The 57671-nt window shown below is 43.6% G+C and carries 34 protein-coding genes (2 of these 34 only partly in view); 33 read left to right on the top strand and 1 reads right to left on the bottom strand.

Features of this window, described 5'->3' with window-relative positions; all coding sequences use genetic code 11:
• The 20 genes from B4A24_RS01170 to B4A24_RS01075 all read left to right on the top strand — a co-directional run.
• A protein-coding gene (locus B4A24_RS01170) for a glycoside hydrolase family 43 protein (RefSeq protein WP_293941586.1) crosses the window boundary here: on the top strand, positions 1-352 show its 3' portion. It extends 578 nt beyond the left edge of the window; 352 of the gene's 930 nt are visible here — the last part of the coding sequence; its start codon lies beyond the left edge, outside the window; it ends in the stop codon at positions 350-352.
• A 1-nt stretch (position 353) separates the two neighbouring features.
• The gene (locus B4A24_RS01165) at positions 354-2186 is read left to right on the top strand and encodes an exo-alpha-sialidase (protein ID WP_293941583.1); all 1833 of its coding nucleotides are present in this window, start codon (positions 354-356) and stop codon (positions 2184-2186) included.
• Positions 2187-3620: a sialate O-acetylesterase gene (locus B4A24_RS01160; protein ID WP_293941580.1), complete on the top strand. Its 1434-nt coding sequence runs from the start codon at positions 2187-2189 to the stop codon at positions 3618-3620.
• 12 nt (positions 3621-3632) lie between these two features.
• A complete protein-coding gene (locus B4A24_RS01155) occupies positions 3633-6410 on the top strand; it encodes a glycoside hydrolase family 2 protein (RefSeq protein ID WP_293941577.1) in 2778 nt (925 codons plus the stop codon).
• Entirely contained in the window at positions 6410-9151 is a 2742-nt protein-coding gene (locus B4A24_RS01150) for an alpha-L-rhamnosidase (protein ID WP_293941574.1), read from the top strand. The genes B4A24_RS01155 and B4A24_RS01150 overlap by 1 nt, the downstream gene beginning before the upstream one ends.
• Positions 9152-9156: 5 nt before the next feature.
• Positions 9157-9795: a DUF3826 domain-containing protein gene (locus B4A24_RS01145; RefSeq protein WP_293941572.1), complete on the top strand. Its 639-nt coding sequence runs from the start codon at positions 9157-9159 to the stop codon at positions 9793-9795.
• Between the two features lie 97 nt (positions 9796-9892).
• Positions 9893-11041 (top strand): sialidase family protein, encoded by a 1149-nt coding sequence (locus B4A24_RS01140; protein WP_293941569.1) that lies wholly within the window; start codon positions 9893-9895, stop codon positions 11039-11041.
• Positions 11022-12434, top strand: a complete 1413-nt coding sequence (locus tag B4A24_RS01135; protein WP_293941567.1) for an acetylxylan esterase — start codon at positions 11022-11024, stop codon at positions 12432-12434. Before B4A24_RS01140 ends, B4A24_RS01135 begins: the two co-directional genes overlap by 20 nt.
• Positions 12431-13312, top strand: a complete 882-nt coding sequence (locus B4A24_RS01130; RefSeq protein WP_293941564.1) for a sugar phosphate isomerase/epimerase family protein — start codon at positions 12431-12433, stop codon at positions 13310-13312. Before B4A24_RS01135 ends, B4A24_RS01130 begins: the two co-directional genes overlap by 4 nt.
• Positions 13309-14772 (top strand): glycoside hydrolase family 28 protein, encoded by a 1464-nt coding sequence (locus tag B4A24_RS01125; RefSeq protein WP_293941561.1) that lies wholly within the window; start codon positions 13309-13311, stop codon positions 14770-14772. The genes B4A24_RS01130 and B4A24_RS01125 overlap by 4 nt, the downstream gene beginning before the upstream one ends.
• Positions 14773-14811: 39 nt before the next feature.
• Positions 14812-17574: a family 78 glycoside hydrolase catalytic domain gene (locus tag B4A24_RS01120; RefSeq protein ID WP_293941558.1), complete on the top strand. Its 2763-nt coding sequence runs from the start codon at positions 14812-14814 to the stop codon at positions 17572-17574.
• Between the two features lie 71 nt (positions 17575-17645).
• Complete coding sequence (locus B4A24_RS01115) at positions 17646-18746, top strand: glycosylase (RefSeq protein ID WP_293941555.1); 1101 nt, start codon at positions 17646-17648, stop codon at positions 18744-18746.
• 179 nt (positions 18747-18925) lie between these two features.
• The gene (locus B4A24_RS01110; RefSeq protein WP_293941552.1) at positions 18926-21325 is read left to right on the top strand and encodes a glycoside hydrolase family 2 TIM barrel-domain containing protein; all 2400 of its coding nucleotides are present in this window, start codon (positions 18926-18928) and stop codon (positions 21323-21325) included.
• Positions 21326-21411: 86 nt separating this feature from the next.
• A complete protein-coding gene (locus B4A24_RS01105) occupies positions 21412-24528 on the top strand; it encodes a SusC/RagA family TonB-linked outer membrane protein (RefSeq protein ID WP_293941549.1) in 3117 nt (1038 codons plus the stop codon).
• 12 nt (positions 24529-24540) lie between these two features.
• Positions 24541-26319 carry a RagB/SusD family nutrient uptake outer membrane protein gene (locus B4A24_RS01100; RefSeq protein ID WP_293941547.1) on the top strand — a complete coding sequence of 593 codons (1779 nt, stop codon included), beginning with the start codon at positions 24541-24543 and terminating at the stop codon, positions 26317-26319.
• A gap of 38 nt (positions 26320-26357) precedes the next feature.
• Positions 26358-29489 (top strand): SusC/RagA family TonB-linked outer membrane protein, encoded by a 3132-nt coding sequence (locus B4A24_RS01095; protein ID WP_293941544.1) that lies wholly within the window; start codon positions 26358-26360, stop codon positions 29487-29489.
• 4 nt (positions 29490-29493) lie between these two features.
• Complete coding sequence (locus B4A24_RS01090) at positions 29494-31239, top strand: RagB/SusD family nutrient uptake outer membrane protein (RefSeq protein WP_293941541.1); 1746 nt, start codon at positions 29494-29496, stop codon at positions 31237-31239.
• On the top strand, positions 31229-33745 hold the full coding sequence (locus B4A24_RS01085) for an L-rhamnose mutarotase (RefSeq protein WP_293941538.1): 2517 nt from the start codon (positions 31229-31231) through the stop codon (positions 33743-33745). The genes B4A24_RS01090 and B4A24_RS01085 overlap by 11 nt, the downstream gene beginning before the upstream one ends.
• 1 nt (position 33746) lies before the next feature.
• Positions 33747-34841: a Gfo/Idh/MocA family protein gene (locus B4A24_RS01080; RefSeq protein WP_293941535.1), complete on the top strand. Its 1095-nt coding sequence runs from the start codon at positions 33747-33749 to the stop codon at positions 34839-34841.
• Positions 34838-36418: a sodium:solute symporter family transporter gene (locus tag B4A24_RS01075; protein WP_293941533.1), complete on the top strand. Its 1581-nt coding sequence runs from the start codon at positions 34838-34840 to the stop codon at positions 36416-36418. The genes B4A24_RS01080 and B4A24_RS01075 overlap by 4 nt, the downstream gene beginning before the upstream one ends.
• Positions 36419-36424: 6 nt before the next feature.
• Here B4A24_RS01075 and B4A24_RS01070 read toward each other — a convergent pair whose 3' ends face one another.
• The gene (locus tag B4A24_RS01070) at positions 36425-37201 is read right to left on the bottom strand and encodes an IclR family transcriptional regulator (protein WP_293941530.1); all 777 of its coding nucleotides are present in this window, start codon (positions 37199-37201) and stop codon (positions 36425-36427) included.
• Positions 37202-37585: 384 nt separating this feature from the next.
• Between B4A24_RS01070 and B4A24_RS01065 the strand changes: the two genes are divergently transcribed.
• The 13 genes in view from B4A24_RS01065 to B4A24_RS01005 are tightly spaced (at most 60 nt apart) and all read left to right on the top strand, a layout consistent with a single transcriptional unit that may run on beyond the window.
• Positions 37586-38749 (top strand): ABC transporter substrate-binding protein, encoded by a 1164-nt coding sequence (locus B4A24_RS01065; RefSeq protein ID WP_293941528.1) that lies wholly within the window; start codon positions 37586-37588, stop codon positions 38747-38749.
• The gene (locus B4A24_RS01060; RefSeq protein WP_293941525.1) at positions 38742-39893 is read left to right on the top strand and encodes a CaiB/BaiF CoA transferase family protein; all 1152 of its coding nucleotides are present in this window, start codon (positions 38742-38744) and stop codon (positions 39891-39893) included. The genes B4A24_RS01065 and B4A24_RS01060 overlap by 8 nt, the downstream gene beginning before the upstream one ends.
• 1 nt (position 39894) lies before the next feature.
• Positions 39895-41037, top strand: coding sequence for a CaiB/BaiF CoA transferase family protein (locus B4A24_RS01055; protein WP_293941522.1), 1143 nt, complete (start codon positions 39895-39897; stop codon positions 41035-41037).
• Complete coding sequence (locus B4A24_RS01050; RefSeq protein ID WP_293941519.1) at positions 41030-42253, top strand: extracellular solute-binding protein; 1224 nt, start codon at positions 41030-41032, stop codon at positions 42251-42253. Before B4A24_RS01055 ends, B4A24_RS01050 begins: the two co-directional genes overlap by 8 nt.
• Complete coding sequence (locus B4A24_RS01045; protein ID WP_293941516.1) at positions 42250-43323, top strand: Gfo/Idh/MocA family protein; 1074 nt, start codon at positions 42250-42252, stop codon at positions 43321-43323. Before B4A24_RS01050 ends, B4A24_RS01045 begins: the two co-directional genes overlap by 4 nt.
• 36 nt (positions 43324-43359) lie before the next feature.
• On the top strand, positions 43360-43812 hold the full coding sequence (locus B4A24_RS01040) for a MaoC/PaaZ C-terminal domain-containing protein (RefSeq protein WP_104383832.1): 453 nt from the start codon (positions 43360-43362) through the stop codon (positions 43810-43812).
• A gap of 11 nt (positions 43813-43823) precedes the next feature.
• Positions 43824-45119, top strand: coding sequence for an L-fucose:H+ symporter permease (fucP, locus tag B4A24_RS01035; protein ID WP_293941511.1), 1296 nt, complete (start codon positions 43824-43826; stop codon positions 45117-45119).
• Positions 45120-45179: 60 nt separating this feature from the next.
• The gene (locus B4A24_RS01030; RefSeq protein WP_312399406.1) at positions 45180-47411 is read left to right on the top strand and encodes a trehalase family glycosidase; all 2232 of its coding nucleotides are present in this window, start codon (positions 45180-45182) and stop codon (positions 47409-47411) included.
• Positions 47389-50724, top strand: coding sequence for a glycoside hydrolase family 2 TIM barrel-domain containing protein (locus tag B4A24_RS01025; protein ID WP_293941508.1), 3336 nt, complete (start codon positions 47389-47391; stop codon positions 50722-50724). The genes B4A24_RS01030 and B4A24_RS01025 overlap by 23 nt, the downstream gene beginning before the upstream one ends.
• Positions 50721-54122 (top strand): glycosyl hydrolase, encoded by a 3402-nt coding sequence (locus tag B4A24_RS01020; protein WP_293941505.1) that lies wholly within the window; start codon positions 50721-50723, stop codon positions 54120-54122. Before B4A24_RS01025 ends, B4A24_RS01020 begins: the two co-directional genes overlap by 4 nt.
• A 7-nt stretch (positions 54123-54129) precedes the next feature.
• A complete protein-coding gene (locus B4A24_RS01015) occupies positions 54130-56148 on the top strand; it encodes an aceric acid hydrolase (protein ID WP_293941503.1) in 2019 nt (672 codons plus the stop codon).
• Positions 56149-56166: 18 nt separating this feature from the next.
• On the top strand, positions 56167-57588 hold the full coding sequence (locus B4A24_RS01010) for a sialate O-acetylesterase (RefSeq protein WP_293941500.1): 1422 nt from the start codon (positions 56167-56169) through the stop codon (positions 57586-57588).
• 6 nt (positions 57589-57594) lie between these two features.
• Positions 57595-57671, top strand: partial view of a DUF5703 domain-containing protein gene (locus B4A24_RS01005; RefSeq protein WP_293941497.1) — the 5' end (the start) only. Its footprint extends 2248 nt past the window's final position; the window shows 77 of its 2325 coding nt (coding positions 1-77); the start codon lies at positions 57595-57597; its stop codon lies off the right edge, out of view.

The raw sequence follows: 57671 nt of genomic DNA, 5'->3' as shown, positions 1-57671 counted from the left end.
GAAAGCGCAGAAAGATTATGTATTGGTACTAAAAGATAATACGCGGCCCAACAGAAATCTAAAAGTTGCCTTTGCAGGCAATCCGCTGGGACCATTTCAACAGGTTTCGCAACCATTCTCACCGTATTTAAGTGAGGGACCAGCAGTACTTAAAGTAAAAGATCAGTGGTTGATCTATTTCGATTCTTATGGAAGTAAAAGCTATGAGGCTGTGTCCACCAAAGATTTCAAGGTCTTCGAAAAGATCAACGACAAGATTTCCATTCCAGAAGGACATAAACATGGAACGATCTTCAAAGCGTCCAATAAAGATTTAAAAAATTTGCTTCGGGATGAAGCCAAAAAGAAATAGTATGAGTATCAAATCAGTATTATTGAGTCTATCGCTGGCTTCTGTTATGCACCAGGCGGTGGCACAACAAGATACGGTAAAGTATATAGGAAAGACATTATCCAATGTAGATTATCACCACGGACAGCTGACACCTGCAGTGGGTACGCACAATATTCAGGTATTTAGAGCAAATAGAGAGTTCCCTGAATTAGCAGGCGGACACAATTTTACGTATAACCATCAGCCCTTTTTGGCGTATTGGAATAATACTTATTATTTACAGTTCTTGAGCAATCCTGTGGGCGAGCATATCGCGGAAGGAAAAACCTTGTTGTTGACATCAAAAGATGGTCGCAATTGGTCCAACCCTATAGATCTATTCCCTACTTATCTGGTTCCAGAGGGCTTTACCAAGCCGGGACGTACCGATAAGGCCGGAAAAAACCTGTATGCGATCATGCACCAGCGTATGGGTTTTTATCATGCAAAGAATGATAAACTGCTGACCCTCGCGTATTACGGTGTAGCCCTGGACGCCAAGGACGATCCAAATGACGGAAATGGTCTTGGGCGTGTTGTGCGGGAGATCCACAAAGATGGCAGCTTCGGGCCGATATATTTTATTCACTTCAATTCTTCCTTTAATGAAAAAATGGCAAAATATCCATTTTATAAGAAAAGTAAGGATAAAGCATTTATACAAGCTTGTGACGAGTTGCTAGGCACGCCACTCATGATGCAACAATGGGTAGAGGAGTCCGATCGAAACGATCCATTAATTCCCTTGCAACGTCCGGTAAAAGCTTTTTCGTTCTATCACCTCAATGATGGAAGAGTCGTCGGTTTATGGAAGCATGCATTGACATCGATGAGCAAGGACAATGGAAAGACATGGCAATATTCACCGTTGCGCGCGCCGGGTTTCGTGAACAGCAATGCAAAGATCTGGGGACAAAAAACATCTGATGGACGTTATGCAACGGTGTATAATCCTTCCGAATTCAGATGGCCTTTGGCGGTATCGACCAGTAATGATGGGTTGAATTACACTGATTTGTTATTGATCAATGGAGAGATCACTACGATGCGTTATGGCGGTAACTATAAGTCTTATGGACCGCAATATGTCCGTGGTATCGTCGAAGGCAATGGCATGGTTCCAGATCGTAACATGTGGTTGACGTACAGCATGAACAAAGAAGATATTTGGACTGCAGTTGTACCTGTTCCGATCAAGTCTACAGTAGATGAAGATGTGAGCGATGATTTTGCGAAAAATGCAGGACAAGCCTATAACAATTGGAATATTTATAGTCCTTTGTGGGCAAGTGCCAAAGTCGAAGGAGATGCGTTGGTCTTGCGCGATAAAGACCCTTTCGACTATGCAAAAGCAGATCGTGTGATTCAATCGGCCCAAAAAGGGACCATCGAATTTACAGTGAGGCCACAGCAAAATGATCATGGTACTCTACAGATCGAGTTGGTCAATGATATAGGCTTAGCTGCCGCTAGAATTATCATTGACAAAGATGGTATCATCAAAAATAAGGCCGGTTATCGAAATGCTTCGCTGACAAAATATGCAGCAGGAAAGACCTATCACTTTGTGTTAACTTTCGACGTGAGCACCCGCTCTTATCAAGTTGCCATCAATGGCGAGGATAAAGGCACGAAGCTATTTTTCCAACCCGTAAGCAACGTCAGTAAAATCTCTTTCCGAACAGGCGATGTCAGAAGATTTCCAAATGCTGATACAGAAACAGACCAGGACTTTGATGTCGAAAATGCGGGAGCTTCGGTAAAAGAAGCCACTTATCAGATTACTTCGTTGAAAGCTCAAAAGCTGAAATAAATGAGACGGTTTATTATACATATAGCTTTATTGGTAGCCGGTTTTTCGGCAAAGGCGAATGTCATATTGCCGAATATTTTTGCAAATCATATGGTTTTGCAACGCAACCAGCCGGTCGCCATTTTTGGTGCAGCAAAACCTGGTGAGCAGGTGAGCGTAGCTTTTCAAAATCAGTTGAAGACGACAGAAGCTGATCAAAATGGCCATTGGAAAGTTGAACTAAAAGCTATGCCGGCTAATGCGGTTGGACAGACATTGACCATCAGGGGAAACAATACGATTGAACTTAAAGATGTTTTGGTAGGTGAAGTTTGGTTGTGCTCGGGCCAATCGAATATGGAATATCAAATGCGTAAAATTGTGAAGTTAAAAACTCCGCTGAAGGGTGATTATTTCCCTAAAAACGAAGTGGCCGAAGCAAACAATCCCAATATCCGATTATTTTTGGTCCGTCGGAAATTTTTGGCCAAGCCGGATGGGCAATATGGGGGCTGGGCTGTAGCGCGGGATTCGGCACTGCGTCAATTTTCTGCACCGGCCTATTTCTTTGGGAAAACACTACAGCAAGAATTAGGTGTTCCTATAGGCATTATTTCATCAGCTGTGAGCGGCAGCAGAATCGAGCCTTGGTTCTCCGAAGAATATTGGACAAGTTCACCTTATCTGAAAGATAAAAAGAAAGAAGGCGATCCCGGTAAATTCTTTCATACGATGATTGAACCATTAGCGCCTTATACCTTAAAAGGATTTGTTTGGTACCAAGGTGAATCCAATACCTTTCTAAAAGAGAATATTAGCTATAGTTATAAAATGAAGGCGCTGATCGAAAATTGGCGGGCTCTTTGGGGGAACCCCAAATTACCGTTTTATTTTACCGAGATTGCACCTTTCTATTATTCCCTGGACGAAAAAGGTAATGTCCGTATGCCGAGAACGGTGTTGCCGGAATTTCGGGAAGCCCAAGATCTGGTTTTACAATTGCCGCATACAGCACGCATCATTACGACAGATTTGGTCGATGATCCACACGATCTCCATCCAAGTTATAAATGGGAAATCGGTCGTCGTCATGCCCTTAAGGCTTTAAAATACGTCTATCTTAGAAGTATTGTAGCCGATGGCCCTGAACTAGGGGCTGTAAAATACCAAGGCAAACAAGCAACGGTAAAATTGAAACATGCGAAAGGATTAAAGGCCATCGATGGTAAACCCTTAACATCATTTGAAGTTGCGGGTGAGGATGGTATCTTTTATCCAGCACAGGCTGCTATCAACGGACAGACAGTCGTACTTGAAAGTGACCAGGTACAACAGATCCGTCAGGTACGGTTCGGATGGGACGAAGCGGCCCAGCCCAACCTGGTGAATACCGCTGACCTGCCGGCCGCACCTTTTAGAACAAATAATCCATTACAACATATTAAATTGAAATAGTCTTTAGCGATCATGAACTTGAAAACAAAAATAGCGTTATCCTTACTTTTTTTTGGGACTATGGGATTGCAGGTATCTGCCCAAAAAACAGCGAGCCAATACCTCTCTGGAACAGGAAAGGATGATGGTGTATTATGGGATTTTTATGTGAGCGAAGGCATGAATGCCGGGAAATGGACGAAAATACCAGTTCCCTCCAACTGGGAACAACAGGGCTTCGGGAAATATAATTACGGCTTCAATAAAGAGGCTGATAAAGGCAAAGAGGTAGGTCACTATAAATATACATTTAAAGTATCCGATGCTTGGCAGGATAGGCAGGTGCGTATTGTCTTTGAAGGATCTATGACTGATACCGAAGTCAAGATCAATGGCAAGCTAGCTGGCGCTATCCATCAGGGATCATATTATGTTTTCAAATACGATATTACGAAACTGTTGAAGTTTGGCGAAGAAAATCTATTGGAAGTCAATGTCGCTAAGCATTCGGCAAACAAGTCGGTGAATGCGGCGGAACGGGAAGGTGACTTCTGGACTTTTGGTGGGATTTTTAGACCGGTCTATTTAGAGGCCCTACCACAGCATCATATTGAACGTGTTTCGTTGGATGCAAAGGCTGACGGAACATTCCGAGCCAAAATAAAGACGGTAGGAGAAGCCGATGAAATTGCCGTTCAACTTTTTGACGCCAAAGGAAGGAAATTTGGAAAACAGCTGAAAACAAGGTTGTCTGCTCAGGACAACTGGATAAATGGACAGTTTTCAGCCCCGCAGTTATGGTCTGCAGAATTTCCGAACTTATACACAGCACAATTTAGCTTGTTGAAAAATGGTCAGGTACAACATCAGCTGGAGCAAAAATTTGGTTTTCGAACCATAGAAGTGAAAGAACGTGATGGTGTTTACGTTAATGGCGTAAAGGTTCGATTCAAAGGTGTCAATCGACATGCGTTCGTCCCGGAATCGGGGCGGACGACGAGTAAAGAAGTTAGTATTACCGATGTCAAGTTCATGAAGGAAATGAATATGAATGCTGTTAGGATGGCCCATTATCCACCAGATAATCATTTTTTGGCTGTCTGTGATTCATTGGGCTTATATGTCATGAACGAGTTAGCGGGTTGGCACGGGCATTACGATAAGGAAGTCGGTACCAAATTATTGCGGGAGATGATGGTCGTATCCGAAAATAATCCGTCCGTTGTTTTCTGGGCAAATGGCAATGAAGGTGGGCATAATCCAGATTTTGATCCCATCTTCGCAGAAGAGGATATTCAAAAACGCGCTGTGATTTATCCTTGGGCCATACATGATGGTTTTGAAACGACTCATTATCGGGAATATAACTATGGTATTGGTACCTATGATCACGGGCATAATATTATTATGCCGACTGAGTTTTTGCATGGCATGTACGATGGCGGGCATGGTGCCGGATTGGAAGATTATTGGAAAGCGATGCTTGCCAATCCCCTTGCAGCGGGCGGTTTTCTTTGGGATTTTCGTGATCAGGGGATCGTTAGGACAGATAAAGACGGTATTATAGATACCGATGGAAATCGTGGTCCGGATGGTATTATTGGTCCACATGGCGAAAAAGAAGGGAGCTTCTTTACGATTAAAGAAGTATGGAGTCCTATTTTCTTTGAAAAACGAGAAATGGCCAAGGGATTTGACGGCGCATTCCATATTGAAAATAGATATTCATTTACCAATATTAATCAGTGTACATTTTCGTATGAACTCAAAAAATTGGGCGATTATGATGAAGCGAAAGAAACAAAAAGCGGAACGATTGTCGCACCTAATATCCGCCCTGGAGATAAAGGGATCTTAAAAGTTGATTTCCCTACAGGTTGGGAGGACTTCGATGTTTTATATATTACCGCAAAAGATGTGCATCAACAGGAACTTTTTACCTGGAGTTTTCCAATTACATTGCCGAATCAGGTGGCGAAGAACCTCCTAAAACCAAATGGAACAGGGGAGATTGTCGTACAGGAGACCGCGAATGCGTATCTGGTAAAAGCGAATGGCATTAGCTTTCAGGTCAATAAGACGAGCGGATTGCTGGAGCAGGTGCAAAATGCAAAAGGAATTATTCCTTTCAAAAACGGACCAGTTTTGCAGGAAGCGGCGACAAATTATAAGAATTTCAAATTGACTCGTGAAGATGGAAAGGTGATTATCGCGTCTACTTTCGATAAAAAAGATAGTTATAATACCTTGCGTTGGGAAATTCTTGCTTCGGGGCAGTTGAAAATGCATGTTCAATATTTCCCGGAGAGTTATTTTACGCGTTTTGTGGGGCTGAATTTCGATTTCCCTGAAGATCAAATCAAAGGTGTCGAATATCGGGGAATGGGACCTTATCGGGTTTGGAAAAACCGGATGAAAGGTAATCAGTTTGGCGTTTGGAAAAAGAATTACAACAACACAGCAACGGGGGAGACGCCATTCGAATATCCCGAATTTAAAGGGTACCATGCCAATATGTATTGGACAAAATTTATCGGAAAGGATCAAAGCTTTCGTGTGTTTACCGACCGAGAGGATGTGTTTTTACGCTTATATACACCAAAAGAGCAGCAAGATACCGAATGGAAAAACATGGAGCCTACCTTCCCAAAAGGTGATATTTCTTTTATGAATGGTATTTCGGCCATTGGGACGAAAACACAAAAACCAGAAACCACCGGGCCTATGGGTATGAAGCACGTTTACTATGATTTTGAGAAGGAACCGAGCCGGGCGCTGCATATGGTACTCTATTTTGATTTTGAGAATTAATGAACGCAAGAACAGTCATATTCATTGTTTCGGTCTTCTTGTCGACTTTGTGGCGTCAGGCCACAGCGCAGATAATAGCTGTCGATCTGCGGACAGAATTGCTTTCGAATCCGGATGGTATAGATGTGATGGCACCAAGACTGAGCTGGCAATTGCAGGGCAGTGAGCGGTCTATCCGACAAGAAGCCTATCAGGTACTTGTCGCTTCCTCACAAGAAAAACTGGACCAAAATATCGGCGATTTCTGGGATTCGGGGAAACAGTTTTCGAGTAATTCCACGAATGTTATTTATGCAGGCAGAGTCTTACAGAGCAGAGCAGCAGTCTTCTGGAAAGTAAAAGTATATACAAATAAAGGTGAGAGCAAATGGTCTGATGTTGCAAGCTGGACTATGGGCCTGCTGCATTACAAGGATTGGACAGGGCGTTGGATTGGTTTTGATCGGTACTTCCCATCAGACAATGAACAGACCGGACAATTGGCTGCCCGTTATTTCAGAAAGGAATTTACAACAACCAAGCAAATCAAGCAGGCTACAGCTTATATAATGGGCTTAGGACTTTATGAGTTATATATTGATGGTAAAAAGATCGGTAACCAGGTGCTGGCTCCTGTGCCGACAGACTATACTAAGAACGTTAAATACAATGTCTTCGATGTAACGAAATCCTTGTCGGCTGGTAAACATGCGCTCGGTGTCATTTTGGGAAATGGGCGGTTTTATGCCATGCGTCAAGCAAAACCTTATAAAGTTAAAACCTTTGGATTCCCTAAATTGCAGATGCAGCTTATGCTGACTTATACGGATGGCTCGACAGAGGTCATTAAGACCGATGATTCGTGGAAAGGAACGACCGAAGGACCAATAACGGCAAATAACGAATATGACGGTGAGAATTACGATGCCAGAAGAGAGTTAACGGGTTGGGCAGATCCAGATTTCGACGATAAAACATGGTTAAAGGCTGCTTTTGTACAAGAGCCGGGTGGAAATTATGAAGCGCAGTTGGGGGGTATGAAGGTTATGCAAGATATTGCACCGGTTTCGATCGTCAAAAAATCCGAAGGAAAATACATCCTTGATTTCGGACAGAATTTCTCGGGTTGGGTAAAGATGACCGTGGCCGGTAGGCCTGGAACAGCAGTGACACTTCGTTTTGCAGAATCGCTGACCGAAGACGGCGAATTATTCACAACCAATTTGCGCGATGCCAAAGCAACGGATCATTATATATTAAAAGGTGGCGGAAAGGAAACCTGGGAACCGCGGTTTACCTATCATGGATTTCGTTATGTGGAAGTCAGCGGTTATCCGGGGGTAGCTTCAAAAAGTAATTTTGTTGGCCGTTTTGTCTACGACGATATACCCGGTGCGGGAACCTTTGTGTCTTCCAACGCACTCATCAATCAGATCTATCAAAATGCATGGTGGGGTATCGCTTCCAATTACAAAGGTATACCGGTGGATTGTCCACAACGAAACGAGCGTCAGCCCTGGTTGGGCGACCGTCCGATCAGTGCCTACGGCGAGAATTTCCTCTTTGATAATGCCAATTTTTATAATAAGTGGCTCGAAGATATTCGGCTATCTCAAAAAGAAGATGGGGCACTACCGGATGTTGCACCAGCGTTTTGGCGTTACTATAGTGATAATGTTAGCTGGCCGGGAACCTATCTGTTTATTGCCGAGATGCTCTATCAGCAGACCGGTGACTTGCGCATTTTGGAAAAGCATTATCCAGCCATGAAAAAATGGATGGATTATATGCAGGCTCGCTATACAGGCCCGGGCGGCATTATTACCAAGGATAGTTATGGGGATTGGTGCTTTCCACCAGCAACCATCGAAGCCGGAAGAGGAAAAATTGCTGATAAAAAATATCCAAGTACATTGATCGCGACATCTTATTACTATCATTTGCTGCAGACGATGACCCGCTTTAGTGCGCTTGTTGGCAATTGGCAGGATCAAACTGATTTTTTGAGTCGTGCAGCGCAGATGAAAGCAGATTTTAATACCGAATTCTATCATGCTGCAGGTTATTATGGCAGTAATTCATTGACCGATAACCTACTGCCAATGTCTTTTGGTTTGGTAGAAGATGCGAATAGAGAAAAGCTCAGTAATCGGATCGTTGAGATTGTCGAAAAAGAAAATCGGGGGCATCTGAGTACAGGACTTATCGGAATACAATGGATTATGCGTACGCTAACCGAAATCGGTCGTGCAAATCTTGCCTATAAAATTGCAACAAAAAAGACCTATCCTTCTTGGGGTTATATGGTCGAAAATGGGGCAACAACAATTTGGGAGTTGTGGAATGGTAATACAGCCCATCCCAAGATGAATTCACAAAACCATGTGATGATGTTGGGCGACCTCTTGGTATGGCTCTATGAGGATCTGGCGGGCATCAAATCAAAAGAGCATGCTTTTCAGACTGTTGTCATGAAACCGCAGGTAGTAGAAGGATTGGATCATGTGGATGCAGGCTATAAAAGTGCCTATGGAACTATTAAGTCCAATTGGAACAAAAGCAAATCTACTTTCGAATGGAAGATTTCTGTTCCGGCTAATACCAAAGCGGAGATTTATCTGCCAACAACGGAACTTTCCTCGATCTTGGAAAGCAATCAAAAATTAAATAACAACAAAGATATTCAGATCCTACGACAGGAAAAATCGGGTATTTGGCTCGCCATCGGATCAGGAGATTACCAGTTCAAAATTAAACGATAAACAGCATGAAAAAGACCTTGTCAATCGTTATACTTAGCTTGTTCGCGCTGAGTTTGTATGCGCAGGATAATACAACGGAGCAGAAAAAATCACAGGAGTGGACGGCTGAGCTCAAACTTGCCAATCCGACCAAAGAAGCAAGGATCAAAAGTTTGATCTCTACGCATTTGATAGCCGTGAAAGAGTGGCACAATAGCCACCCGATTAGTACCGTTCCAGCAGGAATAAATCCGTACACGGGTGACAAATTAAGTGATATGGATCGCTCGATTATTGCAGATTCAGCACAGCCCGATTCTATACACAGCAACTTGATGGCTGGCTTGCGTCAAGAGCTGGATGAGCAACAGGTTGCTTTTATCTTGGACAAATACACGATTGGAAAAGTTGATTTCACCTTAAAAGGATATAAGGCAATTGTCCCAGATCTGACAGCGATTGAGGAACAAACCGTTCGTAAAAATTTAGAAGAAGCGCGTGAAAGAGCGATAGATTATAAAAGCATCAAGCAAGTTTCTGCCATTTTTGAAATTTATAAAAACAAATGTGAAGCTTACTTAAATGCCAACGGCCGCAACTGGCGTCAATTATTTAAAGAGTATGTGACTAGAGTAAAAGCCGAAAAAGAAAACCAAAAGAAATAGACTCGAATTTATAAATCATAAAAAACAAATACCGTTTGCATTTTGGCAACCATCGGAGGACCCTGAAAATGCATTCGCATATAATATCGATAAGCAGATGAAGATAAAAATTAAATTGGCAACAGCCTTATTGTTTTTATGCACCTTGAATTCTTATGGGCAAAATCCAACGTTAAAAGAATGGCAAAAAGGAGTAAAAAAAGACGAATTTATTTATGATACAGCATCTTTCCCTTCCTGTCATTCCGCTACAATGGCAGAGACGGACCAAGGTCTGGTTTATGCCTTTTTTGGTGGAACAAAAGAACGTCATCCCGATGTGGAGATCTATGTGAGTAGGCTTGAAAATGGCAACTGGTTAGCACCAGTGTCGGCAGCGGATGGTGTACAACCAGATGGCAAGCGCTTACCGACCTGGAATCCTGTTTTATACCAAATACCCGGGGGAGACCTCTTGTTATTCTACAAAATTGGACCCAAACCATCGGAATGGTGGGGGATGCTCAAACGGTCCAACGATGGCGGAAAGACTTGGTCTGCTGCCGAAAGATTGCCCGATGGCTTTATTGGACCGGTGAAAAACAAACCTGTTCTTTTGCAAAATGGCACCTTGCTGAGTCCTTCAAGCACCGAAGGAAATGGTTGGAACGTACATTTTGAGGCGAGTTCGGATTTTGGTAAGACATGGCGAAAAATAGGTCCAATCGCTCGTGGCAGTGACAACCTAGATGCTATACAACCAAGCATACTTGACCATGGAAATGGTCAATTGCAAATATTGGCGCGCACACGCAACCGTGCGGTTGTGACATCTTGGTCTAAGGACTGGGGCGAACATTGGTCCCCGTTGGAAAAAACGACGCTTCCAAATAATAATTCGGGTACAGATGCCGTAACGTTAAAAGACGGACGGCATGTATTGGTTTACAACCACGTACTTCCAGAAGGTAATCTAGCCAAAGGGGCGCGCACCCCATTAAATGTTGCTTTTTCCAAAGATGGCAAGCACTGGCAGGCCGCGCTTATTCTTGAGGATTCGCCAATCAGTCAGTATTCTTATCCAGCAGTGATTCAAACCAAGGATGGATTATTGCATTTTGGCTATACATGGCGTAGAAAGAAGATGAAACACGTCGTCGTAGATCCGAAGAAAGTGAAGTTAATCCCGATTGAGAATGGCATCTGGCCAACCAAAAAGGGATATAAAAAACCAGACCCCAATGCATATGTTAAGGAAGAAGATTAAATTCGTTTGTGCAGTCTGCTTGTTTTTTGTCTCGCTTGTTGTCAAGGGGCAGGACAGCTTACTCAATTATGAGCATAAATTTAAGCAGCCCCTGGAAAAAGTTCTGGCAATGATGCAAGAACGGTATCAGGTCAAAATCAAATATGATCCACGCAATGTCAAAGACATTATGGTGGACTATGCACCTTGGAAGTTTAGGGCGGATCTTGCGGGGACAGAAATCAATTTGCTGTATCCTTTGGGCTTTAAGTTGCAAGAGGAAGCAAAGCCCAATACGTATAAATTAAAATCATACGAATATAATCGCTGGAAACCACAGGAAGGCTGGGATTTTCTGACCTTATTATCCAAAAAATATACCGATCAGGCAAGTTGGGAAAAGAGAAAAGATCAATTGCGTGCTGCGGTAAGACAAGCGATGTATTGGGATAAACTGCAAAGTATACCGGATCAACCGATTCACCTGGGCAAGCCACGTCGCTATGCCGACTACCAAGTTCAGAACTTTGCCTTAGAAATTATACCGGGGGTCTATATCAATGGCAGTATCTATTCGCCGCTCAAGCAAAAGAAAAATATACCTGTCGTGTTATCTCCTGATGGGCATTGGCCACAACAGCGTTACCGTTCGGATGCCCAAAAAAGGTTTATCACCTTGGCTCGACTGGGCTGTATGGCTGTAAGCTATGACCTATTTGCCTGGGGGGAATCTTTATTGCAATTCGCTGGTTCAGATCATCGCAGCAGCGAAGCCATGTTGATGCAGACCTGGGGCGCTGAACGTATTTTAGATTACGTAACCAGCTTGCCACAGGTAGATCAAAAACGAATAGGAATCAGTGGAGGTTCGGGTGGGGGTAGCCACAGTATTTTAATGGCTGCTTTAGACGATCGCTTCACTTTGGTCGCTCCTGTCGTGGCGATGTCTTCCTACTTCTTTGGTGGTTGCCCCTGTGAAAGTGGATTACCCGTGCATTTTGTCTGTGGTGGAACCAATAATGTCGAACTGGCTGCAATGGCTGCGCCCAAACCACAACTGATCATTTCCGATGGACAGGATTGGACGAAGGAAACTGACGTGCATGATTTTCCTTATCTGAAACATATATATGGTTATTATGGACAGCAAAATCAGGTGCAACACGCACATTTTCCCGAAGAAGGCCATGATTTTGGGTATAACAAAAGGCAGGCATTGTACAAATTTCTGATAGATCATTTCCATTTAGATCAGGCTAAAGCTGCCGATATCATTGCAGAGACTTCTGTTCAGATCGAACCGGAGGAGTTATTATACAACTTTGGAAAGAAAGGTGAAAACTTACCAAAGAACGCGATTCATGGGATGGGACAATTGAAAGCATTATTAAAATCATACCAAATTGAACTATGATGAACCGAAAAAATTTTATACTGGATACCTTGGCGTTAGTTGGCGTTGCAGCCTTACCTTCTGCTGTTTTTGCTGCTCCTAAACGACGCTATCATGTCGCCGTAATTGATCTGATGATCTTAAAACGGCAAAAACTAAGTGCATTCGACTTGGCGAAAGAAATAGGAGCGGATGGGTTGGAAGTTGATATGGGCGGATTGGGCAACCGGGTTACTTTTGACAGTAAGTTAGGCAATCCCGCTGAGCGGAAAGCCTTTCTCGACAAGGCGAAGGAAACTGGATTAACGATCTGTTCATTAGCTATGACTGGTTTCTATGCACAGTCTTTTGCCACGCGGCCGACTTATCAGCAGATGGTAGGGGATTGTTTGGACACTTGTCAGAAAATGGGGGTTAAAGTGGCTTTTTTGCCTTTGGGCATAACCTGCGATTTGGTTAAGTATCCTGAGTTGCGACCTGCTATCGTGGAGCGTCTTCGTGTGATTGGCGAGATGGCAAAAAAGGCCGGTGTGGTGATCGGAATTGAAACAGCATTGGATGCGAAAGGCGAAGTCGGTCTTTTAAAAGAAGTTGGTTCCAAACATATCCAAATCTATTTTAATTTTTCCAATCCGTTGAAAGAAGGACGTGATCTGATTCAGGAGCTTACTATTTTAGGGAAGAAGCGGATCTGTCAGATACATTGTACGGATGAGGACGGTGTCTGGCTCGAAAATAATAAACGACTGAATATGCCCTTGGTAAAACAAACCTTAGATCGCATGGGCTGGCATGGTTGGCTCGTGATCGAGCGGTCGCGTGACGCAAATCTACCACCACGGGCTGTTAAAGAAAACTTTGGTGCAAATACACGTTACGTAAAACAGGTGTTTCAATGAGCATAAACTGGATAATATCACTTGTGGCGGTCATACTGGGAATACAGGGATGTCGAAGTATTCCAGTTGACAAGCAGTTGGATAAGGCTTTGCTGCGTGCGGATCAGGTAGGGGCCGAAGAGATGCCTAGAGAGCCGGAGAAGGTGCAATCCCCTTTTACGGCATGGGATGTCCAACGGCCGACATTTCCAATGCGACAAGATACTGTATGGCCTGCTGAAAGTATTCAGGCTAAGCTCGATCAGCTTGCTGCACAGGGTGGTGGGACTTTGATATTGAAAGGGCATCATCATACTGGACGGATTACGCTGAGATCCCATATTAATCTAAAATTGGATGAAGGTTCCGTTTTGGAATTTAAGAATGAAATCAACGATTTTCTGCCTGTAGTGTTTACACGAAATGAAGGTGTAGAATTATATAGTTTGGGTGCGTGTATTTATGCTAATGGAGCCGAAAATATTGCTGTCACGGGATCGGGTAAGGTTATTGGCCCTGGTGATGGAAGTATTCGAAGCAAAACCATGACGCACGATGTCATTGAAAAGATTGTGGACAGTAATACGCCTGTTGATCAGCGAATCTATGATGGTAAAACAGCAAATTTTATCTTTCCACCCGCACTTATTGCTCCTATTAACTGCAAAAAAGTCTGGATCGAGGGCATATCACTGGAGCGTACCGCTTTTTGGAATATCGTTCCCACGTACTGTGAGGATGTCGTGATCCGTGGGGTACGTATACAGTCAATCGGCATACCACGTGGGGACGGTATCGATATTGAATCGTCTAGGCGTGTGCTCGTAGAGTACTGCACCTTAAATACTGGAGACGACTGTATTGCTGTAAAAGCGGGACGTGGATATGATGGATTGCGTGTGAATCGACCTTCGGAGGATATTGTAGTCCGTTACTGTTTTTCGGAAAAAGGTCATGGTGGATTTACGATCGGTAGCGAAACTGCGGGCATGGCCAAAAACGTGTACGTACATGATTGTGTGTTTGGTAAAACCAACGTCGGTATCCGTTTTAAGACCAGAAGACCACGGGGCGGAGGTGGATCTGCCATGCGTTTTGAACGTATTCGGATGCAGGATGTCGAGTCGGCATTGCGTTGGGATATGCTGGGACAAGCCCAGCATGTTGGAAACCAAGCTAGCCGTGATTTCGAAGTGCAAAAGAATGTTTTGACACCACATTTTTCGGATATCCAAATAGCGGACATGTATATCGATGCAGCTAAAGATTGTATTAAGATCGAAGGTATTCCGGAATCGGTCCTGGAAGATGTGAGGATTGATCGTGTCTTTGGCCGTGGGGATCGATATTTGTCAATTAAAGACGCTAAAAATATTAAGATTAAAAATAGTGTGTTTGTCTGTAAGGATACCACGGTATTGACAACCAATGTTTCGGGACTGACACAGGATCATGTTCGGGTTATGACGGATGCACCATAAGATGTGCATATGGCTACAGCTCGAAAAAAAAGGAAAAGGATGAATAATATTAGAAAACAGGGGATCGTCTTGTGGGGCATTTTCCTGTTGCTGCTTGGTATACCCATGATTGGTATGGCCAAGTTAACAGTGGATCGTGTATTAATTGAAGGACGTGAAAACCCATTGGGTATAAATACATTAAAACCTTCATTTAGCTGGCAATTGCACAGCGATAAATTTGATGTGCAACAACAGGCTTATCGTATCCAGATCAGTAAAAGCGCTCGTTTTACAAAGCAGGACATGCTTTGGGATTCCCAATGGGTAGCGGCAGAACAATCCCTAAATTTGTTATACCAGGGAACCCCTTTAGCTACAGGTACAAGTTATTACATGCGCGTGCAGGTACGTGACAATAAAAAGGAGACAGCCACAAGTGCCGTACAACGATTTCATACGGGATTGTTGAAGGCAGAAGATTGGGGGAATGCACGATGGATTGCTAAAGATATATTACCGGATTCGTTGGTCAACCCGCTACCTCTAAGTTCCAGCAAGCTTCGTTTGGACAAAAGTTATGACCTTCCGGTTTTTCGCAAATCAGTTCAGATACAAAAGAAAATCAGTTCGTCGATCGCATATGTAGCCGGATTGGGGCATTACGAATTGCTGTTGAATGGCAAGCGGGTAGATGATGCAGTGCTACAGCCGGGCTGGACGAAATATGACAAAGAAGCCTATTATGTGGTTTACGATCTTACCCAAGTCTGGCAACAGGGGAAAAATACGATTGCTGCCTTATTAGGAAATGGGTTTTATTATATTCCACCAATTAAAGGCCGTTTCCAAAAGCATAAAGTTGCTTTTGGTCTGCCAAAGCTCAAACTTAAGATCGTAAATACCTACGCGGACGGAACACAGGAATTCATCGTGAGTGACGCAGGCTGGAAAACACATCGGTCGCCCATTACTTTTTCCAGTATGTACGGGGGAGAGGATTACGATGCACGAATTTTGCCTGATGATTGGTCAGCTCCAGTTTACGATGATACGAACTGGCAGCAAGCCCTCATTACGGATGGACCGAAGCTAAGGGCGCAGGATATCGATCCGGTAAAAATTATGCAGCGTTTCGCACCTGTTGGATTGCAGCAAGCTGATGGCGGGAAAAGGATCAGCTATGATTTTGGGCAGAATGCATCGGGCATTGTCAGCTTACAAATGACCGGACAAGCTGGAGATACCGTACGGGTGTATCCGGCGGAATTGCTGACTGCGGATGGACGTCCCAGTCAAAAGCACTCAGGAAGCCCTTATTATTACCAGTATATTTTTGCAAAAGATGGAACAGTGTCCTGGCAGCCGCGTTTTACGTATTATGGATTTCGTTATGCCGAAGTTCAGTTACATCCTGCTGGCAGCAAATCGATCCGAATCGATGCGATTCAATTGGCCCATATCCGGAATAGTACAGCACAGGTGGGAAACTTTAAAAGTTCTGATACCCTATTTAATGAAATTCATGAATTGATCAATTGGGCTATTAAGAGTAATATGGTCAGTGTCTTTACCGATTGTCCACACCGCGAAAAATTAGGATGGCTGGAGCAGTTACATTTAATGGGGCCTTCGGTGCAATTTAACTTTGATGCTGAGCGCCTGTTTGCCAAGTCGCTGCGGGATATGCGACAATCTCAGACAAAGGACGGACTAGTTCCTGAAATAGCTCCTGAATATGTGCAGTTTGACTGGGGCGGCGATATGTTCAGGGATTCGCCCGAGTGGGGAAGCAGCTCAATTATCTTAGCCTGGTACGCCTATCGCTGGTATGGAAACAAAGCTTTCCTTGCTGATAATTATACCATGATGACCCGATATATTGATTATTTGGGCACAAAGGCGAAAGATCATATTTTGATACAGGGTTTGGGTGACTGGTATGATTTGGGACCAGAGCGTCCCGGTGTTTCCCAGCTGACTACTCCCGGAATCACGGCTACGGCAATCTATTACTATGACTTGAAGCTCATGGTAGACATCGCTACGCTACTTGGAAAAAAAGAAGATGCCAAAAAGTTTGAGACTTTACAGCAGGCCGTATTCAATGCGTTCAATCAGCACTTTTATCGACCTCAGGAACCTAGCTATGGCTCAGGTAGTCAGACGGCGCTAGCCATGCCGCTCTATGTTGGATTAGTACCCCAAGAGGCAGAACAGGCGGTCTTTAACAGATTAACAACAACGGTCTGTCAAAACGATACGGCGTTGACGGCGGGAGATATCGGTCATCGTTATCTGTTACAGGTATTGCAGGCCAACAACCGTGATGATCTGATCTATGCCATGCATCACCGCGATGACCGGCCGGGATATGGCTATCAGCTGCGGAAAGGTGCCACAGCGCTGACCGAGTCCTGGGCAGGCCTCCCGAACGTCTCCAATAATCATTTTATGCTTGGACACCTGATGGAGTGGTTTCATACCGGCCTGGGTGGGATACAGCAAGATACAGGATCAACCGCATTTAAGCATTTTCGGATCGAACCCAAAATGCTGGACCTGCTGAAAGACTGTGAAATAAGTTTTAGGAGTCCTTATGGGAAAATTTATTTTAACCGAAAACAATCAAAAGAAAATTATCAACTGGAGGTTCCAGTCAATAGCCGATGTACCTTGGTATTGCCTAAAGGAGTCTATCGGGTGAATGGGAAACAGCTGGATTCAAATGCAATGGTTTTGACAACGGATCATGTTGAGTTGCAATTAGGATCCGGAAAATATACGATTACAAGGGAAAACAAAGAAATACCCCTTCAATAAAAGTAGCACGGGCGACGGCCTTACTATCACATGGAGACTTGAGAACAACGATGAAAAAATAACGATTACAGATGAGACGACTGAAAAGAATCATGCTATTGCTATCCTTTGCATTGCTGGGGTGGAAATCGTGGGTACATGCCCAACGAATTTCCAGTACGGAAATGGCAAAAATTTATGAAGAAGTAAAGACACCGTACAAGTACGGCCTCGTGTTGGTCCCGCAGCATAAAGGCGAATTGATGGATTGTCCGACTTTATACAAAGAAGGAAAATACTGGTATATGACCTATATTGTATTTGACGGGAGCGGGTATGAGACCTGGTTGGCACAAAGCCCCGACCTCTTGAACTGGAAAACCTTGGGGAAACAGCTCTCCATGGCACCCGATGGGAGCTGGGATGCAAAGCAGCGTGCAGGCTATAATGCACTGGTTGATACCAAGTGGGGAGGGAAATACAAACTCAATACTTACGCTGGAAAATATTGGATGTCCTATTTCGGCGGTTCTACCGCAGGCTATGAGCCTGAACCTTTGTCAATTGGGATCGCTTATACCAGCAAAAAGCCAGTCAAGCCCCTTCAGTGGCAACAGTTGCCGAATCCTGTGTTAAGCAGTACGGATCCAGATGTTTCCTGGTGGGAAAATCGTCACAAACTATTCAAAAGCTATGTTATCGAAGATCCTGATAAACATACAGGCCATCGTTTTGTGATGTATTACAATGCCGTGGGCGATTCCTTGGTAAATAACAAGGCGACCCGTTGGTATGAACGGATCGGTATGGCCGTATCTGACGATATGACAACCTGGAAGCGCTTTCAAAAGGATCCTGTGGTCCACCATCCGATGGGCATCACGGGTGATCCCATGATTCAACGTATTCATGATACCTGGGTGATGTTCTATTTTGGTGCATTTTGGAAGGATCGTAAGGGCGCATTTAACCGTTTCGCTGCATCTAAGGATCTGATCCATTGGACTGACTGGGAAGGTGCCAACCTAATCGAATCAAGTGAAAGTTTTGATCAGCAGTATGCCCACAAGTCTTTTGTGCTGAAAACGGAGGGCGTTGTTTATCATTTTTATTGTGCAGTAGACAGCAAAGGTAACCGCGGTATCGCCTTGGCGACCTCTAAAGATCTAGGTCGGAGCAACGTGCATTTTTAAGATTTTAAACCAGAAGCATGAATCGTCCTTGGTCAATGATCGACCATCCTGGGCTATTCCAACAGCATTTTTAAACCGAAGGCAGCATGAATGCCTCAACATTGATTAATGAATAAAGAAGCAAGCACAATAATATCATTGATGACAATGGTAACAGTGCTTATAAATCATCATTTAATATGAAGTTACATTATTTTATTTCTATTCTCTTTCTGTTGCAGCTACAACTTGTATCTGGGCAGGGACGTGCCAAAATCCGCTTTAATGAAAACTGGCATTTCACGTTGCAGGATCAGCTGGGTTATCGCTTGCATGATATCGATCCGCAGGCTTGGGAACCGGTCGAACTCCCTCATGACTGGAGTATCAAAGCCGATTTTGGCGCTACCTATCCTGCTGGAAACGCCGGTGGAGCGTTGCCTGGAGGAATTGGCTGGTACAGTAAGGAGTTTAAATTGCCAACAATTGATCAGGGGAAATGTATACAGCTTCATTTTGGTGGAATTTACCGTTATGCGGAGATATGGATCAATGGCGTCTATTTGGGTAAAAAGCCTAATGGCTACCTCTCTTTTACATTAGATCTCACACCATATTTGAAATTTGGAAATCAGTATAACCGAATTGCCGTCCGTGTGGATAATAGCAAACAGCCAAACTCCAGATGGTATTCGGGCTCGGGAATCTATAGGGATGTTTACCTAGTCAAAACAAATCCAATATACCTAGACGATCAAGAAACTTTTATCACTACGCCCGAAGCGCGTGGTGAACTGGGCCAGTTGAAAGTACTTTCCAAATTGAACAAGGTATCGCGTTCCACCGGAGTCGCGGGCGGAAAGAAATATCAAATTACGGTATGGGATCCCACGGGAAATCTGCTATTGAAAAAAACAGGTGTGGAAAAGGATGGAAATATTGATGAATTACTTCGCGTGGACAAACCGAAGTTGTGGAGTACCAATGCACCGAATTTATATCGCGTGCAATTGGCTCTTTTAACTAAAAATAATACGATCGAAGATCAAATCGAAAAAAGAATTGGGTTTAGAACAATTCGATTTGATGCAAAAACAGGATTTTACCTCAATGGGGAAGCCCTGAAAATCTTAGGAGTCTGCATGCATCATGATTTGGGTGCGTTAGGGGCTGCTTTTAATAAGTCAGCTGCAAAACGGCAGCTCGTGATGATGAAGGAAATGGGCGCGAACGCCATTCGTACCGCGCATAATCCGCCGGCCGAAGAACTACTTGATCTCTGCGACGAAATGGGGATTTTGGTTTACAATGAGGCATTTGACATGTGGAAAAAACGAAAGAATAAGTTCGACTACCACATTGACTTTCCTACGGAGCACTTAAAGGATCTTGAGGCATTTGTACGTAGAGATCGCAATCATGCTTCAGTTATCCTATGGAGTATCGGAAATGAAATCCGGGAGCAATTTGATTCCACCGGAATAGCCTTGACACAAGAGATGGCCAAATTGGTTAAATCCTTGGATCCAACACGTCCGGTTACTGCTGCCCTGACAGAAAATAATTATGCGAAAAACTTTATCGCACAGGCAGAGGCTTTAGATGTTCTGGGTTTCAATTACAAACATGAAGATTACGATAAGTTACCTGTAGAATTTAAAAATATACCACTTCTAGCATCAGAAACAGTATCTGCATTGGAAACAAGAGCTGTGTATGACAAGTTACAGGATACAATTCAGCTCTGGCCCGCGTCTTCAAAAGACAAATATGTCGTTAATGGCAATCCCGATTTTACGGTGTCCGCATACGATAATGTTGCGGCCTATTGGGGTACGAGCCATGAAAAAGCCTGGCTGGCGGTCAATAATCGTCCTTTCCTGGCCGGAACCTTTGTCTGGACCGGTTTCGATTATCTAGGCGAACCTGTGCCCTATCCTTATCCAGCAAGGAGTTCTTACTATGGCATTGTCGATCTTGCCGGTATCCCCAAAGACGTGTATTATATGTACAAGTCTGAATGGACCGACAAAGATGTTTTACATCTTTTGCCACATTGGAACTGGAAAGCTGGCGACAGTGTAGACGTATGGGCTTATTATAATAAGGCTGATGATGTCGAACTCTTTCTGAATGGCAAAAGTCTGGGGACCTCAGCAAAGACAACAGACCGTTTGCATGCCAGCTGGAAGGTGCCTTTTGAAAAAGGCGAACTGAAGGTGGTTAAAAAGCGGGATGGTAAAATTGTTCAGGAGGCGAGTGTCCATACAGCAACAGAAGCACATGCAGTTAAAGTTTCCATGGAACATGAAAAATATGCCACCGGGGAGTCCCGCGACCTTTACTTTGTTACAGCAACATTAGTGGACCAAGCAGGACAGTCCGTGTTGCACAATGATCAGGAAATTGAGTTTATTGTAAAGGGAAGTGCGAAAGTGCTCGGAACCGATAATGGATTTCAGGCCGATCTAAGGGGCTTGCATCAGCCCAAAAGGAAAACATTTAAAGGGAAAGCGTTAGGGATCATTCAAAAAACGACCAACACACCCTGTACCATAATCATCCGTTCAGCTTTAGGTGACCAACAAATATCGATCTAAGCTCAGCTATTTATTCATGATAAAGGGATATTCGGATTAAACAACTGAAAAAACAACCACATTACGCAAAAATCTAAAAACTCAATATGAATACAAACAAAATTAATCTCGGAAAAATGACATTGGGGGCAGCTGCTTCTGGTTCGAAGTATCCGATGTTAATGCTTTTTTGCAGCAGTTTTATGCTGGGAACTCCGCTCATCTCCAATGCTGCGTTACATGCCACTACGCTTCATAAAGTCACGGTAAATCAAGTAAAAGAAATAAAAGGTAAAATCACAGATGAACAGGGGAATCCTGTAGCCGGTGCTACCGTGGCGCTTATCAATTCGACGCAAACCACCTCGTCGAATGCGTCGGGAGAATTTACCCTGAAGATGACAGATGAAAGTGGCTCCATCAAAATTACTTCAGTGGGTTACGCTGAAAATGTTTCGATGGTAAAAGCTGGAAATAGTGTCAATGTGGTTCTTAAGAAAAATGATCAAGCATTGGAAGAGGTCGTGGTTATTGGTTATGGTACGGCCAAACGTCGGGATTTAACTGGCGCCGTGGCTTCCGTTAAATCCGAAGAGATCATGATGACGCCAACGGCTAATGTCATGGATGCCCTTCAGGGAAAAGTCTCCGGTCTGGATATCACCAAATCATCCGGGCGGGCGGGTGCCAATGTCAGTGCGAGCCTACGGGGCAACAGGTCTTTCAGTGGTGATAATAATCCGCTCTATATTATTGACGGTATTCCAGGTGATTTTACAAGTTTAAATCCCAGTGATATTGAATCAATAGACATCCTGAAAGATGCCTCATCGACGGCAATCTATGGTTCTGCAGGTTCAAATGGTGTAATTATCATTACGACAAAACAGGGTAAAGCCGGTAAAGCAATCGTCAATTTTGATTCCTACTTTGGATACAATGGTTTTCCTAAATATCCACATGGATTGCAGGGAGACGATTACATGAAGCTGAAAAGGGAAGCTTATCGTGGCGAGCACGGCAATTATCCCGAATTCGCCAATAATATTTTTAAGAATCCCGCACAGCTGGAGGCCTTTGAAAATGGCAAATGGGTGGACTGGATGGACTTGGTCTTAAAAGACGGAATCCAGCAGAACTATAGCTTTTCAGTCAATGGCGGAAATGAAAAAACAAAAGCTTTTTTGTCGCTTAACTATAACGATGAAGAAGGGCTGATCAAAAATGATAACAGTAAAAAATATGCTGTTCGGGCCAATATAGATCACAAATTATCTGATTTGTTCAAAGTTGGAACCAACCTCCAATATACCTATAAAGACAATAATCAGGCTGCGCAAAATGTTTTTGGCAATAGTTTAACCTTTTTGCCGCTTGGGGATGCTTTTGATACCGACGGAAATATCAACCATATCCCGGTGGATGGTGTCACCAATCCTTTGTCGGATCAGATCAAAGATCAATATAAAAATAACATTCTGAGCAACTATTTTGCTGGGAACGCCTATCTGGATTTTACCCCAATCAAAGGGCTCTCGTTTCGTTCGATCTTTGGCGCAACCATAGGATCCCAACGTACGGGCCGATATTTTGGGACGCAATCCATAGCCAATCCCGAAGCGGGTTTCAAATTACCGGCTGCAGTTATTATCAATGACAGGAATTATAATTACCGTTGGGAAAATATCCTGAATTACGAATTTAACCTCCAGGAAGACCATCATTTTGCATTGACGGGAGTAACATCATGGTCGAAAAACCAAGCGGAACAAGCTTACGCAGGTGGATCTGGATTCGACCTGGATTCCTATTCTTTCCACAACCTGAGTGCGGCCACAACTTCAGTTATCCGTTCTTCTTATATTGGTTCACAGTCGATGTCTTATGTTGGCCGGATCAACTATAACTATCAAGGGCGTTATTTGCTTTCCGTTTCCAGCCGTTGGGATGGTGTTTCCCGATTATCCGAAGGCAATAAATGGGATGTATTCCCAGCAGGTGCTTTTGCTTGGCGTCTGAGCGATGAACAGTTCTTTGCACCTTTAAAAAGTAAAATTTCGGAGCTAAAGCTACGGGCAGGGTATGGTATCACCGGTAATTCAGGCGGTGTGGGAGCTTACGGTACACAGGCGGGCGGATATAACGCACCGAAACCGGTAGGCTTTGGCGAGAGTACGCTCGGTCCGGCTTTTATTTTGAACCAACAATTGGCCAACAGAGATCTGGGCTGGGAAAAATCATATACCACGAATATTGGGCTCGACGCTGAATTCTTAAACCGAAGAGCCAACCTGACTATTGATTGGTACAATACAGAAACAAAGGATCTGCTTTTCCTACGGGATATGCCAGCTTCGTTAGGCGGTTCCTGGGGTGCACCTTTCAAGATGTGGCAGAATATTGGTGCAACGAACAACAGAGGATTTGAACTGGCATTAAATACAAAAAATATTCAGGGAGATCGTTTTACCTGGAATTCAACATTGACTTTTGCTGCCAATAAAGAGCGTGTGACATCACTCCCAGGCGGAAAGGATCTGATTTCAAATAATCTATTCCTGAATCATCCCATCACAACTTTCTTTGATTATCAATACCTAGGGATCTGGCAGGAAAGTGAAGCGGAGCAGGCAGTCTTATTCAATTCCAAACCGGGTGATATTAAGGTAGCCACCGATGGTACGGTCAATGAAGATGGTACGCATGCATATGGAGCCAAGGATAAACGTATTCTTGGGTCAGCGGTCCCGAAATGGACGGGCGGATTTCAGAATAATTTCAAGTACCAGAACTGGGATCTATCGGTGTTTTTAACCGCAAGATGGGGACAGATGTTGTCCAGTAATTTGATCACACGTTATGATCCGACAACAGGAGTGGGAAATAGCCCTGACGATGTAGATTATTGGACACCGGAAAATCCTGGCGCTTATTTGCCGAGACCGGGTATACATTCCTCGACCAGTGGTTACATCGGATTTGATGCCCTGAAATATGTGGATGGATCCTATTTCAAGATTCGCAATATCACCCTTGGCTATAGTTTGCCGAAGTCATTGGTTAAGCGTCTTTCTATGGAACGTTTCCGTTTTTATGCAACCGCTAACAATCCATTTATCTTCACAAAAAGCAAGCTGTTAAAGTATCAGGATCCCGAATCCAACGGTTCGGACAACTTTCCGTTGACAAAGCAGTTTGTGGTCGGATTAAATGTTACTTTTTAATGCCAATATGTTATGAAAATCAAATACTTCAATATACTGCTATGTGCAGGTCTGTTTCTGAATTCCTGTTCTCTTGACGAATACAACCCTTCTGGCGTCACCGTGGATAAGGTCGCGGAAAATAAAGCCGGTTTCGATAAACTGATCAATAGCTGTTACTTTGATCTGCCACGTTACTTCTACGGACGAAATTTTTTACTCGTTACTGAAGGCGGGACTGATTTATGGACGGCTGATCTCAATTCAAATAACAACCAAAATTATTTAAAATATGCTTCCAATGCTTCAATGGACATTAACATGGCCAAGGACTACTGGAATGGTGCTTATGATGCTATTAATTATTGCAACATCGTCATCGGTAGAGTGGATCAGGTTAAAGATTTTTCCAATGAGCAGGAAAAACTGGAGAAAGTTGCCCAAGCTTATTTTTTAAGAGGATTGTATTATTTCCATCTGGTCGAACAGTTTGGTCCTTGTCCGCTTAACCTAACGGAGACAACGACTGCCAATACTGCCGCCATACGTACACCTGTGCTGGAAATTTATGAAAAATGTATCCTGCCTGACCTGCGGTATGCTGTAGAACACTTGCCGGTAGGGCCAACAGAAGCTGGACGACCAAGCCAAAAGGCTGCATTGGGGCTATTGGCCAAGGCCTGTTTGCAAACAAAAGAATATAATACCAATCAGTACCTAGAGGAAGCATTGCAGACGGCAAAAAAATTGATTGATAATCAGGCGGACTATAATGTACGCTTGTACGCCTCCTTTATAGACAATTTTAATGCGGCAAATAACAAGAAAAACGCCGAAGCACTTTACCAGATTCCTTATTCTCAGGAGTATGGATCCACCAACGTATACGATCACAACAATGATTTTAAACGGTTCTATTGTACGCCGACGACATTTGGAGCGATACAGTCCGCCGGATTTCAGACCGAAATTGGCCGATGGTCCGGAGGAACATTTATGCCGACCAAATATCTGCTTGATGTATTTAAAAATGATGATAATACCTTAGATCCAAGATATGCGATTTCTTTCCAGACGCAGTGGCTTTCCAATGCTGATTACAATTGGAGCAGGGATGCTATTGTGCAGTTCGATCGTGATGCAAATGCTGTTGCTGTAGGAACTAATCTCCCGAAAGGAGCCTTAGCGCTCAAAGTTTCCCGCGAGGGAGAGACTGGTTATGCCGAAGAAAAAAAGATGCAATTTCAACAGAATTATATCTGGCTTGACCTAGAAGATGTCTATGGATCGGATAATAAGGTCAAAATGAAATATACACGGACAAATCAGCAGCCTGGGCAGGTGGATAATCCATTCATTAGTTTCTATCCATCTTTGGTAAAATTTAATTCGGGCTCGTTAATTAGTCCCAAAACAAACAATTTTACCAGCGACGCCTATGCTACTGTTATGCGTTTGGGCGAAGTATACCTCATTGCCGCCGAAGCTTCCTTTCACTTGAATGGTGCAAATGGAACAGCAGCTAACTACATCAATGTATTACGCGACCGGGTCGGGGCCAAGCAGATTACTGCTGGAGATATCACAGCCCAGTTTATACTGGATGAGCGCGCTCGTGAGCTGTGTGGTGAGTATACACGTTGGTATGACTTGAAACGCATGGGCAAATTGAACCGGTCTTATCTGATGGCGGTCAATCCCGATGTAGGACAATATTTTAAGGATGGCGTACACGGCCTCCGACCAATTCCGCAAGGACAGATGGATGCCATTAGTAACTCAGGTGAATTTCTTCAGAACAATGGCTATTAGTCCTTAGCAATATAAACCAAAAACCAAAAACTTAAATTATGATGTGTAATGCTAAAGAAAAATGTAAAGGAGGGGGACAGGAACCAAGATCAACCTCTGCAGCGTACCCCATGTTATTCCTGTTAGGTAGTTGCCTGATCTTGGGAGCCCCTAAAACTAGTTTTGCTTCGGTTTATAAAGAGCAGCTGAGACAAATAAAAGAAATAAAAGGTAAAATCACAGATGAACAGGGGGTAGCCATCGTTGGTGCAACGGTTTCAATGGTCAATTCGGTACTTTCAACGTCGACAAACAATGCGGGGGAGTTTGTCATAAAGATGTTGGGGGACGAGACCACTATTAAAGCCACTTCAGTTGGGTATAAAGAAAGAGTCTTGATTGTGAAATCCGAAGGAGTTTTAAATATCATTTTGGCTAAGGATGACCAGGCATTGGAGGAAGTTGTCGTCATCGGTTATGGTAAAGTGAAAAAGAGAGATCTTACAGGATCCGTCGTTTCTGTAAAATCTGAAGATATAGTTCGTTCTCCGGCCTCAAATGCAATGGAATCTCTCCAAGGACAAGTGCCAGGATTGGATATAACCCGAGCATCAGGTAGCGCAACCGCTGGATTAAATATGAATATACGAGGTAAGAGATCACTATCGAAAGCAGAAGGAGCGAATAGCCCATTGGTTATTATTGATGGTATGCAAGGGGGAAATATTAGTGATATTAATCCACAGGATATCGAATCAATTGATGTTCTGAAAGACGCTTCGTCTACTGCAATTTATGGTTCACAAGGAGCGAATGGGGTTATTATTGTTACAACTAAAAAGGGACGTGAAGGTAAGCCCTTAGTTACATATAATGGTTATGTTGGTGTAAACGGTTGGGCTCAATATCCTGAAATGCGACAAGGGGAAGATTATATCGCGCTAAGACGCGAAGCCGCTAAAACTGCCGGACAATGGACGGATGTATCGGATGATCAAACGTTATTTACTGTAGGTGAATGGGCTGCATTACAACAGAACCAATGGACAGACTGGAAAAAAGAGGTGTTTCATAACGGTTTTGTCCAGAACCATCAACTTTCAGTCAGCGGAGGCAATAACAATACAAAAGGATTGTTGTCAGGAGGATATTACCGTGAGGTAGGGTCTTTTAAGAATGATGCATTAGACAAATATAATTTGAGGTTAAATGTTGACCAAAATATTGGGGCATTTGTTAAAGTGGGCACAAATTCACAGATTACAAGATATCAGGGAAGTAACCGAGCTGAAAATGTACTATGGCGTGCTGCTACAAATGTTCCCTTGGGACTACCATACGATGACCAAGGAAAGGTCGTATTATGGCCTTTGGGACGTGAAGGTAAAGTTAGCCCATTGGCGGATGAAGCGAGCGAGTTTACAGCTCAACATCGTATTGCGACAACAAATATTATAACCAACGGATTTGCCGAACTTAATATTTTTAAAGGGTTTACCTTTCGTTCAAATCTAGGAGTAAATCTATCTTATCGAAAAAATTACGATTTTGCTAATGAAAGCTCTATCGATCGCGCCGGAGAATTTCCGTCTTCACTGGCGAGTATTCTTGGCAATGACCGCACATTTATTAATTGGGATAATATTGCCAACTATAATTTTTTGTTGAAAGATCACTCTTTTAATGTTACGGCACTCACCTCTTGGACACAATCTAAACTGAATTCGTCTTATATGGAGGGGACAGGGCAATTGGTACCACAGCAACTATGGCATAACATCGGAGCAAACAATAAAGAATCCTATGTGATTCGGTCGGGATTTGTCCAAAGCCAAACTTTATCCTACGCATTGCGGGCAAACTATTCGTTCAAAGGAAAGTATTTGTTGACTGTATCTAATCGATGGGATGGCGCTTCTCGTTTGTCTAACGACAAAAAATGGGCATCATTCCCTTCTGTTGCAGCAGCATGGCGCGTGAGCGACGAGCACTGGTTCAATCTGAAAACAATAAACGAACTAAAACTTAGAGCGAGTTATGGCCAAACGGGGAATTCAGGGATTAGTGAATATGGTACTCAATCGGGTGTTACGAGTTTTTCCAATGCAGCATTTCAGGATCAAGGATACATTTATCATGTATATAACACGCTCATCGGAAATGAAAATCTAGGGTGGGAACGATCTGCATCATGGAATTTAGGATTGGATGCGCAATTATTTTCTGGACGTGTTAATCTAACACTGGACCTGTATGATACTAAAACAACGGATATTCTGTTGCCAAGAACATTGCCTACATCCATGGGATCAGGTAATAATACTCCCTTTCAAATCTATCAAAATATAGGGAGTACAAACAATAGAGGGATAGAATTGATCTTGCACACCAAAAATATCGACAAAAATTTAAAATGGAATACGGATTTTACTTTTGGCGCAAACAAGGAAAAAATCCTGGATCTTATTGATGGACGAGATATCATAGGAGCTACAACAAGGGAGACTGAAAGTCTATTGATTGGCAAACCTCTTCAATCTTTTTATACGTTCAAACGATTGGGAATCTGGCAGTCTGATGAAGCTGAAGAAGCTTCTCGTTATTTTAAAGATGCTAATAAAACACAATCATTTAAGCCTGGTGATATTAAGCTGGCTGACTTGAATGGTGACTTTGTTATTGATGACGTAAATGATGTGACTTATATTGGAAGTACGTCTCCAAAATGGACTTTAGGATTAAATAATTCTTTTGCTTACAAGAATTTTGACCTATCATTTTATGCAATTGCTCGTTGGGGTCAGATGATGGATTATGAATTGACGGGAGCATATGATCCGCAGGGAAAGGGCAATCAACCTGCTTATTTTAACTATTGGACGCCAGAAAATCCTACGAATGATTTTCCAAGACCTAGTTTGACCAATTTTTATAATTACTTGGGTTACCAGACCTATAGTTATTTAGATGCGTCTTATATCAAACTCAAAACTGTAACCTTAGGCTATAAGTTGCCTAAAGCCATATCGGATAAAATGAAAATAAATGCATTACGCTTTTATCTGACAGGTAATAATTTATTTACCTGGACAAAAAGTGACCTCGTCCGTAATTATGATGCTGAAAGAGGTGGATCTGCAAAAAGCCCGCTATTGAGACAATTTGTATTTGGAGTGAACTTAGATTTTTAATAAAATGAGAATATATATAAAATTTATTGTTGCCCTTGGAGTCATTTCTTCTGTCTGTGGGTGTAGTCTAAAGGAATTTAATCCTGGTGGAACAACTGCTGAGGTTGTTTTTTCTAGCGAAGAAGGGATCAATTCCTTAGTTAATTCAGCCTATGTTTATTATGGCTCACAATTTTATGGACGGGAAGATATACTCATGTTAACTGAAGGTGGTACTGATCTTTGGATTAATATAGCGAATTCGGGATATGGTCGCCAGATGACCAAATATGATGGGCTGAATTCTACGATTGGCCAAATACGAAACACTTGGAATCGCTTTTACGAAATCATAAATTATTGCAATGCGGGCCTGGAACGGATTCAGCAAGTTAGTTTTAAGAATGAAGCAGAAAAAAAAGCACGTATTGGCGAAATGTCTTTTTTGAGGGCATTTTCCTATTGGCATTTAGTAGAACAGTTTGGGGAAGTGGATTTGCGTACGACTGAAACAAAAACAGTCGAATTAACGGCACATCGGTCATCTGTATCGGCACTGTATGATTTGATGCTTGCAGACCTTGAAGTGGCAATCTCAAATCTGCCGATTGATCCAATTCCAGTAACAGATATTGGTAGAGCAACGCTGAAGGCCGCCTATGGCTTGAAAGCTCGAATCGCATTGACCAGAGTAGCTTATGAGAGTTCCGTTGCGGAAAAAGATAAATATTATGGACTTGCTTCCACTGCGGCGCAATATGTAATTAATCATCAGGGTGAGTTGCAAACTGCACTTTATGAAACACCTGCACAAGTCTTTAAACCTTCAAATAATAAAAATAATAAGGAAGCATTATTTACGGTTACCCACTCCACAATAAATTCACTTAACCCGCAGCCCAATAATCCCAATAGACTTCATATTTGGTTCAAAGCCAAATATTCAGGAAAAGCGGGAATGGTCAGAGATCTTAGTTATGGAGCTGATAGAAATTCAAATTCTGGAGGGATGTGTTTTATGCCCACGCGACATTTACTTGAACTTTTTGATGAAAGCAAAGATAGGAGATATGATGACTGGTTCAGGGAGAAATACTATCTCAATGTGGATAAGTATAACTGGTCTATAGACGATTTAGCTGCTTTTGAAAAACCGGCAAGTTTGGCTGGAACTTCTTTAAATCGCGGTGATCTAGCACTCTGGTTTACGAAGAAAAAAATCTCAAAGGATAAAAGGAATGGCTCCTACGCAATTGTTGATATTGACGATATCTATACCGGAAATAAGGTAAATACTAATGCTCATTTTAATGTACATTTCCCTACCCTAACTAAATATGATGATCCAGATCTACCCGAAATAGGATCGCAGGTTGGATCAAAGGACGTTATATTGATGCGACTGGCAGAAATGTATTTGATTGCTTCTGAAGCAGAAATGATGCGCTCGTCTGGAAATAAGACGCTAGCGAAAGATCTTATTAATGTACTAAGAAAACGTGCCGCATTACTGGGAAAAGAGAATGAGATGCTGGTCGCTGAAGCTGACCTTAATTTGGATTTTATATTAGAAGAAAGAGCACGAGAATTATGTGGTGAACATATTAGATGGTTTGATTTGAAACGTACACATAAACTGGTTGATTATGTCAAAAATTACAATCAAGATATTACGCTCATGCAACCTTATCATATTAATAGACCGATACCACAACAGTTTTTGGATGTAATTACTAACCCTAGCGAATTTGGTCAAAATAATGGATATTAGAAAAACAGTTCTCGCATGGATTTTCGCTTTTTTTTCGATCTGTAGTCTGTCGGCACAGACAGGAGAAATCCATGTGGGTAAACAAAGCAACAAGGAACAACGGGATGGCAGCCCGGGAGCTCCATTTTCATGTTTGGAGGATGCCCTGCGTGAGGCTAGGGAATGGCGACGATTAAACGATCCGCGCATGCAGCATGGAATCACAATCTGGATTCAGGACGGAGTATATGTGCCTACTCAGACCATTTTTATCCGTCCTGAAGACAGCGGAACAGCCGAAAGTCCGACATGGATAAAAGCGGTAGGCAACGAAGCCATATTTTCGGGCGGGATTTCTGTTACAGACTGGCGGCAAGTAAAAAGTGAAAAGAGATTGGATCCTGCTATTGCTAAGCATATCGTGGTGGCAGATGCCCCTCAGTCCGGAGGAAAGTATTTCCCTTTCCGTCAATTGTGGGTTGGTTCACGTAAAGCAATCCGTGCCGAAAGTCACGATGATGCCCACTTACCCCGGATCATCAATTGGGATTTTCAAAAACAAGCGGCCGTCATTCCGAACGTGTTACCGAAAAGGTTTGCCTATAAGGCCGGTATGGAGTTTTTTATCCATCAGTGGTGGGCAATAGCGCAGCTCCGGGTTCGTGAGGCGGTAGTCACAAAAGATAGTACCACACTATTTTTTCATGAACCGGAAGGTAAATTACAGAATGAACACCCTTGGCCTAAGCCTTGGTTGTCTAAGGAATATGGCAACTCTGCATTTCGTTTGGTCAATGCCCTTGAATTTTTGGATCAGCCGGGAGAATGGTTTTTGGATGAGGAAAACCATAAAGTATATTATTATAAAAGACCTGATGAAAACTTAAGCAAGTTACATGTTGTAGCGCCCTATCTTGAAACGATCCTGAGGATGCAAGGAACTTTGGAATCACCTGTTCGTCATGTATATATCGAAGGGCTTCAATTTCAGCACAGCTCCTGGTTAAGGCCGCACTACTACGGACACGTCGCCTTACAGGCGGGAATGTATTTTTTGGACGCCTATAAACTGGCTAAACCAGGCACCAGGGATAAAGCGGGATTGGAAAATCAAGCTTGGCTGGGCCGGCCACAAGCGGCAGTCATGCTTAGCCATACGGCCTTTACCAATATTTCAGCTTGCCGGTTTTCCCATTTGGCAGCAACAGGCATTGACTATCGGCAGGGCAACCTGAAGGATAGTCTAATTGGAAATCTATTTCAGGAGATCGGCGGATCGGGTGTACTGCTCGGTCAGTTTTCAGATGAGGAAGTTGAAGCACATCTGCCTTTTCAGCCCAGCGACGAGCGTATCTTGACAGATGGTGTTGTGGTCAGCAATAATCTAATCCAAGATATTGGGAATGAGGATTGGGGAACTGTAGGGATTGGCGCTGGTTTTGTCCGCAATGTAGCTATTACAAACAATGAATTGCTTGATCTTCCGTACACAGGCATTAGCTTGGGCTGGGGCTGGACACCGACAGTCAATGCTATGCGTAATAATCGTGTTTTCAAAAATAAGATTACACGTTATGGCAAATACATGTATGATGTAGCCGGTATTTACACCTTATCGGCTCAGCCCGGAACAAAAATTCAGGAAAATTATATCGACAGTATCTATGTGTCGCCTTATGCGCATATTCCTGAACATTGGTTTTATCTCTATACCGATGAAGGCTCAGCCTATATGAATGTCAGCAACAACTGGTTCCCATCCAATAAAATATTGCGAAATGCCAATGGGCCGAGTGTTGAGTGGATAAAGAATGGACCCGAGGCGGATGCCAGGGTCAAAGAAGAAGCTGGCATCGGTCCACGTTATGCCTATTTATTGTCTGAAAAACGATCAGTACCTAAAAATGTAGCTTTCAATACATATATTCCTTTTACCAAACCTGTATTTTTCCAGATCCATGATGTAAAAAAGCAGCTTGAACTGACTGAAATCAAAGATTTTTTTGCTAAACAAGGAGCCGATAGCAGCCAGGTATATCGCTGGAAGGATTACATCTTGCTGATGACAGACGATGAGATCGGTAAGAAAATATCGAGTGCTTGGGTAGCCAATTATCCGGCAATTTCTTATAAGTTGTTCAATGATCTATTTTATACGTTCGATCGGAGCAACTGTGGAGCCGAGAAAGTGAAAGACATCGATTTTGTGTTACTTACCGCACAACTGGTGGACGATAAATCGAAACAGGAGGCTTATTTTGAAGCCCATAAAAATCAAACTAAAGAATGGCCCGAAGTTGCAGCAGGGTTCTGTAAAGCCGGCTTTGACGAGGTATTGGTCTACCGCAATGGAAGACAGCTTATGTTATATATTTCTTTTCCAAAAGGTCAGGATTTTAAAACAATCGATCAGCTGACGACCAGGGACAATCCACGGGTTATGGAGTGGAACAAACTTATGGGGACCTATCAGGAAGGTATTCCCGGAACGGGAGTGAATGAAACATGGATTTTTTATAAACAATAAAATGGAACAGATACAACAGTTAAAATTAGGAATTTTAGGACTTGGCGAAGGACGTAGCACGATGTCTGCGGCACTACAAAGTCCATATATCGATTTGGTCAAGATCTGCGACCTGAACGAAGACCTAGGACGCAAACGCATGAAAGAATTTGATTTTCATGATTATACCAATGATTATCAAGTAATGCTTAATGATCAAAGCATTGAAGCTATTGCAATTTATACGCCGGATCATCTTCACGCACAGCATATCCGATTGGCGCTGGCGCACGATAAACACGTGATCTGCACCAAGCCATTTATTGATAATCTGGCCGATGCCAATGGTTTATTGGAACTCGCAGCTCAGAAAAATAAGCGTGTATTTGTTGGACAGAGCTCCCGTTTTTTTGAACCGGTGAAGAAACAAAGAGAAGATTTTGAAGCCGGACTGATCGGTGAGTTGATTACCATCGAAGGCTATTATCATGCTGATCACCGCTGGTTTCTGGAGAAGCCTTGGTCTTTGCAGTCTTCCTTCAAATGGCTTTACGGTGGGCTGAGTCACCCGGTTGATTTTATCCGCTGGTATCTACCGAATATTGAAGAGGTGATGGGATATGGCATGCTGAGCGCCAACGGAAAAAAAGGAGGGCTTCAAAATCCAGACACCATGCATTTTATTTTCAAAGCCGAAGATGGCCGTGTAGCCCGAGTAAGTGGTGCGTATACCGGGCCTGTGCAGCCTGTCACAAGGGATAGTGAGATGAGCTGCATTTTACGGGGGACCGAAGGTGCTAGTCAGGCAGATTATATGGACCTCCGGTATGCAATTACGGATAAAACGGGCGAAGAACGTATGCTGACATGGGAGCATAAACTAAAGCATTACTTCCGTTTCGAAGGAAAAAGCCATCATGCAGGTGAATATCAAAATTACCTGGAGCACTTCGCAAAAGCCATCCGTACTGGAGAGGAAGCCTCCCCAGATATGAAAGAGGGTATAGGTACTATAGCCTTATTGCAAGCTATGGATGAATCATTGACAACAGGAAAGCCTGTCCGTCCAAAGGAACTGCTGGAAAGATATGGTGTCGATTTGAGCTTAGGAAGATGAATAGTATCTTAGACAAGTTAACCATTTATGACTATTGCATCGTCGTAGTCTATTTGTTAGCATTACTGACAATCGGCCTCCTGTCATCCCGTAAAAAGGTAGAAGGGGCAGAACACTTCCTGGCCAGCAAATCCTTAAGCTGGTACAGTATTGGCTTCAATATGTGGGCGACTAACGTCGGACCATCCATGTTGCTGGCTTTTGCTACAGTAGGCTATACAACGGGCATCGTTGCGGTCAATTTTGACTGGTATGCTTTTATCTATCTTTTCCTGTTGGCGGTGGTGTTTGCGCCACGCTATATTTCTACCGGAGTCCGCACCTTGCCCGAGTTTATGGGCAAGCGGTTCGGTCCAAATACGCAAACTATCCTGGCTTGGTATTCATTGGTAAAAATGCTTATTTCATGGTTGTCGTTGGGACTGTTTGCTGGCGGATTTTTAGTGCGGCAGATTTTAGGTATTCCAATGTGGCAATCGGTTACTGTTTTAGTCTCCCTAGCTGGTCTGTTTGCGTATACGGGTGGATTAAAGACAGTTGCTAAAATCAATATCTTTCAGATGATCTTGCTGATCGCCGTGTCGGCCTTTCTGACTTTCCTGGGACTTTCCAAAATCGGTGGCATAAGTTCTTTAATGCAACAGACTCCCGCCAATTATTGGTCGTTGATCAGACCGGCAAGTGATCCAGATTATCCCTGGTATGCGATCGCTTTAGGCTATCCGGTGGCAGCGATCGCTTTTTTCTGTACGGATCAAGCCATGGTACAATCAGTTTTGGGTGCAAAGAATCTCGAACAGGGGCAGCTGGGAATTAACTTTATCGCTTGGCTCAAGATACTTTCCTTGCCGCTGTTTATCCTCACCGGTATCATCTGTTCGGTTTTATTTCCGGGACTTAAAGACCCATCACTTGCTTATATGACGATGGTGACCAACCTGTTTCCTACAGGCCTGAATGGATTGGTAATCGTGGTGTTAATTGCTGTATTGGTGGGCACCATTGGTTCGTCGCTTAATTCTTTGAGTACTGTTTTCACCATGGATATATATCTTAAGCATATTCGGCCAGATGCAACCAATAAGCAAATCACCCAGGTAGGACGTTATACGGTCATCATCGGCTGTCTAGCTTCAGTTTTCGTCGCCCTGGCGATTGATCAAATTAAAGGGCTCAATCTTTTCGATGTATTTCAGTCTATTCTCGGATTTATTGCGCCACCTTTAGCTGTTGCTTTTCTAATGGCCGTGTTGTGGAAAAGAACCAATCGAGCAGCAATCAATACGATTTTGACTTTTGGTGCGGTACTGAGCCTGGGGACAGGTGTATGTTATCTCTGGATTTTCCCAAAAGATGTTTATTCCTTTTGGCCGCATTATCTAATGCTTTCCTTTAGTCTATTTATGCTGCTACTTATTATTGGAATAGGCCTAGCATACTGGGTACCCAAGTCGGTTTATGAAATGGAACATAGGGATATGTACGATATCACTGTGGAGAAACCAAGTGGCCGCGTCAAGACTGCCTGGGCAATGTTATTTGTGGTTATGCTATTATTATATATTTATTTTAAATAGCCTCTGTCAAGTTAATCCTAGATTGGATTCAATTTGTGATCTGCATTTTTTTAAACTTTCAACAATAGTTTCGGTGGGCATATTCTGCCCGATTTGACGTCGAACGAGCTTTGAAACCGTGAGGCAGGCGATGATGCCTGTTTCGCTGGTTCCGATGGGAACAGAAATATCGATGATGCCTTCCGCGTATGCGCTGGGCATCTCATAAAAACCTTTGCGTTTGATATCGGCTAGGTCGCTATCAAATTGCAGACGTTCTGCTTTCTTCAAACTGCGGTAATAAGGATCGGCCTCTAAAATGGTCTTTCTTTTTTTAGCCTCGGAAAAACTTAAAAGGAGCTTCCCAGACGCGGTCTGGGACGTGTTGTAGAGGTTGCCTTCCTCAATCATGATGCTGATGGGCGAGGAACCTCTGGCGTAAGCGATGACCATTACCTGATTGTCGTAAATAACACAGAGGTGACAGGGGTCTTTGATTTCGTTGGACGTATCCTGCATCGGTAGTAATGAAGTTGCCCGTAGTTTCTCTACAAAGGAATGCCGGTGCGAAAGATAGTATAGCTTCAGTGAAAGCGAATATTTAGATGAAATTGGATCACGATGAATGTACCCGTTGGACTCCAGTGATGCAAGCATGCGATAGATTTCATTGGGACTTCGGTGCAAGCCCAAGGCGATCTCGGATTGGGATTGTGCTGTTGGTTGTAAGGCCAGAAATTCAAGGATCTGCAATCCTTTTTCGAGCGCTGGTGCTCTATATTTATCGGAGCTATTTGCTATCATAATATGTTTTTGCTTACAAATGATCGGGCTAAAGATAGAAAAAGTATTTATGAGTTTTTAGCTTCTCAAAAAAGCATGTTAAATTTTTATATTCAAATATTGTATTTATATTTGAATATTATAAACCGCTTTTCCTTTGGGAAAAAGCATTAGAAGGGAAAAGATTATAAACAATAATATCAATAATTAAATACAGGACTGTTCCGCTTAGGCTATATTATCAGGCCTGAATAGCGAAACGAAATAGGATAAAATAGCCGTGGCTCCAATGCTATATTTTGCCATTTTAAAGGCGGTATAGGTAAATAGACCTTGATAATAAGATGATAGATACAGTTGTTCTGTTTTTCGACAAGACAACATAAAATAATAAATGAATACACAATGACAGAGAAAATCCAGTTAAAAGGGATTACCTGGGGGCATACCAGAGGCTTTGTGCCAATGGTCGCGACTGCGCAGCGTTATGAAGAATTATGTCCAGATGTTGAAATTGTTTGGACAAAACGGACTTTACAGGAATTTGCTGATAAGTCAGTGACAGATTTGGCAAAGGAATACGATCTATTGGTCATTGACCATCCATGGACGGGACATGCTGCCGCGAAGGGGATGCTCGCTGCATTTGATGATTACCTATCCGCAGATTTTTTGGCCGATCAGCGTGCTAATAGTGTTGGGAAATCCCATGAAAGCTATAACTTTCTTGGAAAGCAATGGGCATTGGCTACGGATGCTGCAACACCGGTGGCTGCAAGTCGTCCGGATCTTTTACAGGCCTTGCAAGTGGCACTTCCACGTACATTTGAAGATGTTTTAGCGCTAGCAAAAACTGGAAAAGTCGGATTTTCGCTGTTACCGATTGATTCCTTGATGCACTTTTACGGTCTTTGTTGTTCTTTGGGTGAAGAACCTTGCCAAGGTAACGAAAAAGTAATCAGCGACGCAGTTGGAATAAAGGTCTTAAAATTATTCAAATCACTTGCGGATGAACTGGATGCCGGATTTTATAATAAAAATCCATTTAAGGTGTTTGAAGAAATGACTCAGCGTGATGAAATTGCTTACTGTCCATTTGCCTATGGTTATTCGAATTACGCTCGGGCAGGTTATGCACGTAAGGTGTTGCATTTTCATGATTTAGTGTCATTAAATGGTACGCCTATGATCAGCACACTTGGTGGAGCGGGGCTGGCAGTATCCTCACAGGGCAAGCATATTGATGTGGCCATGGATTATGCACGATTTGTCGCGACACCGGAAGTTCAGGAAACGCTATATGTCGAAAATGGCGGCCAGCCTGGACATTTACGTGCCTGGAAAAATGAGCAGGTAAATGCCGCTACGGCCAATTATTTCAGCAATACACTACCCGCATTAGATCGGGCTTATTTGCGTCCGCGTTATGATGGCCATCTTTATTTTCAGGATCATGCTGGTGATATCGTGGTTGATTATCTAAGGGATGGAGGCGACGAAAAGGCAGTTTTGGACAAGATGAATGCGATGTATCGGGAATCATTAGTGGATAAAGAAGACCATGGATAATAAACCACTGGAAGGACTTTTGGTCCTCGAGTTTTCACAGTTTATGGCTGGACCAACAGCAGGTCTGCGTTTGGCGGATCTCGGTGCACGAGTCGTCAAAATTGAACGTCCGGGGGCTGGCGAAGGGGGGCGGCAGATTGCGATTAAAAATATTTTTGTAGATGAGAGTAGCCTGGTCTTTCATACCATCAACAGAAATAAAGAATCGTATGCAGCCAATTTGAAAGATGAAAATGATCTGGAAAATATTAAAAAATTAATCCGCCAGGCAGATGTAATGACACATAACTTCCGCCCCGGTGTCATGGAAAAGATCGGTTTGGATTATGAGAGCGTGCAGAAAATTAACCCAAAAATGATCTATGCCACGGTAACTGGCTACGGCAATGAAGGGCCATGGGCTAAAAAGCCAGGGCAGGATTTACTCGTGCAATCGCTGTCGGGACTTTCCTGGTTATCGGGCTGTGCGCAGGATGGGCCGGTTCCTTTTGGATTGGCCGTGGTGGATATGTACTGTGCCACACATCTGACACAAGGTATATTGGCGGCATTGTTGAAACGTGCCCGTACCCAACAGGGAGCTCTTGTTGAAGTCAGCTTGCTTGAATCTGTGTTGGATATGCAGTTTGAAATGCTGACCACACATGTCAACGATGGCCGCAAGCTGCCTCATCGGTCGACGGTTAGAGGAGCTGGCCATGCTTATTTAAGTGCGCCTTATGGACTCTACAAAACCCTTGATGGCTATCTAGCCTTGGCCATGGGCAATGTAGGGCATATTGCAGAAACCATAGGCTTGTCTGGACAGTCCTATCAAGACGCTGCAACCTGGTTTTCACGACGTGATGAAATACTTCAAGAATTTGCTGCTGTATTGTGTCAAAAGACAACGTGCGAGTGGATATCCCGTTTGGAATCCGAAGGGATCTGGTGTGGTGCAGTCAACGATTATCATCGTTTTTTTGAGGAGCAGGGTTTTAAGGAGGCAGGAATGCTGCAGGAAGTCACTTTACAAGATGGCACCGCACTGACCACCACCCGTAGCGTGTACCAGATCGATGGAAAGCGTTTATATGCGGATAAACCTGCACCAAAAGTGGGCCAGCATACGGCATCAATTGTTCACGATTATTTAGAAAATTAATATGTTACCACTAGCAGGTTATACCGTAGTCGACTTTAGTCAATTTTTATCCGGCCCATTAGCAAGTTTACGGCTAGCTGACTTAGGCGCGCGGGTTATAAAAATAGAAAAACCAGAGACGGGTGATATTTGCAGGCAATTATATACCTCTAATACGATATTGAATGGTACTTCAACAGTGTTTCATGCCATTAATCGGAATAAAGAAAGTATGGTGTTGGATTTGAAAAGCGAATCCGACAAACAGATTATACGTGATTTAATCGCGCGGGCAGATGTGGTGTTGCACAATTTTCGTCCGGGTGTCATGGAACGTTTGGGCTTTGACTATGCAGGTGTCCGAGAGATCAATCCGACGGTGATTTATGGAGAGATCTCGGGATATGGAAAAGAAGGACCCTGGGTGAAGCGGCCTGGCCAGGATTTATTATTGCAATCGCTTACCGGGATGACTTGGTTGAGTGGCGATGCAAATAATGGTCCAGTAGCCATGGGACTTTCCGTTGTGGACATGTTTGCCGGATCCAATCTATGTAGTGCCGTATTGGCCTGCCTGTACCGTCGAGCGATGCAAGGGATAGGAGCGAATGTTCATGTCAGCATGTTGGATTCTGCTGTGGATATACAATTTGAGGCCGTCACAACCTATTTTCGTGATGGCAAATTGTTGCCACAACGTAGCGAAGTGAGCAATGCACATGCATATTTGGCAGCACCTTATGGGGTGTATCGTACGCAGGATGGTTTTCTGGCCCTTGCGATGGGCTCCATTCCTTTTCTTGGTAAACTATTGAATTGCAAGTCATTAGAAGGTTTTGCTGACGGAGAGCAAGCTTTTCGGGAGAGAGATAACATTAAGGCCATTTTAGCCGAGCACCTGACGACAGCAGGTACCGGACATTGGCTGGAGATACTGGAAGCAGCGGATATCTGGTGCGCCGATGTCTTGGATTGGCGTCGTCTGACCGAACATAATGCTTTTAAAATATTAGACATGCTACAGCAAGTAACGATGGGCGATGGCTTCCGTTATGAGACCACCCGTTGTCCCATTCGCATCGATGGCGAGCGGTTGACCGCCGCAAAAGGTTCGCCCAAACTTGGTGAGCACACAGCTAAAATATTGGAGGAACTGTATGGATAAGTTACGTTTTGCTGTCCGGAAATTTGAACCCTTTGAGCGTGCCATGGAGAAATGTTGGGCAGCTTATCAGGAGGTATATCCATCGGATGTGGAGATGGAGTTTGTTCCGCTGGATTTAGAGGAATTAACAGCAGCTTTCTTTGAAAAGAAAGGCCTTAATAATGGCGATTGGGATATCATTCACATCAATACCGATTGGGTTGCACGTGCCTATGAAACCGAGGGTTTGTCGGCACTGGATAGTATGATCGTACAAAATCCACCGGAAGACCTGAAAGGGGCTTGGCCAGAAAGCTTACAAGCTTTACAGCGTTTTGACGAGCAAATATTTGGTTTGCCTTTTCATGATGGTCCCGAATGCCTGGTTATTCGAAAAGATTTATTCGAAGATTCGCAAGAACAGATGCGTTTTCAGGTACGCCACGGAAAACCTTTGGCAATTCCAAAAACCTGGGCTGATTTTTTGACTGTTGCAGCATTTTTTACGCGGCCTGAAGATAACTTGTACGGGACAGTGTTTGCAGGCTACCCGGATGGGCATAATGCGGTATTTGATTTCTGTATTCAACTTTGGTCCCGCGGTGGAGATTTGCAGCAAGGCGACGTACCAGTTCAGTTGGATCAGCCATTGGCTGTAGATGCATTGGATTTCTATCGTAGTTTATTTATGAAGGATAGCGGATTGCATCCCGAATCGGCCAATTATGAATCGGTGCAGGCTGGTGCTGCCTTTGCGCGGGGTGAAGTCGCTATGATGGTCAATTGGTTTGGTTTTGCATCCTGGGCACAGATTGATACCGCCTCGGCCGTAAAAGGTAAGGTAGATGTAGCAGCTATTCCTTCAGCAGAAGGGGGGATGTCCCCCTCATTAAATGTGTATTGGTTGTATGCAATTCCAGAAGGTAGTCGTCATAAGCAGTTAGCTTATGACTTTATACGTTTTGCAGTCGGACGCCAACAAGATAAGTTGCTCACTGTCGAAGGAGGAGTAGGCTGTCGTTACTCCACCTGGTATGATTCCGAAATCAATCAGATGATACCCTTTTATAATAAACTGGCTGAATTGCACGATACTGCACGTACATTACCGCGCTTGGCCAACTGGCCGCAGATTGCACATATCATCGATGATACTGTAATTGCTGCGATTAAGACCGAAGAAAGTAGTCTTTCTTTATTAACAAAAGCACAGGAAAAAATAAATGCATGGTTATGATAGATATCCCTTATAAAACGATTTTACCCCAGACTGCTTTGCCGATTATTATTATAGGCGCAGGTGGTATAGTGAAAGATGCGCATCTCCCGGCTTATCGTAAAGCAGGCTTTCATGTGCATGGTATTGTCAATCGTACAAAGGCGAAAGCAGAAGCACTGGCAGTAGAATTTGGTATTCCCCATGTTTACGATACGGTGGAAGATGCCGTCGCACAGGCTCCCGAAAATGCGGTTTATGATGTAACCATTATGCCTAATAAATTTATCGAAACCTTGGAGGCATTGCCTCATGGCGCGGCTGTATTGATTCAGAAGCCAATGGGTGATTATTATGCGGATAGTCAGGCGATATTAGAAGTCTGTCAACGCAAGGGCTTGGTTGCTGCGATCAACTGTCAGCTTCGTCAGGCACCCTTTGTCAATGCCGCACGCTGGTTGATCGACCAAGGCCATATCGGTGAACTGTATGATATGGAAGTACGGGTATCGGTACATACACCTTGGCAGCTTTTTCCGCATGTGATGGTACATCCACGCTTAGAAATTCTGTACCACAGTGTTCATTATATCGATTTGATCCGCTCATTTTTGGGCAATCCGCAGTCGGTGTATGCAAAAACATTAAAGCACCCGGCCAAAGCCTTATCATCCAGCAGGACCACCTTGCTATTTGATTATGGAGACACACTACACGCTGTTGTAAATACCAATCATGACCATGAATTTGGGCCAAAGCATGAGGAAAGCTATATCAAATGGGAAGGTACCAAGGGGGCTATCAAAGCGACGATGGGTTTGCTGATGGATTATCCGAATGGGGTATCCGATGTGTTTGAATATTGTATCAAGCCAACAGATGGCAGCCAACCGGAATGGGTGGCTTACCCGATCGAGGGAACTTGGTTTCCCGATGCTTTCATCGGCAGCATGGGTAGCTTGATGCGTTTTAAACTGGGTGAAATAGCGGTATTACCGGCTGCGGTTGAAGATGTAATCCATACCATGGCCGTCGTAGAGGCTGCTTATCAAAGCAGTGCTCAAGGGGGGCAACCGATAGCAAAAGGATAAAGAAACAAAGCCTTAAAACCAACAATAAATTAAATTATGCATTTCGAATCTATTTTTTTTGAAGATTATATATTAAACGATAAACGGACAACATTGGGCCGCACGATTACCGAAACAGATTTTGTTGTTCATGCCGGACATACAGGTGATTTCTTCCCCCATCACCTCGATGCGGAATGGTGCAAGACCCAACCTTTTGGACAACGTATTGCGCACGGAACAATGATCTTTGCGATTGGTATCGGACTGACGGCCTCAGTCATTAATCCGGAAGCATTTTCCAAAGGCTACGATCGCCTTCGTTTTGTCAAGCCCGTATTTATTGGCGATACCATCCACGCTGAGGTGACTATTTCTGAAAAATCCGATGCAAAAAAGCCTGAATTCGGTACCGTAGTTGAGCATGTTGAAATTATCAATCAACATGGTGTGGTGGTGTTGGTCGCAGACCATATCCTATTGGCAAAACGCAAGGAAGTTTCAATTTAACCTATCATCACATGGAAATTGGTACAAAAACACCGATCAAGTTAACCGGGGCAGCTTCTACTAAGGGGTATCTGCTTCCGTTTATTCTGATTGTCAGTCTGTTTTTTTTATGGGGTATGGCCCATAATTTAAATGGCGTTCTGATCCCGCATTTGAAAAAAGCCTGTCAGTTGAATAATAGCCAGTCGGCACTGGTTGATACTTCAGTTTTCTTCGCTTATTTCATTATGGCACTGCCGGCTGGTTATGTTTTGCGCAAATGGGGGTATAAACTGTCTATTATTATAGGATTGGTTACTTTCTCCGTCGGTGCATTTCTATTTATCCCTGCGGCAGATCACCGTATGTATGAGCTCTTCTTGCTGGCATTATTTATTATTGGTTGTGGACTAGCCTTATTGGAAACAGCGGCTAATCCTTATGCTGCAGTTTTGGGTAAGCCCGAAGCAGCAACACATCGGCTTAATTTGGCGGCCTCCTTTAATGGATTGGCGGCAATGGTTGCTCCAGTTGTAGGTACCACCTTTATTTTGTCGGGTACGAGCTATTCAGAAACGGAACTGGCGGCTATGACGGAGAGCAATCGGTTAGCGTATCTGCTTCATGAAGCGTCTTCCGTAAAAATGCCTTATTTAATATTAGGTTTAATCTTGTTAGTCGTAGCACTAGTCTTTTTGTTTGTTAAACTGCCTGAAATTCAAGATGAAAAGACGGAAGGAGAGCAGGCGCAAAAGTCTGGTTTATTTGCAGTACTTCGACATAAGCATTTGAGTTTTTCTGTAATCGCGCAGTTTTTCTATGTTGGAGCGCAGGTTTGTGTGACCAGTTTTTTTATTCGTATGGCACAGCAGGGAGCCGGTGTCGATGAGAAGACTGCGGGGTATTTCCTAGGTGTATATGGTTTGCTCTTTATGGGCGGACGTTTCGTCGGTACCCTATTGTTGCGTTATACGACAGCCCAGCGTTTATTGGCTATTTATGCCGTTTGTTGCGCTATATTGGCAACTGTAGCCATTTCGGGGACAGGTATGGTCATCTTGTATGCGCTAGGTGGACTTGGTTTCTTTATGTCAATTATGTTTCCTACGATTTTTTCTTTGGGTATTGCTGGACTCGGAAACGAGACGAAACAAGCCTCTTCTTGGTTGATTATGTCAATTGTCGGTGGAGCCGTATTCCCCTTTGTGACCGGAAATATTATTGATGCGCTGCATGATAATACGCAGATTGGTTATAGTGTACCTTTGGTCTGTTATCTTGTTATTTTATGGTTTGCACTGAAAGGATATAAACCGGCAAAAGCCTAAGTTGTGTCTCACCGTGTATTTGAGTGAGCAAGTGAAAAAAATATAGCGCGTGTTTTACTAGTGAAAAACACGTATATCGCCGAAGTTAACGTTGGTTTTGGTGTTAGTGAATTGATTAACAATGATTCGAATATGAATAAAATTATTTTAATTGTAGGTTGTTTAATTGCAGCAACGACAGCATTTGCACAACAGGCAAGTACCTGGATCTGGTATCCTGGAGATTATGAAGTGTGGTTGAGCAACAACATGCAAAATCGTCGTACGGACAGAGGAACCTTCTTTCCACCGTTTTGGAAGATGGATAGCCACTATGTTCTTGTCGAGTTCAGTAAAGAATTTGATTTGCCTGCTGATGAAGAAATCAGTATCTATGCCGAAGGCAAATATAATGTCAAGATCAATGGGAAAATGCTTCCAGGGGCACCTACTAAAGTGCAGCTTCAAAAGGGAAAGCAAAAAATCAATATTAAAGTTTACAATCAAGGAAATGTTCCCGCGCTGTATGTTGCAGGGAAAAACGTAACGACAGATAGTGATTGGAACGCAACCTATGAAGATAAGGAATGGATTGATGAGACAGGTAAGGCGTCTGATCAATCTGGAACAACCTATGTTAAGGCCGGTAAATGGAACTTTAACGGACCAACCGCTCGACCATCCACGTTTAAATTGCCCGTGAAACTACAACAAGCGCTTTCGCAAGAAAAACAAGGCAATGGTATCTTGGTCGATTTCGGGAAAAACACATTTGGTTTTCTTACCCTGCATAAGCTGGTGGGGACAGGTCGCCTGAACATCTATTATGGCGAATCCCGAGAGGAAGCACTTTCGACGAAAACCAGTGAGACCATCGATTTACTTGAGGTACACAACCAACAACCACAAGATAGTACACTCGATCTATCCAAAGCCTTCCGCTTTGTTTATTTAGAACCCGAAGGATCGGTAAAGTTTGATCAAATATCCATGGAATATGAATACTTACCAGTTGAAGATCGCGGATTCTTTCATAGTTCCGATAATGAATTAAACAAGATATGGGATGTTGCTAAATATACCATGGAACTAACCACACGTGAGTTTTTTATTGATGGCATCAAACGTGATCGGTGGATCTGGAGTGGTGACGCCTATCAATCGTATGCCATGAATTACTATTTGGGTTTTGATTCCGAAGCCGTCAAAAGAACTATTTTAGCGTTACGGGGTAAAGAGCCTACAATCAGCCATATCAACACCATTATGGATTATACCTTCTATTGGTTTTTGAGTATCGCAGATTATTACCGTTATACCGGTGATAAGGAATTTATAGCAGGCATCTATCCACGTATGAAAAGTCTGATGCAGTTTTGTTTGGATAGAAGAAATAGCGATGGTTTGATGAAAGGTTTAGCTGGCGATTGGGTATTTATTGACTGGGCCGAAGGTCTCAGCAAGCAAGGGGAAGTGAGCTTTGAACAATTATTGCTGTGCCGCAGTCTCGAAACCATGGCGATGTGTGCCGATTTGGTTGGTGAGCCGAAAGACAACCAACACTATCAACAAGAAGCTCAACAACTCAAAGATAAGCTATTTGCCTATTATTGGAACGATCAGAAAAAAGCCTTTGCACATAGTCGTATTGATGGTAAGCAAACCGATAACGTGACACGCTACAGCAATATGTTTGCGATTTTCTTTAATTATCTGAACGAACAGCAACAGGCAGGCGTGAAAGCTAATGTCTTGTTAAATGATCAGGTACAACAGATTACCACACCTTATATGCGTTACTACGAACTTGAAGCTTTGTGTGAACTTGGCGAAAAGGACTATGTGATGAAAGAAATGAAAGACTATTGGGGCGGTATGCTAAAACTCGGTGCGACGACCTTCTGGGAAGAATTTAATCCAGCGAAAAAAGGAGCCGAACACTATGCGATGTATGGAAGAGATTTTGGTAAGAGCCTTTGTCATTCGTGGGGAGCAAGCCCGATCTATTTGCTGGGCAAGTATTATCTCGGTGTACAACCAACGGCTGCGGGTTATTCGCAGTATGAAATCAAGCCCTATTTGGCGTCCTTAGCGTGGATGGAGGGAAAAATACCAACACCAGAGGGTGAGATTGAACTTTACGTGTCGAAAAACAAAATCAAGGTAAAATCACCTGTTGGATCGGGGACATTAAAACTGCGGAGCAAGGTTGTTCCACATGTGAAACAAGGTCAAGTAAAACATATCTCAGGAAACGACTATGAGCTCGTTTTGGAAAAAGGAATAGCATATGAAGTCGATTACAAATACTAGGTTATATAAAAAAATAGTCGTATCCAAGCTGAGTGTTGCCCTGTTGTTGTCATTGTCAGCAATTTCGGTACAGGCGCAAACGGTCGACGGAAAACCGGCGGTCATCCCGCCAGTGCCGAATGGACAAATCGCTGCACCATGGGAAAATCCGATGATTACATCGATCAATCGGGATCCCTCACGTGCGACGGGCTATTCCTATGCGACAGTGGAAGAAGCTTTGAAGAATGACCGGACGAGCAATAAACGAATGCTCTTTTTAAATGGCGAATGGGATTTTAAATTTGCCTTTAAACCGGCTGAAGCACCTAAAGATTTTCATTTATCCGAAGTCAAAGGCTGGGACAAAATCCAAGTGCCTTCCAATTGGGAGATGAAAGGCTATGATATTCCCATTTACCGTTCGGCAGTCTATCCATTTAGCCCAATTGATCCACCGCGCATTCCCAAAGACTATAATGGTGTGGGGTCTTATCAAAAAACATTCGAATTGCCCGAATCATGGGATGGAATGAACATTACCTTACACTTTGGCGGTGTTATCTCAGCTTATCAGTTGTGGATTAATGACAAATACGTAGGTTATGCGGAAGACTCCTGCTTGCCATCTGAATTTAATGCCACACCCTATCTTAAAAAAGGTAAAAATCGCATCTCTATCCAAGTCTTGCGTTGGAGTGATGCATCTTACCTCGAAGATCAGGACCATTGGCGTATGAGCGGTATTCATCGGGAGGTTTTTTTGATGGCCGAGCCAAAAGTGCGCATCGCTGATTTTCATTGGCAAGCAACATTAGATGCCGCTTATCAAGATGCCAAATTCTCCATTCGTCCAAAAATCGATAATTTTTCGGGCGATAGCATCAGTGGCTACAAGCTGAAAGCACAGCTTTACGATAGCAACAATCAGCCTATTTTGGCAAAGCCATTGGAAAAAGAGGCTTCAACCATCTTTGATGAGATCTATCCGAGATTGGATAATGTCAAATTTGGCCTGTTAGAAACAACGATCCGGAGTCCAAAAAAATGGTCGCCCGAAGAACCTAATCTCTACCGTTTGGTACTGACGCTTTACGACAAAGAAAATCGTTTGCTCGAAGCGAAGACCTGTCAAGTAGGGTTTCGGAGCATCGCTTTCTCTCCAAACGATAGCAAACTCCTGATCAATGGTAAAACGACCTACCTCTATGGTGTCAACCGTCATGATCACCATCCCGAACGCGGGAAGGCACTGACACGGGAAGATATGGAAGCGGATATTCGCCAGATCAAACAATTTAATTTCAATGCCATCCGGACTTCTCACTATCCGAATGATCCCTACATCTATGAGCTCTGTGACCGTTATGGTATTATGGTGATGGATGAAGCTAATATGGAGACCCATGGACTTGGTGGAAAACTCATGAACGATCCCGCCTGGCTGGCGGCACTTCAGGAACGTGTCACACGCATGGTGGAACGGGACAAGAATCATCCTTCCATTATCATCTGGTCGTTGGGCAATGAATCTGGAAGAGGTCCGAATACAGCCGCTATGGCCGCCTGGATCCATGATTTCGACATCACACGTCCTGTACATTACGAGCCGGCAATGGGAAGCCACCAACTACCGGGTTATATCGATCCTTCGGATCCACGTTATCCAAAATCCAACGATCACTCGCACCGGATTCAGAATATAAAGGACCAATATTATGTCGATATCGTGTCGCGGTTTTATCCGGGCATTTTCACGCCCGCGCTCTTGCTAAATCAAAATAATGGTGATAATCGGCCGATTCTCTTTGTTGAATATACCCATTCTATGGGTAACTCGACCGGAAATATTCGCGATTTTTGGGACATATTTCGTTCCAACCCACGTTTGATCGGTGGATTTATCTGGGATTACAAAGATCAGGCATTGATCCGTAAGGATTCTGTTTACGGTAAAGTATTGGCCTATGGTGGTGATTTTGGCGAAAAAGTACACAATGGCGCTTTTAGCTTGAATGGTATCACCGATGCCTGGGGGCGACCAAAAGCGGCGATGTATGAGAATAAACGAATCTATCAGCCTGCAGAGATCACTTTGGTTGATCCAGAAAAGACCACGGTACAAGTCAAAAATAGATCAGCGGTGCTCAACCTAAATCATTATGATGCTGTCTTATTATTCCGCAGAAATGGGCTGCTGGTAAAAGAAGTGCCTATATCGGCCATGAATCTGGCCGCAGGCGATTCTGCACAGGTAAACTTTGACAAATATTTACCTTTCAAGCGTGCCGCAGATCAGGAATATCAGCTCGATATTCAATTTCGTTTACGGGAAGCGACAGCATGGGGACCAGCAGGATTTGTAGTCTCCTCATCGCAGGTTCGATTGCGGGAACAATCCAATGTCCTGCGACCTTTATCATACAAAGGAGTTAAATTGATCAAGACAGAAACTGCTGATAAGTATCAGATCGCAGGCAAAGCTTTTCAGGTTAGCTTTGACAAATCGACTGGAAGTTTGACTGCGTTTAATTACAAGGGACAGGAAATGATCAAAGATGCAATTCGGCCAAGCTTTACACGCCCGGGTACGGACAATGACCGCCGGGGCTGGAAACCAGATAAAAAACTAAAATACTGGTACAGCGCTCCAAAATTAGTGTCAGTAACCGCACAAGCGAAAGATCAAGATTACGAAGTAGAGGCATTGTATGCGCTACCAGGTGATTCTGCGCGAGTAAAAGTGCTCTATATCGTGAAAAATCCAGGTATTGTGTCAGTAAACTACCAGTTGCAGGTGAAGGCTGGACTCCCCAATATCCCGAAAGTCGGTCTTCAAATGGGGATCAATCCTACATTTGAAGATATCCAATATTATGGCCTAGGGCCAATGGAAAACTACCCTGATCGTGCCTATGGTTTTGATCTCGGTGTTTATCACATGAACATCGATCAATTCATGGAACACTATCTTTATCCGCAGGAGAACGGAAATCGGATGGATGTTCGTTGGATGCACCTCCAAAATAAAAATGCTGGTCTCTTGGTTGTCGGCGAGCAGCCGCTGTATATGAGTGCCTGGCCTTATTCACAAAAAGCAATCGTCGAAGCAAAACACTGGTTTAAATTGAAGAAAGAAGATAAGATTACCTTAAATGTCGACTTAAAACAGATGGGTATTGGCGGAAATGATACTTGGACAGATGTATCGCAACCGTTGGAAAAATATCAAATTCCGGCAAAAGACTACAACTATTCCTTTTATTTGATTCCGACGGATTTGAAGCAATCGATCAAGGATTTTGTAAAATCTAATTTACAAGATAAGATATGACGAGGATTAAGTTGCTATTAGGGACAAGTCTTCTTTTTGGCTATTTGAGCGGCAATGCACAGATTAAAGGTATTCCAACGGCATTAGTTCCTTTGGATCAACATTCATTTGAACAGGCAAAACCTTGGGTATTTTGGTACTTTATGCATGCCAGCTATTCCAAGGAAGGGATTACTGCGGATCTGAAAGCGATGGCAGAAAATAAGATCGCAGGAGCCTATCTAGCACCGATCAAGGGCAAAACCAATCCGCCTCTTTTCGATCCGCCGACAGAGACGTTGACACCAGCATGGTGGGATATGTTCAAATATATCGTCCGTGAAGCAAAAAAATACGGAGTAAAAATAGCTTTATTGCCCAATGATGGATTTGCAACCGCGGGGGGACCATGGATCAGTCCCGAGAAGTCGATGCAGAAAGTCGTGCATGCCGATACCGTAATTGATAGCAAGGGGGAGCGGCTACGCAATGTTCAATTGCCACAACCACAAACCCAACAAGGCTATTACGAGGATATCGCCTTATTTGCGATACCACTGACACATTCGCCGCGAAAGAGCTTTACGGAGAAGGTCCACGTATCCAATAGCTATGACGAAGATCTAAAACGATTGGCTGAAAGAGGGAATAAACAAAATTTTGCAACAGCTGCGTCCGGTTGGATACAGTATGCATTTGATCAACCCTTCCCTTGCAATTCATTGAAAATTGACTGGACAGCATCTAACTACCAAGCGAACCGTTTGCAAGTTTGGGCTAGCGATGATGGCCTAAATTTTCGGAAGATTACACAATTAGAATCCCCAAGAATGGGCTGGTTGGACTGGGACAATGGCGTCACCCACCTGATTCCCTATACCAGAGCAAAATATTTCCGTTTTGTCTACGATCCCGTGGGCAGTGAACCTGGAGCCGAAGACCTCGACTCCGGTAAATGGAAGCCTTCGCTAAAGTTAAACGGCATCAGTCTGTTTGAAGAAGCGCAGGTCAATCAGATCGAAGGAAAGACAGGGGAAATCTGGCGTGTAGGAAAAAACTCTGAACCAAGCGCCGTAGCCAAACACGCTATTGTCGGACAGCAACAGCTCATCCGTTTGCCCAGTCCCGACCAAGCAGGTCGTGTCGACCTGACATTACCGGCAGGAAAGTGGAAAATATTGCGTGTTGGACATACCTCCACAGGACATAAAAACGAGACTGCAGGTGCTGGTAAAGGCTTAGAGTGTGATAAACTCGATGCGGCTACTGTCGCTTTTCAATTTGACCAGTGGTTTGGGGCAGCTAAAAAGCATGTAGATCCGCAGTTATCTAAAGAAGTCCTCACGGTATTTCATATTGATTCTTGGGAATGTGGCAGTCAAAACTGGACCCGAAGTTTTCCAAACGAGTTTTTGAAACGTCGAGGTTATGACTTGACCGACTATCTTCCTGTTTTGGCGGGTTGTTTTGTCAATAGTGTAGAAGATTCCGAAGCCTTTTTGCAAGATTACAGACAGACCATCAGTGAGCTGTTGCAGGAGAAAGGCTATGCTACATTACGTCAGAAAGCGGATGAATACGGCGTCGAATTTACGGCCGAAGCTACGGCTCCTGTGATGGTCGGTGACGGGCTAGCCCATTTTGCTTCAACCGATCGTCCGATGGGCGAGTTTTGGCTTAGAAGCCCTTCGCACGATAAACCTGCTGATATCCTGGATGCCATTTCTGGAAGCCATATTTATGGCAAACAGGTGACTATGTCCGAAGCCTTTACCCAGATTCGGGCTCAATGGGATGAACATCCACGACTCCTGAAAAGTCTTCAGGATAGAAATTATGCCTTGGGAATCAACAACCTAGTCTACCATGTGTATGTGCATAATCCCTGGATGGACCGCAAACCTGGTATGACCATGGATGGTATTGGAACCTATTTTCAGCGCGATCAAACCTGGTGGAAACCCGGTAAAGAATGGGTGAATTATGCAATCCGGGCACAACAGCTCTTACAACACGGGGTACCCGTACGTGATGTAGCTGTGTTTATTGGCGAAGAGATCCCTCGAAGATCCTTGCTCCCAAGTGCTTTGGTCGATGTGTTGCCTGGTATTATCGGTGATGCACGTGTACATCGAACAGATTCTCTGTTGGCCAATGTCGGCTTACCGATGCAGAAAGTAGCGGGCGTGACCACAGGAGCCAATATGTATAGGCCCGAAGATTGGGTTGATCCGCTACGCGGCTATGCCTACGATTCCTTCAATCCCGATGCGCTTTGGAACCAGACGAGGGTACAGGATGGTAAGGTGATTTTTGCGAATCATATTGCTTACTCTTTACTTGTGATGCCTGGAGAAACAGCATTAAATCCGAATGGTAGCCAATATTCCCTTCGTACCTTAGATCGCATCAGGAGTCTTGTCAATCAAGGGGCTACGGTGCTTTTTCAAGATATACCACAGACCTGGCGGGGCAAATTGACGGATGAAAAAGTACAACAGTATCGCAGTTTGCTTGAAGAATTATTTAGCAACCTCGCGCCATTCACAAATACAACATTACAAGTTAAACAACTCGGAAAAGGGCGAGTGCTTGTTGGACACTATGAAGCCAAAGATTTTAGTCCAATAAATATCGCTCCGGATGTGCTGATCAACGAAGGGGATAATCCGCATATTTCCTGGAACCATCGCCATTTCGCTGGCGGCCATTTGTTTTTTGTGGCCAATCAAGACAGCCTAAGGCAAAGAGCGATTTTGTCTTTACGGACAAAAGACCGATATGCATACCGTTACGATCCAGTAAGCGACAAACTAGCGGTTCTACCGTTCAATGTGATCAAGGATAGGACAGTTGTTGACTTGTCATTTGAAGCCTACCAATCCAGCTTTGTGTTGACCACTGATAAAAAGATTGATGTACCAACCTATCAGTTATTCGGGAAAACAGCCTTGACAGAACCTTGGTCATTCACGGCTGATGGCCTGCACAACAAGCAAACGCTTAAACAGCAGGAACCTCAGTTTTGGACAAGCAGTACAGACAATGAAACTAAATACCATGCTGGCTCTGGAAGCTATGAGACAACGTTGCGTGTTCATGCAATTGGTAAAAAACAGCGTGCTTATTTGGAATTTTCGGAGATCGAATCCATGGCTGAAATTTTTGTCAATGAACAGTCTGCCGGTGTTGTCTGGACCAAACCTTATCAGATCGATGTGACTGATTTTATCCGGCAAGGTGATAACAAGATCAGGGTGAAAGTGTACAACACCTGGGGCAATCGCTTGCTGTACGAAAAAGAAAAGCCCGCTGCAGAAAAGAAAATAAAAACGACGGCATCGGACAAGTTTCTAAAAGGCTTGCTGCCTTCGGGCTTGCAGGGGAAAGTTGAATTACTATGGCTAGATGCAAAATAAAGAAATCATGAATACGAAGCACAAACTAATGATCCTGGGGCTCTTCTTCGCGACGGGCTGGCAGGTCCAGGCCCAGGAAAAGTCTATTACAAATACCGGTACAAGCCCTTATGCCGTTCAGCAGGCGGTCGATATGGGGGATGTGCAATGGACCAAAGGTTTTTGGGCCGATCGTACAAAGTCATGCTATGAGCAGATGGTGCCACAACTCTGGCACGTTTATACAGATGCTTCCATCAGTCACGCCTATCGGAATTTCGAAATTGCGGCAGGTTTGGAAAAAGGAGAACATACAGGGCCATCCTTTCATGACGGCGATTTTTACAAAACATTGGAAGCTGTCTGCGCAATCTATGCACAGACAAAAGATAAAAAGCTGCTTCACATGCTAGATGAAGTTATTCCCGTTATCCGCAAAGCGCAACGTGCCGATGGCTATATTTATACCAAGGCGACAATTGACCAGCAGCGATCGGGACAAAATATTGAGTTTCAAGATCGGCTAAGCTTTGAATCCTATAATATCGGGCATTTGATGACTGCAGGATGTATACATTATCGGGCGACCGGACAACGCGAGTTGTTGGATATCGCAATCAAAGCAGCTGACTACCTGTATGGATTTTATAAAAAATCCAATCCGACCTTGGCCCGAAACGCAATCTGTCCCTCTCATTATATGGGTACTGTAGAACTTTATCGGACAACCAAAGACAAAAAATACCTTGAACTTGCCAAGCACTTGATCGATATTAAAGGTGAGATTGAGGATGGTACTGACGACAATCAGGACCGTATCCCATTCCGCAAGCAGCATAAAGCCACGGGACATGCCGTGCGGGCAAGCTATCTCTATGCAGGAGTTGCCGACTTATGTGCCGAGATTGCAGATACCACATTGAGCAACCGCCTTTTTGAAATTTGGGATGACGTCACTAAGCATAAGATGTACATTACCGGTGGTCTGGGATCGCTGTATGATGGTACCTCACCTGACGGAACTTCCTATAATCCCAGTGAGGTACAGAAAATCCATCAGGCATTTGGGCGGGATTATCAATTACCCAACTTAACTGCGCACAATGAAAGCTGTGCAAATATTGGCAATATGTTGTGGAATTGGCGCATGGCTAATTTCACGGGCGATGCAAAATACATCGATGTATTGGAACTGGCGCTCTATAATAGTGTACTGTCAGGGATTAGTTTAGATGGCGACAAATTTTTGTATACCAATCCATTGAGTTATTCATCCGATCTTCCATTCCAGCAGCGCTGGTCTAAAAAGCGGGTTCCTTATATCTCATTATCTAATTGCTGTCCACCCAATATCGTTCGTACTATTGCAGAAGTAGCCAACTATGCTTACGGACTATCCACAGATGCTGTTGCGGTCAACCTGTATGGCGGAAATGAATTGAATACAACATACCAAGGCAAACATATCAACATTGTACAAGAATCCAGCTACCCATGGGAAGGAACCGCCATCTTCACCTTAAAAGAGTTTCCTTCCGATTATACTTTGAAACTACGGGTACCGGGTTGGGCTGGAAAGGCAGAAATATGGAAAAATAAGGTAAAAGTAGAAGTACCGATCGAGAAAGGCTATGCCCTTTTAGCAGGAGCACTTAAAAAAGGTGATCGCATCGAAATTAGATTACCGATGACAGTTTCTTTGATGGAGTCAAATCCACTGGTCGAGGAAACCCGCAATCAGGTTGCGGTCATGCGGGGGCCTGTGGTTTACTGTCTGGAAAAGCAGGATGTAGCTGCGGATGTCAATATCTTTGATCTGAAAATGAAACATGGCGAACAGTTCGCGCTGAGAAATGAAAATATCTTGGGACAGGATATTGTCTTGTTGGAAGGAAAAGCCTATCGTACAGATAGCAAGAAGTGGAATTCACTATACCGTAAAACTTCCGATAGAAAGCCTGAAACTATCCCTGTACGTTTAGTACCTTATTTTTCTTGGGGAAACCGTACATTTGGTGATATGAGCGTTTGGATGCCAGTTTTTTAAAGCGATAAATTTATGACGATGAAAACTTGTTTTTTTGCGATCGTGTTACTGTTGGCCCAATTGAGTAGCCAGGCGAAAGTACGTTTATCGGCTCTCTTTACCGATGGGATGGTGCTGCAGCAACAAAGTAAAGTCCCTGTCTGGGGCTGGGCTGACCCCCAGACAACAGTAACCTTACAGACCTCCTGGAATGGGCAGAAATATCAAGCGAAAGTGGACAAGCTTGGCCAATGGAAAATTGTAGTGCAAACACCAGCAGCAGGTGGAGCTTATCAGATCAAGGTCTCAGAAAAAAATGTGATTGAACTGCACGATATTCTAATTGGCGAAGTTTGGTTATGTTCAGGTCAGTCGAATATGGAAATGCCTTTGAAAGGCTATCCTGGGCAACCCATCCTCGGCAGTACAGAAGCAATGATGAATTCCAAAGACGATCAATTGCGTATCTATACCGTTCCCCGCAATCCTTTGTTGCAGCCTGCATCGGATAGCAAACCAAGTGTTTGGAAAAAAACAGAGCCACAGTCTGTTGTCAGTTTTAGTGCAACGGCCTATTATTTCGGTCGACAATTGCGCAAAACCTTGGGTGTGCCAGTCGGTTTGATTCATAGCAGCTATGGCGGTTCAAACATCGAAGCCTGGATGGAGGAATCTTGGCTGGCGGATCAGAAAGATATACAGATCCCAAAACAAGAGGAAGGCTTGAAAGATAAAAACCGCGTGCCGACCATGTTATACAATGGTATGATTCATCCCATTGCCGGTTACGGCATTCGTGGTATCATTTGGTACCAAGGTGAGTCCAACTACGAACGTCCGGATCAGTATGGAGTGTTGTTTCCACGGATGGTCGAAAAGTACCGTGCGCTATGGGGAAATCATGAACTTCCTTTTTATTTTACGCAAATTGCACCATTTGATTACGCTTCATTACCGCCTTATCATGTAGGTGATAAATACAATTCGGCTTATCTGCGCGATGCACAGCGTAAATCATTGGATAAAATCCCGCATTCCGCTATGGCGGTTACCATGGATTTGGCTGAACAAAATTGCATCCATCCATCACATAAACAACAAAGTGGCGAGCGACTGGCCTATCTGGCTCTGCACGATAGCTACGGTTTTGCTTCACTAAATCTCAAAAGTCCTGTTTATGAAAAGTTGGAAATTAAAGGCAATACTGCGGTCCTCTCATTTAAGGATGCACCGCTGGGGCTGACATCATATGGTAAAGAAATAAAGACTTTTGAAATTGCGGGTAAAGATCAGGTTTTTTATCTTGCGGATGCTGTTTTGAAAGGAAAGACCATTGTTGTAGCGTCGCTCAAAGTTGAGGAGCCGGTGGCTGTTCGTTATGCATTTAAAGATTTCGTTGTCGGAGATGTGTTCGGTGTCAATGGCCTGCCCTTAAGTTCTTTCCGTACAGACGATTGGTAAACAGAAATGATGATTGAAAAACGTATTATAGGCATTCTAGTTTTAATAGTTGTTTTGTTAAGCCCAATTGAGGCTCAAGAGTT

Origin of the sequence: Sphingobacterium sp. UBA7249 (genome assembly GCF_002472835.1) — a bacterium.
GTDB lineage: Bacteria > Bacteroidota > Bacteroidia > Sphingobacteriales > Sphingobacteriaceae > Sphingobacterium > Sphingobacterium prati.
The sequence above is the reverse complement of the archived record's forward strand: the minus strand, read 5'-3'. Positions and strand labels throughout refer to the sequence as shown.

Coding starts and splice junctions, on each gene's coding strand:
- B4A24_RS01110 (WP_293941552.1), top strand. CDS start 18,926: ATGAAGTTACATTATTTTATTTCTATTCTCTTTCTGTTGCAGCTACAA.
- B4A24_RS01040 (WP_104383832.1), top strand. CDS start 43,360: ATGCATTTCGAATCTATTTTTTTTGAAGATTATATATTAAACGATAAA.
- B4A24_RS01125 (WP_293941561.1), top strand. CDS start 13,309: ATGAGCATAAACTGGATAATATCACTTGTGGCGGTCATACTGGGAATA.
- B4A24_RS01070 (WP_293941530.1), bottom strand. CDS start 37,201: ATGATAGCAAATAGCTCCGATAAATATAGAGCACCAGCGCTCGAAAAA.
- B4A24_RS01165 (WP_293941583.1), top strand. CDS start 354: ATGAGTATCAAATCAGTATTATTGAGTCTATCGCTGGCTTCTGTTATG.
- B4A24_RS01055 (WP_293941522.1), top strand. CDS start 39,895: ATGTTACCACTAGCAGGTTATACCGTAGTCGACTTTAGTCAATTTTTA.
- B4A24_RS01065 (WP_293941528.1), top strand. CDS start 37,586: ATGACAGAGAAAATCCAGTTAAAAGGGATTACCTGGGGGCATACCAGA.
- B4A24_RS01145 (WP_293941572.1), top strand. CDS start 9,157: ATGAAAAAGACCTTGTCAATCGTTATACTTAGCTTGTTCGCGCTGAGT.
- B4A24_RS01130 (WP_293941564.1), top strand. CDS start 12,431: ATGATGAACCGAAAAAATTTTATACTGGATACCTTGGCGTTAGTTGGC.
- B4A24_RS01060 (WP_293941525.1), top strand. CDS start 38,742: ATGGATAATAAACCACTGGAAGGACTTTTGGTCCTCGAGTTTTCACAG.
- B4A24_RS01155 (WP_293941577.1), top strand. CDS start 3,633: ATGAACTTGAAAACAAAAATAGCGTTATCCTTACTTTTTTTTGGGACT.
- B4A24_RS01160 (WP_293941580.1), top strand. CDS start 2,187: ATGAGACGGTTTATTATACATATAGCTTTATTGGTAGCCGGTTTTTCG.
- B4A24_RS01095 (WP_293941544.1), top strand. CDS start 26,358: ATGATGTGTAATGCTAAAGAAAAATGTAAAGGAGGGGGACAGGAACCA.
- B4A24_RS01045 (WP_293941516.1), top strand. CDS start 42,250: ATGATAGATATCCCTTATAAAACGATTTTACCCCAGACTGCTTTGCCG.
- B4A24_RS01085 (WP_293941538.1), top strand. CDS start 31,229: ATGGATATTAGAAAAACAGTTCTCGCATGGATTTTCGCTTTTTTTTCG.
- B4A24_RS01105 (WP_293941549.1), top strand. CDS start 21,412: ATGAATACAAACAAAATTAATCTCGGAAAAATGACATTGGGGGCAGCT.
- B4A24_RS01010 (WP_293941500.1), top strand. CDS start 56,167: ATGAAAACTTGTTTTTTTGCGATCGTGTTACTGTTGGCCCAATTGAGT.
- B4A24_RS01115 (WP_293941555.1), top strand. CDS start 17,646: ATGAGACGACTGAAAAGAATCATGCTATTGCTATCCTTTGCATTGCTG.
- B4A24_RS01020 (WP_293941505.1), top strand. CDS start 50,721: ATGACGAGGATTAAGTTGCTATTAGGGACAAGTCTTCTTTTTGGCTAT.
- B4A24_RS01150 (WP_293941574.1), top strand. CDS start 6,410: ATGAACGCAAGAACAGTCATATTCATTGTTTCGGTCTTCTTGTCGACT.
- B4A24_RS01025 (WP_293941508.1), top strand. CDS start 47,389: ATGAAGTCGATTACAAATACTAGGTTATATAAAAAAATAGTCGTATCC.
- B4A24_RS01075 (WP_293941533.1), top strand. CDS start 34,838: ATGAATAGTATCTTAGACAAGTTAACCATTTATGACTATTGCATCGTC.
- B4A24_RS01120 (WP_293941558.1), top strand. CDS start 14,812: ATGAATAATATTAGAAAACAGGGGATCGTCTTGTGGGGCATTTTCCTG.
- fucP (WP_293941511.1), top strand. CDS start 43,824: ATGGAAATTGGTACAAAAACACCGATCAAGTTAACCGGGGCAGCTTCT.
- B4A24_RS01140 (WP_293941569.1), top strand. CDS start 9,893: ATGAAGATAAAAATTAAATTGGCAACAGCCTTATTGTTTTTATGCACC.
- B4A24_RS01100 (WP_293941547.1), top strand. CDS start 24,541: ATGAAAATCAAATACTTCAATATACTGCTATGTGCAGGTCTGTTTCTG.
- B4A24_RS01050 (WP_293941519.1), top strand. CDS start 41,030: ATGGATAAGTTACGTTTTGCTGTCCGGAAATTTGAACCCTTTGAGCGT.
- B4A24_RS01090 (WP_293941541.1), top strand. CDS start 29,494: ATGAGAATATATATAAAATTTATTGTTGCCCTTGGAGTCATTTCTTCT.
- B4A24_RS01135 (WP_293941567.1), top strand. CDS start 11,022: ATGTTAAGGAAGAAGATTAAATTCGTTTGTGCAGTCTGCTTGTTTTTT.
- B4A24_RS01015 (WP_293941503.1), top strand. CDS start 54,130: ATGAATACGAAGCACAAACTAATGATCCTGGGGCTCTTCTTCGCGACG.
- B4A24_RS01080 (WP_293941535.1), top strand. CDS start 33,747: ATGGAACAGATACAACAGTTAAAATTAGGAATTTTAGGACTTGGCGAA.